This is a genomic window from Pseudoxanthomonas sp. LjRoot206 (assembly GCF_056175725.1).
This window is the reverse complement of sequence record NZ_JBGFFI010000001.1, coordinates 1-54841: the sequence shown is the minus strand read 5'-3', so window position 1 is coordinate 54841 and position 54841 is coordinate 1. Positions and strand designations below refer to the sequence as shown.

At 67.7% G+C, this 54841-nt stretch carries 59 protein-coding genes (1 of these 59 cut by a window edge); 16 read left to right on the top strand and 43 right to left on the bottom strand.

Going from position 1 to position 54841, the window contains the following annotated elements:
- From AC04MD_RS00295 to AC04MD_RS00285, 3 genes are all read right to left on the bottom strand, one after another.
- Window positions 1-143: the beginning of a pseudouridine synthase gene (locus AC04MD_RS00295; protein ID WP_475495349.1), read on the bottom strand. Its footprint begins 652 nt before the window's first position; only the first 143 of its 795 coding nucleotides appear in the window; the start codon lies at window positions 141-143; the stop codon falls past the left edge of the window.
- 44 nt (window positions 144-187) lie between these two features.
- Complete coding sequence (locus AC04MD_RS00290; protein ID WP_475495348.1) at window positions 188-691, bottom strand: hypothetical protein; 504 nt, start codon at window positions 689-691, stop codon at window positions 188-190.
- A 198-nt stretch (window positions 692-889) separates the two neighbouring features.
- Entirely contained in the window at window positions 890-1963 is a 1074-nt protein-coding gene (locus AC04MD_RS00285) for an OmpA family protein (RefSeq protein ID WP_475495347.1), read from the bottom strand.
- A 323-nt stretch (window positions 1964-2286) separates the two neighbouring features.
- Between AC04MD_RS00285 and AC04MD_RS00280 the strand changes: the two genes are divergently transcribed.
- Window positions 2287-3087: a dioxygenase family protein gene (locus AC04MD_RS00280; protein WP_475495346.1), complete on the top strand. Its 801-nt coding sequence runs from the start codon at window positions 2287-2289 to the stop codon at window positions 3085-3087.
- Here AC04MD_RS00280 and AC04MD_RS00275 read toward each other — a convergent pair whose 3' ends face one another.
- Entirely contained in the window at window positions 3088-4008 is a 921-nt protein-coding gene (locus AC04MD_RS00275) for a LysR family transcriptional regulator (RefSeq protein ID WP_475495345.1), read from the bottom strand.
- A gap of 97 nt (window positions 4009-4105) precedes the next feature.
- Between AC04MD_RS00275 and AC04MD_RS00270 the strand changes: the two genes are divergently transcribed.
- From AC04MD_RS00270 to AC04MD_RS00230, 9 genes are all read left to right on the top strand, one after another.
- On the top strand, window positions 4106-5314 hold the full coding sequence (locus AC04MD_RS00270; RefSeq protein ID WP_475495344.1) for an MFS transporter: 1209 nt from the start codon (window positions 4106-4108) through the stop codon (window positions 5312-5314).
- 80 nt (window positions 5315-5394) lie between these two features.
- Complete coding sequence (locus AC04MD_RS00265; RefSeq protein ID WP_475495343.1) at window positions 5395-6411, top strand: zinc-binding alcohol dehydrogenase family protein; 1017 nt, start codon at window positions 5395-5397, stop codon at window positions 6409-6411.
- Between the two features lie 206 nt (window positions 6412-6617).
- On the top strand, window positions 6618-8063 hold the full coding sequence (locus AC04MD_RS00260; protein WP_475495342.1) for a Wadjet anti-phage system protein JetA family protein: 1446 nt from the start codon (window positions 6618-6620) through the stop codon (window positions 8061-8063).
- A complete protein-coding gene (locus AC04MD_RS00255; protein ID WP_475495341.1) occupies window positions 8060-8701 on the top strand; it encodes a DUF4194 domain-containing protein in 642 nt (213 codons plus the stop codon). The genes AC04MD_RS00260 and AC04MD_RS00255 overlap by 4 nt, the downstream gene beginning before the upstream one ends.
- Complete coding sequence (locus AC04MD_RS00250) at window positions 8688-12116, top strand: SbcC/MukB-like Walker B domain-containing protein (RefSeq protein ID WP_475495340.1); 3429 nt, start codon at window positions 8688-8690, stop codon at window positions 12114-12116. Before AC04MD_RS00255 ends, AC04MD_RS00250 begins: the two co-directional genes overlap by 14 nt.
- The gene (locus AC04MD_RS00245; RefSeq protein ID WP_475495339.1) at window positions 12113-13336 is read left to right on the top strand and encodes a Wadjet anti-phage system protein JetD domain-containing protein; all 1224 of its coding nucleotides are present in this window, start codon (window positions 12113-12115) and stop codon (window positions 13334-13336) included. The genes AC04MD_RS00250 and AC04MD_RS00245 overlap by 4 nt, the downstream gene beginning before the upstream one ends.
- A gap of 88 nt (window positions 13337-13424) precedes the next feature.
- Window positions 13425-15467 (top strand): FAD-dependent oxidoreductase, encoded by a 2043-nt coding sequence (locus tag AC04MD_RS00240; RefSeq protein WP_475495338.1) that lies wholly within the window; start codon window positions 13425-13427, stop codon window positions 15465-15467.
- A 476-nt stretch (window positions 15468-15943) separates the two neighbouring features.
- Window positions 15944-16399, top strand: a complete 456-nt coding sequence (locus tag AC04MD_RS00235) for a cell wall hydrolase (RefSeq protein ID WP_475495337.1) — start codon at window positions 15944-15946, stop codon at window positions 16397-16399.
- A gap of 106 nt (window positions 16400-16505) precedes the next feature.
- Entirely contained in the window at window positions 16506-17117 is a 612-nt protein-coding gene (locus AC04MD_RS00230; RefSeq protein ID WP_475495336.1) for a glutathione S-transferase family protein, read from the top strand.
- A gap of 18 nt (window positions 17118-17135) precedes the next feature.
- Here AC04MD_RS00230 and AC04MD_RS00225 read toward each other — a convergent pair whose 3' ends face one another.
- The 3 genes from AC04MD_RS00225 to prpB all read right to left on the bottom strand — a co-directional run bounded on the left by AC04MD_RS00225 (window position 17136) and on the right by prpB (window position 19988).
- Window positions 17136-17633 carry a hypothetical protein gene (locus AC04MD_RS00225; RefSeq protein WP_475495335.1) on the bottom strand — a complete coding sequence of 166 codons (498 nt, stop codon included), beginning with the start codon at window positions 17631-17633 and terminating at the stop codon, window positions 17136-17138.
- Between the two features lie 171 nt (window positions 17634-17804).
- Entirely contained in the window at window positions 17805-18950 is a 1146-nt protein-coding gene (prpC, locus tag AC04MD_RS00220; RefSeq protein ID WP_475495334.1) for a bifunctional 2-methylcitrate synthase/citrate synthase, read from the bottom strand.
- Window positions 18951-19103: 153 nt separating this feature from the next.
- A complete protein-coding gene (gene prpB, locus AC04MD_RS00215; protein ID WP_475495333.1) occupies window positions 19104-19988 on the bottom strand; it encodes a methylisocitrate lyase in 885 nt (294 codons plus the stop codon).
- 135 nt (window positions 19989-20123) lie between these two features.
- Here prpB and AC04MD_RS00210 point away from each other — a divergent pair, with 135 nt between their 5' ends.
- A complete protein-coding gene (locus AC04MD_RS00210; RefSeq protein WP_475495332.1) occupies window positions 20124-21350 on the top strand; it encodes a citrate synthase family protein in 1227 nt (408 codons plus the stop codon).
- Between the two features lie 87 nt (window positions 21351-21437).
- The gene (locus AC04MD_RS00205) at window positions 21438-22844 is read left to right on the top strand and encodes a M14 family zinc carboxypeptidase (protein ID WP_475495331.1); all 1407 of its coding nucleotides are present in this window, start codon (window positions 21438-21440) and stop codon (window positions 22842-22844) included.
- A 1-nt stretch (window position 22845) separates the two neighbouring features.
- Here the strand turns inward: AC04MD_RS00205 and prpE are convergent, their stop codons facing one another.
- From prpE to AC04MD_RS00175, 6 genes are all read right to left on the bottom strand, one after another.
- The gene (gene prpE / locus AC04MD_RS00200) at window positions 22846-24747 is read right to left on the bottom strand and encodes a propionate--CoA ligase (protein WP_475495330.1); all 1902 of its coding nucleotides are present in this window, start codon (window positions 24745-24747) and stop codon (window positions 22846-22848) included.
- Window positions 24748-24864: 117 nt separating this feature from the next.
- Window positions 24865-25845 (bottom strand): hypothetical protein, encoded by a 981-nt coding sequence (locus AC04MD_RS00195; RefSeq protein ID WP_475495329.1) that lies wholly within the window; start codon window positions 25843-25845, stop codon window positions 24865-24867.
- A 90-nt stretch (window positions 25846-25935) separates the two neighbouring features.
- Window positions 25936-26922, bottom strand: a complete 987-nt coding sequence (locus AC04MD_RS00190; RefSeq protein ID WP_475495328.1) for a malate dehydrogenase — start codon at window positions 26920-26922, stop codon at window positions 25936-25938.
- 79 nt (window positions 26923-27001) lie between these two features.
- Window positions 27002-28204 (bottom strand): pyridoxal phosphate-dependent aminotransferase, encoded by a 1203-nt coding sequence (locus tag AC04MD_RS00185; RefSeq protein ID WP_475495327.1) that lies wholly within the window; start codon window positions 28202-28204, stop codon window positions 27002-27004.
- A 128-nt stretch (window positions 28205-28332) separates the two neighbouring features.
- The gene (locus AC04MD_RS00180; RefSeq protein WP_475495326.1) at window positions 28333-29112 is read right to left on the bottom strand and encodes a hypothetical protein; all 780 of its coding nucleotides are present in this window, start codon (window positions 29110-29112) and stop codon (window positions 28333-28335) included.
- Window positions 29113-29163: 51 nt separating this feature from the next.
- Window positions 29164-29661 carry a peptidylprolyl isomerase gene (locus AC04MD_RS00175; protein WP_475495325.1) on the bottom strand — a complete coding sequence of 166 codons (498 nt, stop codon included), beginning with the start codon at window positions 29659-29661 and terminating at the stop codon, window positions 29164-29166.
- A 359-nt stretch (window positions 29662-30020) separates the two neighbouring features.
- On the opposite strand from AC04MD_RS00175, the gene typA reads away from it, so the two are divergent.
- The 4 genes from typA (at window position 30021) to AC04MD_RS00155 (ending at window position 37604) form a co-directional block, all read left to right on the top strand.
- Window positions 30021-31850: a translational GTPase TypA gene (gene typA, locus AC04MD_RS00170; protein WP_475495324.1), complete on the top strand. Its 1830-nt coding sequence runs from the start codon at window positions 30021-30023 to the stop codon at window positions 31848-31850.
- A gap of 15 nt (window positions 31851-31865) precedes the next feature.
- The gene (locus AC04MD_RS00165) at window positions 31866-32336 is read left to right on the top strand and encodes a DUF2127 domain-containing protein (protein WP_475495323.1); all 471 of its coding nucleotides are present in this window, start codon (window positions 31866-31868) and stop codon (window positions 32334-32336) included.
- Window positions 32337-32387: 51 nt separating this feature from the next.
- Complete coding sequence (locus AC04MD_RS00160) at window positions 32388-33986, top strand: amidase (protein ID WP_475495322.1); 1599 nt, start codon at window positions 32388-32390, stop codon at window positions 33984-33986.
- A 102-nt stretch (window positions 33987-34088) separates the two neighbouring features.
- Complete coding sequence (locus AC04MD_RS00155) at window positions 34089-37604, top strand: bifunctional diguanylate cyclase/phosphodiesterase (protein ID WP_475495321.1); 3516 nt, start codon at window positions 34089-34091, stop codon at window positions 37602-37604.
- Between the two features lie 18 nt (window positions 37605-37622).
- Here AC04MD_RS00155 and AC04MD_RS00150 read toward each other — a convergent pair whose 3' ends face one another.
- The 30 genes from AC04MD_RS00150 to AC04MD_RS00005 form a co-directional block, all read right to left on the bottom strand.
- Window positions 37623-39017, bottom strand: a complete 1395-nt coding sequence (locus tag AC04MD_RS00150) for a class II 3-deoxy-7-phosphoheptulonate synthase (protein ID WP_475495320.1) — start codon at window positions 39015-39017, stop codon at window positions 37623-37625.
- A gap of 51 nt (window positions 39018-39068) precedes the next feature.
- Window positions 39069-39584 carry a disulfide bond formation protein B gene (locus tag AC04MD_RS00145; protein WP_475495319.1) on the bottom strand — a complete coding sequence of 172 codons (516 nt, stop codon included), beginning with the start codon at window positions 39582-39584 and terminating at the stop codon, window positions 39069-39071.
- A gap of 162 nt (window positions 39585-39746) precedes the next feature.
- The gene (gene rplQ, locus AC04MD_RS00140) at window positions 39747-40121 is read right to left on the bottom strand and encodes a 50S ribosomal protein L17 (protein WP_142124587.1); all 375 of its coding nucleotides are present in this window, start codon (window positions 40119-40121) and stop codon (window positions 39747-39749) included.
- Between the two features lie 193 nt (window positions 40122-40314).
- A complete protein-coding gene (locus AC04MD_RS00135; RefSeq protein ID WP_056878832.1) occupies window positions 40315-41313 on the bottom strand; it encodes a DNA-directed RNA polymerase subunit alpha in 999 nt (332 codons plus the stop codon).
- Between the two features lie 50 nt (window positions 41314-41363).
- A complete protein-coding gene (gene rpsD, locus AC04MD_RS00130; protein WP_055941309.1) occupies window positions 41364-41993 on the bottom strand; it encodes a 30S ribosomal protein S4 in 630 nt (209 codons plus the stop codon).
- A 14-nt stretch (window positions 41994-42007) separates the two neighbouring features.
- The gene (gene rpsK, locus AC04MD_RS00125; protein WP_055941307.1) at window positions 42008-42400 is read right to left on the bottom strand and encodes a 30S ribosomal protein S11; all 393 of its coding nucleotides are present in this window, start codon (window positions 42398-42400) and stop codon (window positions 42008-42010) included.
- Between the two features lie 12 nt (window positions 42401-42412).
- The gene (gene rpsM / locus AC04MD_RS00120) at window positions 42413-42769 is read right to left on the bottom strand and encodes a 30S ribosomal protein S13 (protein ID WP_055943298.1); all 357 of its coding nucleotides are present in this window, start codon (window positions 42767-42769) and stop codon (window positions 42413-42415) included.
- 342 nt (window positions 42770-43111) lie between these two features.
- Window positions 43112-44473, bottom strand: a complete 1362-nt coding sequence (gene secY, locus AC04MD_RS00115) for a preprotein translocase subunit SecY (RefSeq protein WP_464747867.1) — start codon at window positions 44471-44473, stop codon at window positions 43112-43114.
- Window positions 44474-44480: 7 nt separating this feature from the next.
- The gene (gene rplO, locus AC04MD_RS00110; protein WP_082563251.1) at window positions 44481-44924 is read right to left on the bottom strand and encodes a 50S ribosomal protein L15; all 444 of its coding nucleotides are present in this window, start codon (window positions 44922-44924) and stop codon (window positions 44481-44483) included.
- Window positions 44924-45115: a 50S ribosomal protein L30 gene (gene rpmD, locus AC04MD_RS00105; RefSeq protein ID WP_055941302.1), complete on the bottom strand. Its 192-nt coding sequence runs from the start codon at window positions 45113-45115 to the stop codon at window positions 44924-44926. The genes rplO and rpmD overlap by 1 nt, the downstream gene beginning before the upstream one ends.
- Window positions 45108-45650 carry a 30S ribosomal protein S5 gene (rpsE, locus tag AC04MD_RS00100; RefSeq protein ID WP_055941300.1) on the bottom strand — a complete coding sequence of 181 codons (543 nt, stop codon included), beginning with the start codon at window positions 45648-45650 and terminating at the stop codon, window positions 45108-45110. Before rpsE ends, rpmD begins: the two co-directional genes overlap by 8 nt.
- Window positions 45651-45806: 156 nt before the next feature.
- Window positions 45807-46163, bottom strand: coding sequence for a 50S ribosomal protein L18 (gene rplR, locus AC04MD_RS00095; RefSeq protein ID WP_055941298.1), 357 nt, complete (start codon window positions 46161-46163; stop codon window positions 45807-45809).
- A 29-nt stretch (window positions 46164-46192) separates the two neighbouring features.
- On the bottom strand, window positions 46193-46720 hold the full coding sequence (rplF, locus tag AC04MD_RS00090) for a 50S ribosomal protein L6 (RefSeq protein ID WP_192201780.1): 528 nt from the start codon (window positions 46718-46720) through the stop codon (window positions 46193-46195).
- Window positions 46721-46736: 16 nt separating this feature from the next.
- Window positions 46737-47135: a 30S ribosomal protein S8 gene (gene rpsH, locus AC04MD_RS00085; protein ID WP_310164347.1), complete on the bottom strand. Its 399-nt coding sequence runs from the start codon at window positions 47133-47135 to the stop codon at window positions 46737-46739.
- Between the two features lie 207 nt (window positions 47136-47342).
- Window positions 47343-47648 carry a 30S ribosomal protein S14 gene (rpsN, locus tag AC04MD_RS00080; RefSeq protein WP_062352415.1) on the bottom strand — a complete coding sequence of 102 codons (306 nt, stop codon included), beginning with the start codon at window positions 47646-47648 and terminating at the stop codon, window positions 47343-47345.
- 20 nt (window positions 47649-47668) lie between these two features.
- On the bottom strand, window positions 47669-48211 hold the full coding sequence (rplE, locus tag AC04MD_RS00075; protein ID WP_055941290.1) for a 50S ribosomal protein L5: 543 nt from the start codon (window positions 48209-48211) through the stop codon (window positions 47669-47671).
- 8 nt (window positions 48212-48219) lie between these two features.
- On the bottom strand, window positions 48220-48537 hold the full coding sequence (gene rplX, locus AC04MD_RS00070) for a 50S ribosomal protein L24 (protein ID WP_162338026.1): 318 nt from the start codon (window positions 48535-48537) through the stop codon (window positions 48220-48222).
- A gap of 15 nt (window positions 48538-48552) precedes the next feature.
- On the bottom strand, window positions 48553-48921 hold the full coding sequence (rplN, locus tag AC04MD_RS00065) for a 50S ribosomal protein L14 (protein WP_013535986.1): 369 nt from the start codon (window positions 48919-48921) through the stop codon (window positions 48553-48555).
- A 15-nt stretch (window positions 48922-48936) separates the two neighbouring features.
- Entirely contained in the window at window positions 48937-49203 is a 267-nt protein-coding gene (rpsQ, locus tag AC04MD_RS00060) for a 30S ribosomal protein S17 (protein ID WP_055941286.1), read from the bottom strand.
- A 12-nt stretch (window positions 49204-49215) separates the two neighbouring features.
- Window positions 49216-49401: a 50S ribosomal protein L29 gene (gene rpmC / locus AC04MD_RS00055; protein ID WP_055941284.1), complete on the bottom strand. Its 186-nt coding sequence runs from the start codon at window positions 49399-49401 to the stop codon at window positions 49216-49218.
- Entirely contained in the window at window positions 49401-49814 is a 414-nt protein-coding gene (gene rplP / locus AC04MD_RS00050) for a 50S ribosomal protein L16 (protein ID WP_055941282.1), read from the bottom strand. Before rplP ends, rpmC begins: the two co-directional genes overlap by 1 nt.
- A 6-nt stretch (window positions 49815-49820) precedes the next feature.
- Entirely contained in the window at window positions 49821-50540 is a 720-nt protein-coding gene (gene rpsC / locus AC04MD_RS00045) for a 30S ribosomal protein S3 (protein ID WP_475495318.1), read from the bottom strand.
- A gap of 2 nt (window positions 50541-50542) precedes the next feature.
- A complete protein-coding gene (gene rplV, locus AC04MD_RS00040; protein ID WP_055943295.1) occupies window positions 50543-50878 on the bottom strand; it encodes a 50S ribosomal protein L22 in 336 nt (111 codons plus the stop codon).
- Window positions 50879-50890: 12 nt separating this feature from the next.
- The gene (gene rpsS / locus AC04MD_RS00035) at window positions 50891-51166 is read right to left on the bottom strand and encodes a 30S ribosomal protein S19 (protein WP_055941277.1); all 276 of its coding nucleotides are present in this window, start codon (window positions 51164-51166) and stop codon (window positions 50891-50893) included.
- A gap of 6 nt (window positions 51167-51172) precedes the next feature.
- A complete protein-coding gene (gene rplB / locus AC04MD_RS00030; RefSeq protein ID WP_056878819.1) occupies window positions 51173-52000 on the bottom strand; it encodes a 50S ribosomal protein L2 in 828 nt (275 codons plus the stop codon).
- Window positions 52001-52011: 11 nt separating this feature from the next.
- Window positions 52012-52311, bottom strand: coding sequence for a 50S ribosomal protein L23 (rplW, locus tag AC04MD_RS00025; RefSeq protein ID WP_055941273.1), 300 nt, complete (start codon window positions 52309-52311; stop codon window positions 52012-52014).
- Complete coding sequence (rplD, locus tag AC04MD_RS00020) at window positions 52308-52913, bottom strand: 50S ribosomal protein L4 (RefSeq protein ID WP_192272441.1); 606 nt, start codon at window positions 52911-52913, stop codon at window positions 52308-52310. The genes rplW and rplD overlap by 4 nt, the downstream gene beginning before the upstream one ends.
- An 11-nt stretch (window positions 52914-52924) precedes the next feature.
- Window positions 52925-53578, bottom strand: a complete 654-nt coding sequence (gene rplC / locus AC04MD_RS00015) for a 50S ribosomal protein L3 (protein ID WP_093296342.1) — start codon at window positions 53576-53578, stop codon at window positions 52925-52927.
- Window positions 53579-53589: 11 nt separating this feature from the next.
- A complete protein-coding gene (rpsJ, locus tag AC04MD_RS00010) occupies window positions 53590-53901 on the bottom strand; it encodes a 30S ribosomal protein S10 (protein ID WP_027070119.1) in 312 nt (103 codons plus the stop codon).
- Window positions 53902-54469: 568 nt separating this feature from the next.
- Window positions 54470-54841 (bottom strand): EF-Tu C-terminal domain-related protein (locus AC04MD_RS00005; protein ID WP_475495317.1); only part of this gene is annotated, 372 nt, incomplete at its 5' end.

Sequence of the window (54841 nt, the reverse complement as noted above, 5' to 3'; positions counted from 1 at the left end):
ATCCAGCGCGCGGCCTCGTTGCGCGAGCAGACGCCCTGCTTGGACAGCACGCGGGCCAGCCCGTGGCGCGTGCCCTGGGGGGCTGCGGCACGCGCACGTCCGGTACGCGCGGCGTCGCGGGAAGGAGGCTTGCGCGTCGTCATGGAGAGCCGAAAGGAAAACGGCCGGGAAACCGGCCGTTCGTGGATCAGTTCTTCTTGGCGGGCTCGGCGGGTGCCGGTGCGGGCGCTGCCGCCGGTGCACCGGGCGCCTTCACGACCCGCACGCCGCGCGACTTCATCCACGCGTCGAACTCGTCGGCGGTCATGCGCTTGCCGTTCTGGCTCATGTCGAAGCGCCACGGCGTGTTGTCGTGCGCGGTCTTCGGCTGGTAAGCCGCCGGACTGGCGGAGGCCGTCGCAGCGGCCGGCGCGGCCGGCAACGCCTTGGCGACGTTGCGGCATCCCTCGATGCGCAGACGCATCAGCACACGGTCCACCGATTGCGACTCGTCGAAGGCATGCGATGCCAGCACGCCGGACGGTGCGCCCAGTTGCGTGGCGGCGGCGGTGAACTCCGGCGCGACCGGCGCGATGACCGTGGCGGGCGTCTTCAGCGGCGGCGGCACCAAGCTTCCGCTGCAGTCCGGTGCGGCATGGGCAGCAGGAATCGCGGCGATGCACAGCACACTGGCGAACACATGACGACGCATCGGCACAACTCCCGGGATTCACGACTGGACGTGCCCGGAGTGTAGGCAGCAGGCCATGGCATGGCAAGAAATTGCCCGCCTCGCGATGCGCCGATGCGGAAAGACGGAAGCGCGGTCACGCAAATGCCGCGCACCGCGGCGTAAAAAACGAAGCCCGGCGCGAGGCCGGGCTTCGGGTGTTGCGGGAAGCGCGTCCGATCAGTTCTGGACGTTCAGTTCCGTACGACGGTTGCGCTCGCTCTTGCAGCCCGGCAGGGTCTGCGCGGTCGGCTCCAGCGGACGGCTCTCGCCGTAACCGATCGGGCCCACCAGACGCGAGGCGCTGACGCCGTTGTTCGTCAGGTAGTCGTACACGGTCTGCGAACGACGCTGCGACAGCGACTGGTTGTAGGCGTCCGCACCGCACAGGTCGGTGTGGCCGGCCACTTCGACGCGCAGGTCGGGGTAGCGCTTCAGGATCTCGGCGGCTTCGCTCAGGATCGCGATCGCGTCCGGACGCAGGGTCGACTTGTCGAAGTCGAAGTTCACGCCCTTCAGGTCGATCGAGACCTGCACCGGGCAGCCGTCCGGACCGATGGTCTGGCCAGCCTGCGAACCCGGGCACTTGTCGTCGCAGTTGTTGACGCCGTCACCGTCGTCGTCCAGATCGGCGCAGCTCGGCGCAGCCGGCGGGGCCGGCGGAGCAGCGGCTTCAGCCTTCGGACCCAGCGGGATCACGACACCGACCGAGGCCAGCACGTCGCCGAACCAGTCTTCCTGCGGAGCGGCAGCGCTCTGGTCGTCGAAGTCGGCACGGTAGGCCAGTTCGGCGCGCACGCCGACGCGCTTGTCGAGCGTGGTCTGCAGGCCGACGCCCAGCTTGGCGGCGAGGTTGTTGTCACGACGCTGGTTGGAGGCGTTGATCAGCGACTCTTCTTCCGAACGCTGCATGCCCAGGCCGGCCACGATGTACGGGTTCCAGCCGCGGCCTTCCTGCACGAAGTGGCGACGCAGGTCCAGCGAGATGCCGTACTGGCTCCACAGGGCGTCACGGTTGTCTTCGAACTTCGGGTTCTGGTAGTTCAGCTCACCGTCCAGCGACCAGTTCGGGCTGATGAACTTGCCCAGGCCCAGGCCCAGGAAAGGGGCATTGCGGGTGGTGCGGTCATCGTCCTGCAGGTTGAAGCCAGCGGAACCGGTGAGGTACCAGCGGTCATCGAACTCCTGCGCCATCGCGTGGTTCGCGAGGCTCAGGCCGCCCAGCAGCGCGGCGCAGAGAATCTTCTTGTTCATTTGCAGCTCCTTTCCTTGTAAAAGTTCAGTAGTAGAGAAACCGAAGTGCTTTGCTTGCGGCATTTCTAGTTGTTATTCGAGGCGACAGGCTTCCGTCGCCTTGCTGAACAGATTATGCGGGGGTATGTGAAGACTGTGTTAACGGTACCATAACAAGTTTGGCAAGGTTAACACTCTTTAAGGGAACTCAAGCAGATCTTCACATGCGGCGTCCCCCATGCGCGACCGGTCGTCGGGCCGGATTGCTCGCCTCAACCGGCGTAAAACACACCGGTGCAGGCGCAGGTCTTGGTAAGGGCGTTCCGAGCGCCGATCCTCGCGCCATGACGACCTCCACTCCGCAGCCGCTTCCCAGCCTCTTCCTCTCCCATGGCTCGCCCATGCTGGCGGTCGAGGACTCCTCCACCGGGCGCTTCCTCGACCAGTTGGGCAGGTTGCTGCCGCGGCCACGCGCCATCGTCGTGGCGTCGGCGCACTTCGTCCACGCCCGCCCGACCCTGACCGCCACCCCGACGCCGGAGACGATCCACGACTTTGGCGGTTTTCCCGATGCGCTGTACCAGATCCGGTATCCGAGCGCGGGCGCACCCTCCCTGGCGCACGACATCGCCGGACGCCTGGTGGCCGCCGGCTTCGAGGCGCGCGAGGACGACCACCGCGGCCTGGACCACGGTGTCTGGGTACCGCTGCGACGCATGTATCCGGCATCGGACATCCCGGTGGTGGCGCTGTCGGTCAATCCTGGGCAGAGCGCCGCGTGGCACTATCGCCTGGGACGCGCGCTGGCGCCGCTGCGCGCAGACGGGGTGCTGGTCGTCGGTTCCGGCGGTTTCTCGCACAACCTGCGGGCGCTGGACTGGCAGCAGGCCAGCGGGCCGGCGTTCCCGTGGGTGTCGGCGTTCACCGATCCGCTGCGGGAGGCACTGGTGGCCGGCAATGTGGACCGTGCGCTCGACTGGACGGCGCTGCCCTATGCACAGCAGAACCATCCGACCACCGAACACCTGTATCCGCTCTATGTGGCGCTGGGTGCCGGTGGCGAAGGCGCGAAGGGGACGCTGCTCCATCGCGACGTGGAAATGGGCGGGCTGGCGCTGGACGCGTTCGCCTTCGACACCGCCTGACTAGGCCGCCAACCCGCGCTCCCACGGCGGGTGGTCGCCGAACTGGTCGGTCAGGAAATCCACGAACGCCCGCACCCGCGGCGGCACCAGCCGGCGCTGGGGCATGACCGCACTGATCGCGGTCGTCGCCAGCGGGAAGTCGGGCAGCACCACGACCAGTCGTCCCGCGCGCAGATCGTCTGCCACGTGCCACAGCGAATGCACGACGATGCCCTCGCCCGCCAGCGAGGCGTCGCGCAGCACTTCGCCGAAATTGCTCTCGAAGCGGCCGCGCACGCGTACCGCCACCTCGCCGCCGCCCGGTGTCTCCAGCCGCCAGACATCCTGGCGACCGCCGCTGCCGAACAGCAGCAGGCAGTCGTGGTCGGCGAGCTGCGCGGGCGTCTGCGGGACACCGCGCCGGCGCAGGTAGTCCGGCGACGCGCACAGGACGCGGCGATTGGGGGCGATGCGCCGGGCCACCATGCGCGAGTCGTCCAGTGCGCCGATGCGGATGGCGAGGTCGAAGCCCTCGCTGACCAGGTCGACCACGTTGTCGCTGAGGTGGACGCTCAGCCGCACCTTGGGATGACGGGCCAGGAAGGCCGGCAGCAGCGGCGACACGTACTGGCGCCCGAACGACGCCGACATCGTCACCCGCAGCGTGCCGGCGACCTCGTTGGCCGCCTCGCGCAGGCCACTGCCGAGCGATTCCAGTTCCTCGACCAGCACCCGCCCTTGCTGCGCCAGCGCCAGACCCTCCGGCGTCGGGTGCAGGCGGCGGGTGGTCCGGTGCAGCAGGCGCACGCCCAGCTCCTTTTCCAGCCTCTTCAAGCGCTGGCTGGCCACCGCGACCGACAGGTCCAGGCTATGGGCGGCCGCCGTGATCGAGCCCAGGTCGAGCACGCGCAGGAACAGGGTGAGGTCGCCGACGCGGTCCATTTTCAATATCCCATTGAAAGTGATTCGCCATCTTCTCGGTTTTTCATCTTCGAGGAAAGCCGCACGCTGCACGCCTTCCTTCTCCGTCCCTCCCACCATGTCGCCTGCCCCTGCTTCCTCCCGGATGCCCCTTGGCCTCTATGCTCTGACCGCCGGTGCCTTCGGCATCGGCACCACCGAGTTCGTCATCATGGGCCTGTTGATGCAGGTCGCCACCGACCTGCAGGTTTCCATCGCCGCCGCCGGCCTGCTGATCTCCGGCTACGCGCTCGGCGTGTTCGTCGGCGCACCGCTGCTGACCGCCGCCACCAGCCGTATGCCGCGCAAGGCGGTGCTGGTGGCGCTGATGATCGTGTTCACACTCGGCAACCTGGCCTGTGCGCTGGCGCCGAACTACGAACTGCTGATGGCCGCGCGCGTGATCACCTCGCTGGCGCACGGCACCTTCTTCGGCGTGGGCGCCGTGGTCGCCACCGGCATGGTCAGCGAAGACCGCAAGGCGTCCGCCATCTCCATCATGTTCACCGGCCTGACCGTGGCCACGCTGCTCGGCGTGCCGGCCGGCGCGTGGCTGGGCCTGCAGTTCGGCTGGCGCGCCACGTTCTGGGCCGTCACCGCGATCGGCGTGCTGGCGACGCTCATCATCGCGACGCTGGTGCCGGCCGACCGCAGCGCGCCGTCGCCGCTGCCGTTCCGCGACGAGCTGCGCGTGGTCGCACGCCCGCAGGTGTTGCTCGGCCTGCTGATGACGGTGCTGGGCTTCGGCGGGATGTTCACCGTCTACACCTATATCCAGCCGCTGCTGACGCAGGTCACCGGGTTCGCCGATGCGGCAGTGTCGCCGATCCTGCTGGTGTTCGGCGTCGGCATGATCGTCGGCAACCTGCTCGGCGGCCGCTTCGCCGACCGTCGCCTGGCGCCCGCACTGCTCGGCACGCTGGCCCTGCTGGCGCTGGTGATGGGCGCGATGACGTTCGTGCTGCACAGCCCGTGGGCGATGATCGCGTTTACCGGCCTGCTCGGCGCCGCCGCCTTCGCCACCGTGTCGCCGCTGCAGCTGTGGGTGCTGCAGAAGGCCAGCGGTGCGCAGAGCCTGGCCTCCAGCCTCAACATCGGCGCCTTCAACCTGGGCAACGCGCTGGGCGCATGGTTGGGTGGCGTGGTGATCTCGCAGGGACTGGGGCTGTCCGCCCTGCCCTGGGTCGCCGCACTGGTGCCTGCGTCCGCACTCGCCGTCGCGCTGTGGGCGCTGGCACTGGAACGCCGCCAGCGCTTCGCGCTCGCCGCCGACGCGAACTGCGCCTGATCCACCCTTCGTCGCATCGTCTCTTTACTTCGCTCGCCGCATCATCGCGGCATGCCTTCCGATCCCCACGAGGAACCACCATGAAAGCCGTTGGCCTGACCCGTTACCTGCCGATCGACGACCCGCAATCGCTCGTCGACCTCGAACTCGACACGCCCACCGCCACCGGCCACGACGTGCTGGTGCGCGTGGAAGCCGTGTCGGTAAACCCGGTCGACACCAAGGTGCGCTCGCCGAAGCCGCAGGTCGAAGCACAGCCGAAGGTGCTGGGCTACGACGCTACCGGCGTGGTCGAAGCCGTCGGCGAGGCGGTAACCCGCTTCAAGCCCGGCGATGCCGTCTACTACGCGGGCGACATCACCCGCCCCGGCAGCAATGCGCAGTTCCAGCTGGTCGACGAACGCATCGCCGGCCGCAAGCCGGCATCGCTCGACTTCGCCCAGGCGGCCGCGCTGCCGCTGACCACGATCACCGCATGGGAACTGCTGTTCCACCGCATGCCGTACGCGATCGACGGTGGCGGTAACGGCAAGTCGCTGCTGGTGATTGCCGGCGCCGGCGGCGTGGGTTCCATCGCGATCCAGCTGGCCAAGCGCGCCGGCTTCACCGTCATCGCCACCGCGTCGCGTCAAGACACCATCGATTGGTGCAAGGCGATGGGCGCTGATCATGTGGTCAACCATCGCGAGCCACTCGGTCCGCAGCTGAGGGCGCTGGGCTTCGACACCGTCGATGCCGCGCTGAACCTGGCGGATACCGACCACTACTGGACCGAACTGGGCGAACTGCTGGCGCCGCTCGGCCATGTCGGCCTGATCGTCGAACCCAAGGGCGAGCTGCGCATCGGCGACCCGTACAAGGCCAAGAGTATCGGCATCCACTGGGAAATGATGTTCGCCCGCCCGCGTTTCCGCACCGCCGACCTGGGCGAACAGGGCGCGCTGCTGGACCGCGTCGCCGACCTGATCGATGCCGGCCAGCTGCGGGGCACGCTCACCGATACGCTGTCGCCGATCAATGCAGCGAACCTGCGCGAAGCCCATCGCCGCCTGGAATCGGGCACGACCATCGGCAAGCTGGTGCTCGCCGGCTGGTAGTACCCGTCCGCGCTTGACGGATCAGGGGGCGCCGGCTGGCCTGCGGGGAACGGCTACCGGCGCCCGAGCGACTTGCGATATCGTGGCTGGCCGCAGCGCGCTCCGGCGCGATCCGCCCGTCCGTCCGATCACGCCATGCCCTTTTCCCCGGCGCCGCCGCGCCCGCCACATCGCAACGCCTGCCGATCCCAGCGGACCTCGCGGCCATGACGCAGGTCCCGGCCCTGTTCCCGCTGCTGCCCGGCGGCCTGTTCGGCCCGCTCGCCTCGCCCAACCGCGAGCACTACTGGCTGCTGCTGTGCCGGCTGTTCGACGAGTTCTTCGGTCCCGACGCACCGGTGCCACCGAGCATGGGCTTCCAGCGCCGCGAGATCACGGCGGCCCTGGAGCGCTACCTGCTGGCCGACGACCCGTGGGAGGACGAGGACGGCGAGACGCCCGACACACCGCTGTCCGTGCGCACCAATACCCTCTACGAGCGCTTCCGCAGCACGGGATGGCTGCGGCAGGAGCGCATCGGCGCGCGCGAGATGGTCACCATGCCGCCGGTCGTGCACCAGTTCCTTTCGCTGCTGGTGGAGTTCGCCGAACATGGCCCGACCTTCGTGTCGGCGAAGATGCGGTCGATCGAACACCAGTTGCAGCAGGTGGCCGACGGCAAGGCGGCCGGCGACGCCCTGGACGAAGCCGCCGACCAGGCGCGGCGGCTGCTGGTGTCGCTGTCGTCGATGAGCCTGCAGGTCCGCGACCTGATGCCGGAGCTGAGCAAGGCCGAGTCCACCGCGCAGTTCGCGCGGCAGTGGTTCGAACGCTATGTCAGCGAGTTCTTCATCGGCGACTACGCCGAGTTGCACACGGGCGACCATCCGCTGGCGCGGCGCAGCGCGATCCTGTCGGTGGCGCAGCAGCTCGAAAGCGGCGAGCGACGCAGCGCGCTGCGGGCGTGGTATCGCGAACATGTCGGCGGTGGCGATGAAACGCGCGGCGACCAGCGGTTCGCGCGCAGCCTGCGCCGGCTGCGCGAACTGGAGCGCATCGACGAGTACCTGGGTCGGCTGGACGACGACATCCGCCAGGCCAACCGGCGTGCGCTGGCATTCCTCGACTACCGCCTGCGCGCGCCGGACAAGCTGGACATCCTGTTGCGCCGCGCCTGCCGCGGCGTCCAGCACGCACCGGAAGACGCACTGCGACTGCCGGTGGCGCCGGGCACGCTGATGGAAGCGAGCCGCCTGCGTGCGCCGCGGCAGAAACCGCAACCGATCCCGCGCAGCGCCAACGCCACCCAGCCGCCGACGCCTGAACAACTGGCGCGGCTCAGCCTGCTGCGGCGGATGAAGCGCGCCCGGCTGGTCAACGCCGACGACATGGCGCGCTACGTCGGCACGCACCTGGATGCCCACGATCACGTCGCGTCCGAAGCCTTCTCCATCGCGAGCATCGAAGACCTGCGCGCCTACCAGACCCTGCTCACGCTCGCGCTGCGCAGCCATCGCATCGGGGGACTGCGGCGCGAAGACCCGCTGGGCCGCCTGCTGCGCGGCTACCGCGTCGAGCTGCTGGATGCGGGCGGGCGCGACGACAACGGCTACCTGCGCGCGCCCCGCTTCGTCGTGCGCCGCGTCGGCCAGCCCTCACGGAAAACCGCATGAAACGCAGCTGGACCACGCTCAGCCAACTCTCCAACGGCGTCTACGCCGTGCAGGATTTCGAACGCACCGCCTATCGCCTGGTGGTGGAACAGGTGCTGTACGCCAGCGACCGCAGCACGCGGCTGGCCTACCACCTGGTGGAGGACCACTACGACGACTTCGTCGCGGCACTGGCGCCGCTGGGCATCCGCCTGGAGCGCAATGCGCACTACCGCTACGTGGTGGCGCTGCCCGCGCATGCCGAGGGCGTGCCGGTGACGCTGGCCGAAACCCTGCTGCTGCTCGTGCTGCGGCAGCGCTACGACGAGGCGATGCGGCAGGGCCTGGTGGAAGACGAAGGCGTCGTCACCGTCGAGCTGCCCGACCTGCAGGAGGCCTACCAGGCGCTCGCCGGGCGGCCCATGCCCGACGTCGGCACGCTGCGCGACCTGGCCCGCACACTGAAGCGCTGGGGCACGTGCCGGCTGGTGGAGTCGGAGCCGGACGATGCGCAACCGTTCCACCTGCAGGTGCGGCCCGCCATCGTCGACATCGTCGGCGAGCAATGGCTGCAACGGCTGGACCAGCACAACCGCGACGACGATGCCGATGCCGCGGACGGCGACGACGTCATGGAGGACGGCGATGCAGCAGCTTGAGCGCGTACACCTGGTGCAGTTCTTCCTCTTCGAAGCGCAGACGCTGGAACTGGATGCCACCACCGCCATCATCGCGCCCAACGGCGCCGGCAAGAGCGCCTTGCTGGATGCGCTGCAGATCGTGCTGCTGGGCGGCGACCGCAGCCGCATCCGCTTCAACGCGCAGGCAGGCGGCAGCCATCGCGCGCGCACCATCCGCGACTATTGCCTGGGCGTGTTCCGCAGCGGCGACGACGGGCGCAAGCGGCGCACTGCGACCACGTACATTTCGTTGGTGTTCCGCGACACCGACACCGGCGAAGCGCTGACCGCCGGCATCGCGCTGGGCGCTTCGGTGGATGAGCCCGACCACCGCCTGCACGGGCTGTACCTGCTGCCGGGCGTGGCACTGGACCTGGCCGACCACGTGGAGCAGCTCAACGGCAAGGAGCTGCCGCTGGCCTGGCCGACGTTCCGCGAAATGGCCCTGCGCCGCTGCAAGGCGGCCGGTGGAGCGCCCGAGCTGCACACGGTGGCCGAGCGCTTCGTCAAGGACCTGCTGCTCCGGCTGCGCGCCTCGCCGACCGCCAGTCCCGACATCAACGCCTACCGCAAGGCCTTCCTCAACGCGCTCAACCTGCAGCGCGTGGAAGACGTGGACCTGTTCGTGCGCACGCTGGTGGCCGAAGACCGGCCCACCGACATCGCCCGCTTCCGTGCCCTGCTGGAAAGCTTCCGCCAGATCCGCGACCGCATCGAACAGGTGCGCCAGCGCATCGACGCCGCCGAAGGCGTCGAGCGCCAGTACGACCGCATCGCCGCGCAGGCGGTGCGTGCGGCGTCCTACCGCGCCCTGGCGGCGGAGTACGCGCGCGACCTGTACGGCGAGCAACTTGACCAGGCCGAAGGCGCGGTGACCAAGGCGGAGGACGCCCTGGCCGACACGCGCCGCCGTCTCGTCGATGCGCGCGCCGAGCGCGACACCCTGCGCGACGAGCAGACGCGCGCCCAGGCCCGCCTGCAGGGCAGCGCCGGCTACGGCGAGCAGGCGCAGCTGGACGAACTGGCCAGCCGCGACCGCGCGCGCCTGGGCCAGTTGAACAGGGAACTGCTGCGCGAGATCGGTTTCGTGCGCGACCAGTTCCACCAGCTCGATGCGCTGGCGCTGGCCGGCGTCGATACCGGCGCCGTGCAGTCCGCGCGCGCCGACTGGGACGAATGGCACGCGGCGTTGTCGGCGCTTGAGGACGGGGACGCCCTGCCGTGGACGCCGGAGGACCTCTTCGCGCGCGCCCGTCAGGCCCTTCGCGCGGCCGCGCCGTTGCGCGAGCAGGTCGACCAGCACGCACGGCAGGTGCACGCCGCCCACGACAAGGCCCGCGACGCGCTGGCCACCGCGCGCCAGAACCAGAAACGCCTGGCCGCCGGCCAGGCGGAGCTGCACGCCGATACCGTGCGGCTGATGAGCTACCTGCGCGAGGCCGGCATCGATGCGCGCCCGGTCTGCGACTTGGTGCGCGTGACCGACGTCGCGTGGCAGCCGGCCATCGAAGCCTACCTGCGCAGCAACGTCGAAGCCTTGCTGATCCCCGCCGAGGACGAGGAGCGCGCGGTCAAGCTGTATCGCAGCCTGTCGGGCGGGCGCTCGGTCTACGGCGTGAAACTGGCGCTGTCCAGCCAGGCGCGCGATGCGCGCGGCAGGGACGCGGCGGCCGGCAGCGTCGCCGCGCTGCTGGACGGCGTGAACGCCGACGCCCTGGCGTTCCTGCGCCGGCAACTCGGCGAATTGCGCTGCGTGGAGACCGAAGCCGACCTGGTGCGCAGCCGCCAGGGCCTGACCCGCGACGGCCTGCTCGCCCGCGGCGGCAGCATCGAGCGCCTTCGCCTGCCCGCGGCGAGCGATCTGCGCATCGGCGCGTCGGACAACCGCGCCCGCCTGCGCGTGCTGCACGAGGAGATCGAAAAGGCCGAGCGCGACGTACGCGAGATCGAGCCGCACCTGCGCCGCGCCGACGACAGCCAGCGCGGACTCGCGCGGCTGGCCGATGCCGATGCGGTGGCGCAGGCGCTGCACGAACGCGCACTCGAGCACCGCCAGCTGGCCGGACGCTACCGCACCGCGCAGGAAAACCGCCTCGCCGCGCTGGACCCGGACCTGCTCCGCCTGTCCGACGCCGTGCGCGAACTCACCGTACACCTCGGCGAGTGCGAGACGCGCACCGATGCGCTGGTCGGGCAGGAAGCCGTCGCGACTACCGACCTGGAGCGCAGCCGCCGCCTGCTCGACGGCCTGCGCCAGCAGGAGGAACTGGTCGCCCGCCGCGCGGTGGAAGCCTTCCAGGATCCCGACGTCGACCCCAACCTGATCGAGCGGCATCGCGACGAACTCGACGGCAAGGTCGACTCGCTGGAGGAACGCGGCAAGACCTGCGAGCGCCGCGCCGACGAGAGCGACCGCCAGCTCGCCAAGCTGCTGCCCGAAGCGTGGAGCGCACTTGCCCAATACGCGCGCGACCATGGCCTGGGCGTGGACTTCGATCCCAGCGCCTGGCGGCCGGCGCTGGCGCTGCTGCGCCGCGAACTGACCCAGCTGCGCGATACCGACCTGGTGCGTTACGAAGGCGAAGCGCGGCAGGCCTACGACACCGCGGTGGAAACCTTCCGCGCCAGTGTGGCCGCCGCGCTCAACGACAACTTCATCCGCCTGCGCCAGCAGATCGCCACGCTCAACCGTACCCTGCGCAGCAGCCCGCCGTTCTCCAACAACGAGCGCTACCAGTTCCATTACGACGTGGTGCCGGAGTTCCGCGACCTGGAGCGCTTCATCCGGCGCGCGGTGGATGTCGGCGGCGAGGACACGCTGTTCGGCAGTGCCGGTGAAGTCCCGGCGGCGTTCCGCGAACTGATCGAGGACGGTGCGGCCGCGCGCACCGCGACATCGCCGCTGGACGACTACCGGCGCTTCTTCCGCTTCGAGGTGCAGATCCGGCAGGACGACACCGTGATCGGCACGCTCAGCGAACGCATGCGCTCGGGTTCCGGTGGCGAGCATCGCGCTCCGCTGTACGTGATCGCCGGCGCGGCGCTGGCGGCGGCGTACGGCAAGAGCGAGGCGCATCCCGGCGGCATGGGGCTGATCCTGCTGGACGAATTCGGCGACAAGATCGACGCGCAGAACGCCCGCGCCACCACCAACTATCTGCGTTCACTCGGCCTGCAACTGGTGCTCGCTGCGCCCGACACCGCGCAGGGTACGCTCAGCGGCGTGCTCGACAGCTACATCGAGTTGTTCCGCGACGGCGATCTGCTGCAGGCCGAGCGGATCGAAGTGCAGGCGGCCGCGCGCGCGCTGCTGCTGTCGGACCAGTTCGATCTGCATCCCGAACTGCTGGCCGAGGAAACCGCACGCATCGAACGGCAACAGGCGCCGGGGTGAGCGATGCGCGGCGCGTGCTGGGGCGGTTGCTGCGCAAGGGCGAGCGCGCCCGGCTGCGCGGCGATGCCGCTCCCGTCTCGCTGCCGATGACCGAGGCCAGCGCGGGCGATTACCTGTCGCTGCGCACGCTGGCCGAACGCGACACCTTCCATGCGCAGGTGGCCCTGGCCGAACGCGCCGGCGCGATTGCCGTGCAGCGCGACCGGCATCGCGGCGACGGCGAACGACTGCTGCGCTTGACGGTGACAGACCTGGACGCCCTCGCGGACCACCTGGGCATCGCGCTGCTCGATGGCCGCGTCGGTGAAGCCGCTGACCTGCTGTCGCCGTGGCTGCCGCACTTCGCCGTGCTCGGCGAGGTGCTGGACGCCTGGCGGAACGACCGCAAGGTACGCGGCCACGGGCCGGAAGCGGCACCCGACCTGGCCGACGCCGCCCGCGCGGTGCAGGCCCGCCTGGCCGATGCGGCCCACGAGCGCATCCTGCGCCGCGAGAGCGCGCGCCTGTTCGCCGGTCGCGTGCAGGCCAGCAAACGGCTGGAGCAGCTCACGCCCTGGCTGGACCTGCTGACCCGTGGCGCGCTGGCGACAGACGGCGTGGTCGAAAAGGAACACATCTGGGCGGCGCTGGGCCTGCGCCGCGAACCGCAACCGCTGCTGATCGCCGGCAGCGGCACGCTGCTGCTGGATGAAGGAATCGAGCTGCCGCTTGCCACCGCCTTCCTCGGCGTGCCGCTCGATGCTGTGCGGGGCGTACGGACGCATGCGACCTGCCTGCTCACCGTCGAGAACCTCGCCAGCTTCCACGACGCGGCGCGCGCGCCGGGTGCCGCCGGCACGCTGCTGCTGTACACCGGCGGCATGCCGTCGCCGGCTTGGCGACGCGCCTACGCCCGCGTGCTGGACGCACTGCCCGCCGGGCTGCCCGTGTGGCATTGGGGCGATATCGACGATGGCGGTTTCCGCATCGCCGCGGTGCTCGCGGAAACCGCGTCGGCGCGCGGACGCCGGCTGCAGCCCTGGCGCATGTCGCCGGCCACCGTGCAGAGGGACGGTAGCGAGGAGCACGTACCGCCTGCCACCGTCCTAACGGCCATGTGCCGATGGGCCGAGCGCGCCGGCTGGCATGATGTTGCCGACGACCTCCGCGCCCGTCCGCTGTCGCTGGAACAGGAAGCCCTGCCCGCCGAACTGCCGCACGCCAACGAGGCCTCGCCATGACCTGCCGTGCGCGCATCCCAACGCTTGCGTGCCCCCGGGATTCGCGGCATCGTGCGCCCACCCATACGCACGCGTATCCACTGCCCGCATGACGTCGACCGCCGCTGCCACCGCCCCCTCGCCCTACCCGCACCTGTTCGCCCCGCTGGACCTGGGCTTCACCACGCTGCGCAACCGCGTGCTGATGGGTTCGATGCATACGGGTCTGGAAGACCGGGCCAGGGACTTCCCGCGGCTGGCGGCCTACTTCGCCGAGCGCGCGGCCGGCGGCGTCGGCCTGATCGTCACCGGCGGCTTCTCGCCGAACCTGGTGGGCTGGCTGAAGCCGTTCGGCGGCAAGCTGTCGTGGCCGTGGGAAGCGCGGCCGCACAAGTTCGTGACCCAAGCGGTACACGAGCACGGCGCGAAGATCTGCGCGCAGCTGCTGCACGCTGGCCGCTACGGCTACCACCCGCTGACGGTGGCGCCGTCGAAGCTGAAGGCGCCGATCAACCCCTTCACCCCGCGCGCGCTGTCGGCCCGCGGCATCGAGCGCCAGATCAGCGCCTACGCCAACGCGGCGAAGCTGGCGCGCGACGCCGGCTACGACGGCGTCGAGATCATGGGCTCGGAGGGGTACTTCATCAACGAATTCACCGCCCCGCGCACCAACCAGCGCAACGATGCCTGGGGCGGCACGCCGGAGAAGCGCATGCGCTTCGCGGTGGAGATCGTCCGCCGCGTGCGCGAGGCGGTCGGCCCCGACTTCATCCTCATCTACCGGCTGTCGCTGATCGACCTGGTCGACGACGGCAACCAGTGGGAGGAGATCGTCGCCCAGGCCAAGGCCGTCGAGGCGGCCGGCGCGACGATCATCAATTCCGGCATCGGCTGGCACGAAGCGCGCGTGCCGACCATCGTCACCTCGGTGCCGCGCGCGGCCTTCGTCGACGTCACCGCCAAGCTCAAGCCGCACGTGGGCGTGCCGCTGGTGGCGACCAACCGCATCAACATGCCGGAGGTGGCCGAAGGCATCCTCGCCGCCGGCAAGGCCGACATGGTGTCGCTGGCCCGCCCGCTGCTGGCCGACCCGCAATGGGCGGCCAAGGCACGTGCTGGCACGCCGCAGGCGATCAACACCTGCATCGCCTGCAACCAGGCCTGCCTGGACCACGTGTTCGAGAACAAGCTCGCGAGCTGCCTGGTCAATCCGCGCGCCTGCCGCGAGACCGACCTCCTCTATAAGAAGACATTCGCGCCTAAAACCATCGCCGTGGTCGGCGCCGGTCCGGCCGGCCTGGCCTGCGCGACGGTCGCCGCCGAGCGCGGCCACCGGGTGACGCTGTTCGACGCGGCCGACGAGATCGGCGGCCAGTTCAACTACGCCAAGCGGATCCCCGGCAAGGAAGAGTTCCACGAGACGCTGCGCTACTTCCGCCACCGGCTGGACGAGACGCGGGTCGACGTGAGGCTGTCCACGCCGGTGACCGCCGCCGACCTGGCCGGCTTCGACGAGGTGGTGCTCGCCACCGGCATCAGCCCGCGCAAGGTCGCCTTTCCCGGCGCCGATCACGCCAAGGTGGTCAGCTACGTGGACGTGCTGTCCGGCCGCGTCACCGTGGGCACGCGCGCGGCGCTGATCGGCGCCGGCGGCATCGGCTTCGACGTGGCCGAGTACCTGACCCACGAAGGCCATTCGCCCTCGCTGGACCCGGCCCGCTGGATGGCCGAATGGGGCGTGGACCCGACCTTCGAGGCCCGCGGCAGCCTGGTGAAGCCGCAGCCGGAACCGCCGGCGCGCGAGATCTGGCTGCTGCAGCGCAGTGCCGGCAAGCCCGGCGCCCGCCTGGGCAAGACCAGCGGCTGGGTGCACCGGGCCACGCTGAAGGCCAAGCAGGTGAAGATGCTCGGCGGCGTGGAGTACCTGGGCGTGGACGACGCCGGCCTGCGCATCAGGGTGGACGGCGCGGAACAGCTGCTGCCGGTCGATCACGTGGTGGTCTGCGCCGGCCAGGAACCGCGCCGCGACCTGCAGGCCGATCTGGTCGCCGCCGGCAGGACGCCGCACCTGATCGGCGGCGCCGACGTGGCCGCGGAGCTGGACGCCAAGCGCGCCATCGACCAGGGCAGCCGGCTGGCGGCGCGCCTGTAAGCCCTCGGCCTCCCGCGCAGCCCGTGCGCTCGCGCAACCCCGCTCTGTAGGAGCGCCCCATGGGCGCGATGCTTTTCACACGCATCCCGCGCAAGATCATCGCGCCCATGGGGCGCTCCTACAGGGGGTGACCATGATCGTCGGGCGACTTTTTTCGCCCTTGTCGAACCTCTTGCAGGCCTCGCCGGTGCGACATTGCTCACAGTTTCCAGCCAGAACCGGCACCCCGGCGTCAAGCCGGCCCGTTCAGGCCGAGTTGGGACTGCCCCCCCTACCTTGCGCCGACTTTCCGGCCCGCCGCCCAGTTCAGGCAGGCTGAGCCCGGTGCCCGGATCCCTCTGATCCGGCCTTGCCGGTCCCCGGGCAGCTCGTGTGAAGGCTGCCTCCCCATGACGCCCTGCCGCATGTCCCAGGTGTGCCGCTCCCATCGTGACGGGGGAGGCAGGGGTGCGGGAAAGACGGAGCAAGGAGTTCCCATGAAACTGGCCTGGATCCTATGGCTGTCGCAGATGTTGCCGCAGCCGGCCGCCGATTCGCTTTGCCTCAGCACCACCGTGTACCTGGAAGCCCGCGACCAGACCCTCCGCGGCCAGCAGGCCGTCGCCGAAGTCGCTCTGCGTCGTCGTGACAGCGGCCTGTGGGGCGACTCCGTCTGCTCCGTGGTCACCGCCCGCAAGCAGTTCGCACCGACCATCGTCGGTCCGAACACCCGCCTGAAGAACTCGGACGCCTGGGCCAAGTCGGTGACCGTCGCCCTGAACGCCGAACGCAACTGGGCCCTGCCGCCCGGCCAGCGCAAGGAGATCGTGCCGGGCGCCAGCCACTTCATGGCGCACCAGATCGCCAGCCCGAGCTGGCGCAATGCGTACCACGTGGCCACCATCGGCGACCACACGTTCCTGCGCGTGCAGAAACTCAAGCCGCGTTCCTGAGACGGCAAGTCGTGAGGGTGCGACGGTCCGTTGCACCGCGCATCACGCTGGAAACATTCGAGGCCCGCGATAATCGCGGGCCTTTCTTTTTCCATGGGGACCACGCATGAAGCTCTACACCAAGCCGGGCGCCTGCTCGACCGCCGACCACATCGCGCTGCAGTGGACCGGCCAACCCTTCGACGTGCAGGTGATGACGGCGGCGGAAATGAAGGAACCCGCTTACCTGGCGATCAACCCGACCGGCGCGGTGCCGGCGATCGTCGACGGCGATTTCGTGCTGACGCAGAACGCCGCGATCATGGGTTACATCGCCGATACGTATCCGCAGGCGCATCTCGCCGGCGACGGCTCGCCGCAGCAGCGCGCGCAGGCGGCGAAGTGGCTGTCGTTCGTCAATTCCGACGTGCACCCGGCCTTCCATCCGCTGTTCGGGCCGGCGCGCTTCGTCGGCGATGAAGCGCAGTTCGATGCGGTGAAGGACATCGCGCGCAAGCGCCTGCGCGGCCTGTATGAAAGCGCGGAGAAGCAGCTGCAGGGCCGCGACTGGCTGGCCGGTTTCCGCAGCTTCGCCGATCCCTACTTCTACATCACGCTGCGCTGGGCCGACCGCATGGGCGTCGACCTGTCGGGCCTGCCGAACATCGCCGCGTTCAAGCAGCGCATGGAGGCCGATGCCGGCGTGCAGGCCGTATTGAAGGCCGAAGGCCTGGCCTGACCGTCGCGACGGCACGCGTCAGACCACCGACGCGCGTACGTCTTCCAGCCAGCGCGTGGCGAAGGTGTGGTCGCGCGCCTTCGTCAACGCGGTGGCCACATCCGGCAGCAGCGCCACCAGTTCGTCCGCATCGGCGCAGCGCTCGACCTTGAGTTGCAGGAAGTAGCCCTTCAGCCCGATGTGCGAGCGGATGTCGTCGGTGATGCGGGCATACAGCAGGTTGTAGCGGTCGGCCGCGGTCTTGGTGGACGCCTGCAGCGCCTCGCCCGCTTTCGGTGCGGAGACCGCGGCCAGCATCCACGCCGCACCCGACCGCCGTTCGATCAGTCCGTCGGCCGCCAACTGCTGCAGGGCATCCTCGGGCGCGTGCAGCCCGCTCATCATCGCGCGCAGTTCGTCGTCGTTGCGCTGGCCATCCACCAGCAGCAGGATCGAACGCAGCACCGCCGGCAGCTTGCGCGTGCGCTGCTGGATCTCGTTGCGTCCCGCCTCGGTCTTGCACCACATCGTCTGCATGGCATTCCCCAGCACCGCGCGCCGGGCCCCTCCCGGCGGTCGCGACGCGCCCCTTCGCGACCGCCAGTAGTACCGCGCCGGAGCCGCTCGGGGCTGCCACGCGGGTCACACAAACGACACGGGGCCGTCCGACCTTGGTCGAAACGGCCCCGCGATACGCAGCCGGATGGCTCAGCGCTGGTCGATCGGCACGAAGGCCAGATCCTCAGGCCCCGTGTAATTGGCGCTGGGGCGGATGATCTTGCCGTCGATGCGCTGCTCGATGACGTGCGCGCTCCAGCCGCTGGTGCGGGCGATCACGAACAGCGGGGTGAACATCGCCGTCGGCACGCCCATCATGTGGTAGCTGACCGCGCTGAACCAGTCGAGGTTGGGAAACATCTTCTTGATGTCCCACATCACCGATTCCAGTCGCTCGGCGATGGCGTACATCTTCATGCTCGACTGCTCGGCGGAAAGCGCCTTCGCCACGTGCTTGATGACGTCGTTGCGCGGGTCGCCGGTGGTGTAGACCGGATGGCCGAAGCCGATCACCACTTCCTTGCGCTCGACGCGCGCCTTGATGTCGGCTTCCGCTTCGTCGGGCGTCTCGTAGCGCTTCTGCACTTCGAACGCGACCTCGTTGGCGCCGCCATGCTTCGGCCCGCGCAGCGCGCCGATGCCGCCGGCGATGGCCGAGTGCATGTCGCTGCCGGTGCCGGCGATCACGCGGCAGGTGAAGGTGGACGCGTTGAACTCGTGCTCGGCGTACAGGATCAGCGAGGTATGCATCGCGCGCACCCAGCTGTCCTTCGGCTTCTCGCCGTGCAGCAGGTGCAGGAAGTGCCCACCGATGGAGTCGTCGTCGGTCTCCACGTCGATGGCGCGACCGTTGTGGCTCCAGTGGTACCAGTACAGCAGCATCGAGCCGAGCGAGGCCATCAGCTTGTCGGCGATGTCGCGCGCGCCGGGATGGTTGTGGTCGTCCTTCTCGGGCGACACGCAGCCCAGGATCGACACCCCGGTGCGCATCACGTCCATCGGGTGCGCCGACGGCGGCAACTCTTCCAGCGCGGCCTTCACCGCGGCCGGGATGCCGCGCAGCGACTTCAGCTTGGCCTTGTAGCCGGCCAGCTCAGCGCGGTTGGGCAGCTTGCCGTGCACCAGCAGGTAGGCGACTTCCTCGAACTCGCTGGTGGTGGCCAGGTCGAGGATGTCGTAACCGCGGTAATGCAGGTCGTTGCCGCTGCGGCCGACCGTGCACAGCGCGGTGTTGCCGGCGGCGGTGCCCGACAGGGCGACGGATTTCTTCGGCTTGAAGGGGACGCTCTCTGACATGTTCAACTCCTCATCTTGATTGGGAGCCCCTCTCCCGATGGGAGAGGGGTTGGGGTGAGGGTGCGGCGAAGTCCGTGCAACTCGAACATCGCTGACTTCGCCGTACCCTCATCCGCCCTTCGGGCACCTTCTCCCGAAGGGAGAAGGAACGGGCTACTTCATTGCGGAAAACAGGGCATCGAGCTTCTGCTCGAAGGCGTGGTAACCGATGCGGTCGTACAACTCCTCGCGCGTCTGCATGGTGTCGACCACGTTCTGCTGGTGGCCGTCGCGGCGGATGGCCTCGTAGACGTTCTCCGCCGCCTTGTTCATCGCACGGAACGCCGACAGCGGATACAGCTGGATCGCCACGCCGACCGAGGCCAGTTCGTCGCGGGTGAACAGCGGCGTCTTGCCGAACTCGGTGATGTTGGCCAGTACCGGTACCTTCACCACATCGACGAAGCGCTGGTAAGTGGGCAGGTCGTAGGCGGCCTCGGCGAAGATGCCGTCGGCGCCGGCCTCGACGCAGGCGATGGCGCGCTCGATGGCGGCGTCCACGCCTTCCACCTGGATGGCGTCGGTGCGCGCGATCAGGAAGAAGTCCGGATCGGTCTTGGCGTCGGCGGCGGCCTTGACGCGGTCGACCATCTCGCCGGCCGAGACGATCTCCTTGCCGGGACGATGGCCGCAGCGCTTGGCGCCGACCTGGTCCTCGATGTGGCAGGCGGCGGCGCCGGCCTTGATCAGCGACTTCACCGTGCGCTCGATGTTGAACGCGCTGGGACCGAAGCCGGTGTCGATGTCGACCATCAGCGGCAGGTCGCAGACGTCGGTGATACGGCGGACGTCGATCAGCACATCTTCCAGCGTATTGATGCCCAGGTCCGGCAGGCCCAGCGAACCCGCGGCGACGCCGCCACCGGACAGGTAGATGGCCTTGTAGCCGGCGCGCTTGGCGAGCAGGGCGTGGTTGGCATTGATGGCACCGATCACCTGCAGCGGCGATTCGGCGGCGAGGGCGGCGCGGAACGTCGCGCCTGCGGAATGGGAAGCCATGGGAACTCCTGTCGATCTGGCGGCCGGACGTGCCGGTCGCCGGAGGTGCGTGAAGGGTACGCCCCTCTTCGGGCCGCAAATCTGTCACCATCCGCAGGGTTGATCAATCTTGATCGAATTAATCAATATTTTCGCATGGCCGCCTCCACCGATCTGCTGACCGCCCGCGAGACCTGCCGCCTGCTCGGCATCAGCCAGGCCACGCTGTACGCCTATGTCAGCCGCGGCCTGCTGGAGTCGCGCCCCGGCAAGGACCACCGCAGCCGCCTGTACCTGTTGCAGGACGTGGAGCGGCTGGCGCAGCGCAAGCAGGTCGGCCGTGGCGCGGCCCGCGGTGCGGCGCAGAGCCTGGACCGCGGCCTGCCGGTGCTGGAGACGCGGATTTCGCTGATCCGCCCCGATGGCCCCTACTACCGTGGCCGCTCCGCGATCGCGATGGTCCACGAAGGCGCCACGCTCGAAGACGTGGCCCGGCAGCTGTGGGACGGCGGCGAGGACGATCCGTTCGCCGGCGCTGCCCTGACGCAATGGCCAGCCGTGGTCGCGGCGCTGGCCTCCGATGCCTCGCTGCCGCCGCTGGAGCGGGCGATGGCCGCCATCCCCTTGCTCGCGCTGGACGTGCGCCATTCCTTCAGTTCCGCGCCACGCGTGCGCCACGAGATCGCCGCCGGGCTGCTGCGCCACAACGCGGCGCTGCTGGTGGCACGGCCGCCTTCCGACGCACCGGTGCACCGCGTGCTGGCGCAGGCGTGGCATCCCGGCGACGACGGCTTCGCCGAACTGGTCCGCGCCGCGCTGGTGGTGTGCGCGGACCACGAACTCAACGTCTCCGCCTTCGCCGCGCGCGTGGTGGCCTCGACCGGCGCACACCTGCATGCGACGGTGTGCAGCGGTCTGGCCGCGCTGTCGGGCCCGCGCCACGGCGGCGCGACCGCGCGTGCCTACGCGCTGATCGGCGATGCCCACGAAGCGCGGTCGCCACGCGCGTTCATCGCGCAGCGCTGGCAGCGCGGCGACGACCTGCCGGGCTTCGGCCACGCGCTGTATCCACAGGGCGATCCGCGCGGCGCCGAACTGCTGGCACGCACGCGCGAGCGCCACGCGGGCACGCGCGAGATGGCGGCGCTGGAAACCCTGATCCTCGCCACCGAGGAGATCAGCGGACTGCGCCCGAACATCGACTTCATGCTCGCCGCGATCTGCCACCTCAATCGCCTGCCGGCGACACCGGCGCTGGTGATGTTCGCCGCGGGCCGTCTTGCCGGCTGGCTGGCGCACGCACTGGAACAGCAGGCGCAGGGACGGCTGATCCGTCCGCGCGCGAGCTATACCGGCGTGACACCGCCTGCAACATCCACGTGATCCACTGGCGTCGATCCGGCTGGCGGGTTTGACATCACCGGCGCATGCGGGGACCCTGCCCGGGTCTGCATCCTTCCCGCTGCTGCAATGCGCCCTGCCCTCGCCCTGTGCCTGCTGCTGACGATGATGACCCCCACCACCATCGCCCAAAATACCCATGCGCCCGCCGCGACCGCGACGTCGCGCGCAACGACGCCCGTGCCACCACCGCCGGCCTGGCTGCGCGACCTGGATGCGCTGTACGACGCGAAGCTGCGCGTCGCCGGCCTGGAAGACCGCAGCTTCAATGCAGAGCAGTGGTGGTCGGTCGCCACGCCGCTGCTGGAGACGCACCACGGATTCCGCATCGAGGAGATCGGCCGCAGCGTGGAAGACCGTCCGCTGCGTCACGTGCGCTGGGGCGCGGGCAAGACACCCGTGCTGCTGTGGTCGCAGATGCACGGCGACGAGAGCACGGCGTCGATGGCGCTGGCCGACCTGTTCCGCTTCCTCGGCGAGCACCCGGACCATCCGTTGGTGAAGCGGCTGCAGGCGAACACCACGCTGCACGTCTTCCCCATCGTCAATCCCGACGGCGCCGCGCGCTTCCAGCGCCGCAACGCGCAGGGCATCGACCTCAACCGCGACGCACGCATGCTGGCGACGCCCGAGGCACGCACGCTGAAGGCGCTGTTCGACCAGGTCAAACCGACCTACGGCTTCAACCTGCACGACCAGCGCGTGGGCTACCGCGCCGGCGACTCCGCGCGCGGCACCGCCATCGCCCTGCTGTCGCCGCCGTACAACCACGCCGCCGACGTCAACGATGTGCGCACGCGCGCCATCGAAGTGGCGGGGGTGATCCGCACGGCGTTGGAACCCTACCTGGCCGGCCACATCGCACGCTGGGACGAAACCTTCGACCCACGCGCCTTCGGCGACCTCACCACGCAGTGGGGCGCCAGCACGGTGCTGATCGAAGCGGGCGGCATCGAGGGCGACGTGCAGAAGCAGCGCCTGCGCAAGCTGTACTTCCTCGGCCTGGTGGCGGCGCTCGACAGCATCGCCACCGGCAGCCATGCCGGCGTGTCGCCCGCGCTGTACCGCGACCTGCCCGAGAACGGCGACGTGTGGCCGGACCTGCTGGTCCGCGGCGGCACGTTGTCCGCACCGGGACGGCCACCCTTGCGCGCCGACCTGCTGGTCAACTTCCGCAATCCGCTTATGGAAACCGACGGCGCGATTACCGACGTCGGCGACCTCGGCACGAAGAAGGCGCGACGCAGCATCGATGCGCGCGGGCTGTTCATCGTGCCGATCGCCGGCCATGACGGCGAACGCACGGTCATCGAGGCGAACGACGACACCGACGACGAGGACGCACGCGCGCCGACGCCGCTCACGCCCGGCGCGAGCGCACGCTTCGTGCTGAGTCGCGACCCGCAGGGCCGCGACGTCGTGTGGACGCTGGACGGCAGCGTGGATCCCACGACGCCCTCGCCGCCGAAGCCCTGAGTCAGCTGCCGACGTCGGGGCCGCGCTGCAGCGCGCGCTTCACTTCCTCCAGCGCATTGGGATCGTCCAGCGTGGACAGGTCGCCGGGATCGGCGCCCTGCGCCAGCGCCTGCAGCGAGCGTCGCAGCAGTTTGCCGGAGCGCGTCTTCGGCAACGCATTGACGATATAGACACGCGCAGGGCGCGCGACGGCGCCCAGGCTCTGCTCCACCGTGCGGCGCATGCCATCCGCCGCCTGCACACGCTCATGCGGCTCATCGGTGGCTTGGCGAAGCGTCGCGAACACGACGGGCACCTGCCCCTTCAGTTCATCGGCCACGCCGATCACGGCCGCTTCCGCGACGGCGGCGAAACCCGACACCGACTCCTCGATCTCGCGCGTGCCCAGGCGATGGCCGGCGACGTTGATGACGTCGTCGGTGCGCCCGAGGATGAAGGTGTAGCCGTCCTCGTCGCGGATTGCCCAGTCCAGCGAGCTGTACAGCAGCTCCTTGAAGTGGCTGAAGTAGCTGGAGAGGAAACGCGCATCGTCGTTCCAGATGGTCGTCATGCAGCCCGGCGGCAGCGGCGGCTGCATCACCAGCACGCCCTTCTGCCCGGGCCCGACTTCGTCGCCGGTGCTCTCGTCGATCACCTTCATCCGGTAGCCGAGGTTCGGGAAGCCGGGCGAACCGAAGCGCACCGGCTTCATGTCCAGTCCGGGCAGCAGCGTCAGCGCCGGCCAGCCGGTTTCGGTCTGCCAGTAGTTGTCGATCACCGGCTTGCTGATCGCGTCGGTGATCCAGTGCGCGGTCGGTTCGTCCAGCGGTTCGCCGGCGAGGAACAGGTACTTCAACTCGGACAGGTCGTGGCGCTTGATGAAGTCGATGTCGTGCTTCTTCAGCACACGCACCGCGGTAGGCGAAGAGAACATCGTGCGCACGCCGTATTGCTCGCACAGCGCCCACCAGATGCCGGCATCCGGGGTGATCGGCAGGCCTTCGTACAGCACCGATGTCGCGCCGACGATCAACGGGCCGTAGACGTTGTACGAGTGGCCGACCGCCCAGCCCACGTCGGAGGTGGAGAACATCACCTGTCCAGGGCCCACGTCGAACACGGTGCGCATCGACAGCGCCATCGCCACCGCGTAGCCACCGACGTCGCGCTGCACGCCTTTCGGCTTGCCGGTGGTGCCGGAGGTGTAAAGCAGGTAGCTGGGCTCGTTCGATTCCAGCCATTCCACCGCCACGTCGGCATCGCCGACACCGGCGCGCAGCGTGGCGTAATCCTCGTCGCGGCCCGCCACCTTCGGCTCGGCCGGATCCAGGCCGCGCGACACGATCAGCACCTTCGGCGGCGGCGTGGCGGCTTTCGCGCAGGCATCGTCGACCAGCGCCTTGTACGGAATGACCTTGCCGCCGCGGCTGCCGGCATCGGCGGTGATCAGCAGCTTGGGTTGCGCGTCGTCGATGCGAAGCGCCAGGTTGTGCGCGGCGAAGCCGCCGAACACCACCGAGTGCACCGCGCCGATGCGCGCGCAGGCCAGCATGGCGAACACGGCTTCGGCCATGTTGGGCATGTAGATGACGACGCGGTCGCCGCGACCGACATCGAGCTGTTTCAGCACCGCCGCGAACGCATTCACTTCGCGATGCAGCTCGCGGTAGGTCAGCTCGCGGGTGATGTCGGTCTCGGTGGACACCGCCACCAGCGCCAGCTGGTCGCCGCGTTCGGCGAGATGGCGGTCCACCGCGTTGTAGCAGAGATTGGTCTGCCCGCCGACGAACCAGCGGCGGAACGGCGGCGTGGAATAGTCCAGCACCTGCTGCGGCGGCACGTGCCAGTGGATCGCCTGCGCCTCCTCGCCCCAGAAGGCCTCGGGCTGCTCGATCGAGCGCCGGTAGACGTCTTCGTATGCCATGCGATGCTCCCGGATGCGACGCGTGTCCGCAGCATAGTCCCGCGCAGTGCGGCCAACCTTCCTACCTTGGTCGCATGGGACATCCTGTCGCACCCGCGTGCAGGCGCGAGCACCGCATCACGCCAGCGGCAGCGCGCTGTCGGCATGGCACAGGCGGTCATGCAGCGCGCGTACGGCGTCGATGCGGGGATCGGTCTGGCCGTCGCCGAGCGTGCGCACGTAGCGGCAGGCCGCAAAGCCCTCGGACCGCCGCTCGTAGTCGGCCACCCAGTGCCTGCGACCGGCCATGCGCTCGGGCTTGATCGGCCAGGTGCCCGGTCGCGGACGCAGATGCTGGGCAATGCCGATGCGCCAAGGCTTCGGACTGACGCGCGCACGGAAGCAGTGCTGGCGCACGCACATCAGGGCGTACAGCGGATCGGTCTTCAGCGCATTGAAACAGGCTTCGACCGCCGGCTCGGACGGTTTGAAAGGGCGATGCATGGCCAGCAGGCGGAATCCCGCCGGCGTGCGGTACTGGCGCAGGCACCAGTCGGGATGGGCTGTCGCAAATGCCTCCACGCGTGCGTTCGCCCATGCCTCCGGACCACCGTCGCGGCGCATGCGGGCAGCATGGAGATGGCGGATCACCCGACCCGCCACCAGCCAGGCGACGACGGCCGCCAGCAGACCTGCCCACCAGGATCCGGCCCAGATGCCGGTGCCCGCCGCCAAGGCGAGCAAGGGCAGACGGACGTTGCGCTTCAGGGCGGCGGCGGGACCAGGCGCCTCGAAGTCGACGTCCACGAACAGCGCGTGCGGCGTGTTGAGGCAAAGCGCGCCATAGGAATTGCGGGTGATCACGCAATCGCCGTCGCGGGCGACGATCTCTTCGCGGATCGGGACGCCGACCGCACCGTTGTATGGGACCCTGTCTTCGCGACGCGCCAGCGGCTCACCCGCCAGCACGCGCTCGAATGCCTCGCGCGTGCGTGCGTCCGCGACCGCCTGCGCATCTTCCGCACTCAGGTCCGACCAGCCGAAGCGGCGCACAGTGACCTGCCGGCCCTTCGAGCGATGCTGCAGCCGACCTTCGGCCCAGTACTGCGGAACGATCATGCGCTTCCCCTGCCCCGGACACCGCCCCACGCGGGGCAAAAAAAAAGCGCCGGGAATCCCCGGCGCTTCTTGTACACCATGCGGGCGCGATCAGCCCAGCAGGTGCGCCACGCCGCTGCGCTCTTCTTCCAGCTCGCCCAGCGTCTTGTCGATCGCGGCCTGGCTGAAGGCGTCGACCGGCAGGTCCTTCACCATCGTGTACTCGCCGTTCTCGGTGGTGACGGCGAAGCCGAACATCACGCCCTCCGGAATGCCGTAGCTGCCGTCGGACGGAATGCCCATCGTCACCCACTTGCCGTTGCTGCCCAGCACCCAGTCGCGGACGTGGTCGATGGCGGCGTTGGCGGCCGAGGCGGCCGACGACAGGCCGCGCGCTTCGATGATCGCGGCGCCGCGCTTGCCGACCTTCGGGATGAACTCGTTCGCGTTCCAGTCGGCGTCGTTGATCTTGTCCTTCAGCAACTGGCCGTTGACGGTGGCGAAGCGGTAGTCCGGGTACATGGTCGGGCTGTGGTTGCCCCACACGACCAGCTTCTCGATGTCGCCCACGGCCACGCCGGCCTTGTTGGCCAGCTGCGACAGCGCGCGGTTGTGGTCCAGGCGCAGCATGGCGGTGAAGTTCTTGGCCGGCAGGTCCGGCGCGGACTTCATCGCGATGTAGGCGTTGGTGTTGGCCGGGTTGCCGACCACCAGCACCTTCACGTTGCGGCTGGCGACCTTGTTCAGCGCCGCGCCCTGGGCGGTGAAGATCTTGGCGTTCTCCAGCAGCAGGTCCTTGCGCTCCATGCCCGGGCCGCGCGGACGCGCGCCGACCAGCAGGGCCACGTCGGCGTCCTTGAACGCGACTTCCGGATCGTCGGTGCCGACGATGCCGGCCAGCAGCGGGAACGCGCAGTCTTCCAGCTCCATGATCACGCCCTGCAGCGCGGCCTGGGCCTTCTCCAGCGGCAGCTCGAGCAGCTGCAGGATGACCGGCTGGTCCTTGCCCAGCATTTCGCCGGAGGCGATGCGGAACAGCAGCGCGTAGCCGATCTGGCCAGCAGCGCCGGTAACGGCAACACGGACGGGGGTTTTCATGGTGCGGATCCTCGGGTTTTCGTAGGACGGGCCCAGGCCCGCCGCGTGGGGAGTGCGTGGGCCGTGGCCCACAGTACGGTTACGTCAGTTCGGCAAAGAATTCCTGGAAGCGTTGCAGCCCCGGCGCCAGCTGCGGCGTCGGGCAGGTGTAGCTGATGCGCAGCGCGCGCGGCTCGCCGAACGCCGAACCGGGCACGCAGGCCACGCCCTTGGCGTCGAGCAGCGCGTTGCAGACGTCGACGTCGTTCTCGATCTTCACGCCGTTGTGCGACTTGCCGAACGCGCAGCTGATGTCGGGGAACACGTAGAACGCGCCCTGCGGACGCGGGCAGACCACGCCGGGGATCGCCTCCATCGCCGCCAGCACCTGGTCGCGCTTGGCCTGGAATTCGGCGTTCTTCGCCAGCGGCACGTCCTGCGGGCCGGTCAGCGCGGCGATCGCCGCGGCAGTGACGACTTCCGGCACGTTGGTGATGTGGTTGGAGTTCATCGTGGTCAGCGCTTTCGCGACCGCCTCGGGACCGGCCATGAAGCCCACGCGCCAGCCCGGCATGCCGTAGGTCTTCGACAGCGAGTCGACGAACACCGTGCGCTCGCGCAGTTCCGGCCGCGCCTGCACGAAGTTGGTGTACGCCAGCCCGTCGAACAGCATGCGGTTGTAGATGTCGTCGGTGATGATCCAGGTGTCCGGATACTTCACCAGCACGTCGGCCAGCGCGGCGATTTCATCGCGCGCATAGACCATGCCCGTCGGGTTGGACGGGTTGTTGAACAGGAACACCTTCGGCGTGTGTGTCGCCAGCGCGTCGTCGAGCTGCGCCGGCGTCAGCTTGTAGTCCTGGCTGGCCGGGCACGGCAGCGGCACCGCTTTCGCGTTGACGATGTCGGCGATGTCGGCGTACGTGGTCCAGTACGGCGACGGATAGGCGATGGTGTCGCCCTCGTCCAGCAGCGACTCGGCCAGGTTGTAGAGGATGTGCTTGGCGCCGATGCCGGTGGACAGGTTGGCGCGCGTGTAGCCGGTCAGGCCCAGTGCTTCGATGTGCTGCAGGAAGGCGTCCAGCAACGCGTCGGTGCCGCGGTTGCTGCCGTACTGGCCGGAGTCCTTCGCCAGCGCGTCGCGCGCGGCCTGGTAGACGTGGTCGCCGGGCAGGAAATTCGGAACGCCGATCGAGAAGCTGATGATGTCGCGGCCGGCGGCCTTCAGCGTCTTGGCTTTTTCGGCCACCGCCATGATCGCACTTGGCTTGGCGCGACCGATGCGCCGGGCAAGCAGGGGCATTGCACAACCTCGCGTGGAAAGGTCAGGGAGCGTCGCCGCCGTCTTTTTTGCGGCGCAAAATGGTATCACGCCACCCAGCCGTGACCGACTAGCCCATGGTCTAGCCCAGCGGCATTACGCCCGCGCGATCACTGGTAATCGAGCACGTCGCCGAGGTCGTAGTTCTCGTCGAAATAGGCCTGCCACTGCGCATAGGCCGCGCGCAGGCAGGCGGGGGTGTCGCAGGCATCCAGTTGCCGGGTCGCCGCGGCAACGGTGCGGTCGCCGTCGGGATAGCGATCGGCCAACTCCTTGAACTGCTTGCGCATGCCGGCGTCCAAAACGCCGAACTCCTCATGTCCGCAGACCAGCGCCGCGCGCACGCTGCCGGCAGGCGCGTCGGTGTCGCAGGTGCCCGGATCATTCCGTTGGCCCGCGGTACGGACCGCCTTCGCGACGCCTTCGCGGTCGCGGGCGGTCAGGCGGCGCACGAAACCCAGGTCTTCGGTCTGTCCGCCGCCCCAGGTGATGCGCAGGGTGAAGGCGCCTTCGGTGGCGGCGTCCGCCACCTTGCGCACCGTGACGGTCTCGCTGGGCCCGCTGTCGGAGGTCACGTGCAGGGCCAGCGTGCCGTTGTCCAGGTCGACGTCCTCGACCTTGCCATCCAGCCAGGCGCCATCGCGCACCACGTGCAGGCCGCCACCCGCCTGCCATTCGAAGACATAAAGCGTTTCGGCGTCGTCGCCCTCGCTGTCCTCGGTGCTCCACAGGCCTTCCAGGCTGCGCTGGAAGCTTTCCGTCGTGGGCTGCTCGAACTCCGGTGCGGCCGCGATGGGTTCGGTGCCGTCGTCCTGGCGGCAGGCCGCCGCCATCAGAACGGTCGCGAGCAGCAGGGCCATGCGCGTCGCGCGCCGGCAACGGTCCTTCATGGTGGTGCTCCCAAAGAAAAGGGCCGGTCAGCGACCGGCCCTTTCATTGCATCACGCGGACAGCGTGCGGTTCCACTCCGCCACGCGCTCGGCCTTGGCGGCCAGCACGGCATCGGCGTCGCCCGTGATGGTGACCTTGGTGATCAGGTCGCCCTGCTTGACCGCATCGACCACGTCCTGGCCTTCCAGGACCTTGCCGAACACGGTGTGGCGACCATCGAGGTGCGGGGTGGGCACGTGGGTGATGAAGAACTGGCTGCCGTTGGTGTTCGGGCCGGCATTGGCCATCGACAGCACGCCGCGCTCATGGCGCACGCCGTTGTTGGTCTCGTCCTCGAAGCGGTAGCCCGGGCCGCCGCGACCGGAACCCTCGGGGCAACCGCCCTGGATCATGAAGTCGGCGATCACGCGGTGGAAGTTCAGGCCGTCGTAGAAGCCGCGCTTGGCCAGATTGACGAAATTGGCCACCGTCAGCGGGGCCTTGTCGGGGTACAGCTCGATCGTGATCGGGCCGCGCGAGGTGTCGAAGGTGGCGGTCAGCTGACTCATGGAACGGTTCTCCAGGGGTGATTGAAGGGACTGCGGGGCCCTGCCGGCAGTGTCCCGCGTGCCGATGGCGGTCGCGGAGCGGAGGCGACGGAGCCGCTGCCCCGGTCGGCGGCGACCGGGACGGTGAAAGGGAAGCGCCGGGCCTGCCAGGCAGGTCCGGCCCTGCTGCGAGATCACGGCGCCGGCCGGGGATTTCAAGGGCACGCCCCCGCGGCGGCGTTCATTCAGGCGTTTTTCGATAAATCAGGTGCTTAGCGCAGCGTAGCCCGCTATAATACGCCGCTTCTTTCCGCCCACGTCCTCGCGCCCTGCCCCTTAGCAAGGGGGTATCCGGGTGCGCTTTTCCGATCCCAGAATCCATGTCCATCGAAAACCTCCGCAATATCGCGATCGTCGCGCACGTCGACCATGGCAAGACCACCCTCGTCGACCAGCTGCTGAAGCAGTCCGGCACCCTCTCCGAGCGCACCGTGCTGGCAGAGCGCGTGATGGACAGCAACGACCAGGAAAAGGAACGTGGCATCACGATCTTGGCCAAGAACACCGCCATCACCTGGCAGGGCAACCGCATCAACATCGTCGACACCCCGGGCCACGCCGACTTCGGCGGCGAGGTCGAGCGCGTGCTGTCGATGGTCGACACCGTGCTGATCCTGGTCGACGCGATGGACGGCCCGATGCCGCAGACGCGCTTCGTCACCCAGAAGGCGTTCGCGATGGGCTTCAAGCCGATCGTGGTGATCAACAAGGTCGACCGCCCCGGCTCGCGTCCGGAGTGGGTCGTGGAGCAGGTGTGGGACCTGTTCGACCGCCTGGGCGCCACGCCCGAGCAGATGGATTTCCCGATCGTCTACGCATCGGCCCTGAACGGCTATGCCGGCCTGGAAGACAGCGTGCGCGGCGGCGACATGACCCCGCTGTACGAAGCGATCATGAAGCATGCGCCGAAGCCGGAAGTCGACCCGGATGGCGCCTTCCAGATGCGCATCAGCCAGCTGGACTACAACAACTTCGTCGGCGTCATCGGCATCGGCCGCATCCAGCGCGGTACGCTGAAGAAGAACATGCCGGTCGCCGTCATCGACCGCGAAGGCAAGAAGCGCCAGGGCAAGGTGCTGCAGGTGCTGGGCTTCCTGGGCCTGGAGCGCATCGAGCAGGACAGCGCCGAGGCCGGCGACATCGTCGCCATCTCCGGCATCCAGGACCTGACCATCTCCGACACCGTCTGCGCGCTGGACACGCCGGAAGCGCTGCCCGCGCTGACCGTCGATGAGCCGACGATCTCGATGACCTTCCAGGTGAACAACTCGCCGTTCGCCGGCCACAAGGATCTGTCGGGCGGCAAGTTCCTGACCAGCCGCCAGCTGAAGGAGCGCCTGGAGCGCGAGACCGTGCACAACGTCGCGCTGAAGGTCGAACAGCTGGAAGACGCCGACAAGTTCCTGGTTTCCGGCCGTGGCGAATTGCACCTGTCGGTGCTGATCGAGAACATGCGCCGCGAAGGCTACGAGCTGGCCGTGTCGCGTCCGGAAGTGATCATCAAGGAAATCGACGGCCAGCAGATGGAGCCGATCGAGCAGCTCGTCGTCGACGTGGAAGAGAACCACCAGGGCGGCGTGATGGAGAAGCTGGGCGTCCGCAAGGGCCAGCTGAAGAACATGGAGCCGGACGGCAAGGGCCGCGTGCGCCTGGACTACCAGATCCCGGCGCGTGGCCTGATCGGTTTCCAGAACGAGTTCAAGACGCTGACCCAGGGCTCGGGCCTGCTGTTCCACGTGTTCGACCACTACGGTCCGAAGGAACAGGGCGCCATCGCCAAGCGCCTCAACGGCGTGATGATCGCGAACGCACCGGGCGCCACGCCGGCCTACTCGCTGGGCCCGCTGCAGGAGCGCGGCAAGCTGTTCGCCGCCGAAGGCGACAACGTGTACGAAGGCCAGCTGATCGGTATCCACTCCAAGGACAACGACCTGACCGTCAACGCGATCAAGACCAAGCCGCTGACCAACATGCGCGCCTCGGGCAAGGACGATGCCATCCAGCTGACCCCGGCGATCAAGTTCTCGCTGGAACAGGCGCTGGACTTCATCGACGACGACGAGCTGGTCGAGATCACGCCGAAGGAAATCCGCCTGCGCAAGAAGTTCCTGACCGAAAGCGATCGCAAGCGCGCCTCGCGCGCCGCCTGATCGCCGCACCGCGCCTTGGAGACCTCCGCGTACAACCCGGATCCCAGGGCGCACCCCGGCCTGCACGCCATCGCCCTGTTCGAGGGCGCCAAGGGTGTGCTGGCCCTGGCCTTCGCCGGCGGATTGCTGGCGCTCGGCCCGGATCGCCTGCGCGAAAGCGTGCAGGCGATCGTCAGCCGCTTCGTTCCCAGCGCCGGTCCCGGCGTGATGGGCCAGTGGCTGGACAAGATCAATCCCGAGTCCGTCCACATCGCGGTGCTGATCATCGCGGTCTACGCCGCCATGCGCCTGCTGGAAGCTTGGGGCCTGTGGCGCGCGCGCGCCTGGGCGTCGTGGCTGGGCTGCATCGGCTCGGCGGCCTACCTGCCGCTGGAGATCCATGCGCTGTATCGCCACCCCGGCTGGCCCACCGCCGCGCTGCTGATCGTCAATCTGGTGATCGTCTGGGTCCTGTGGCGCGACATCCGTCGCCGCAAGACCATTTGACGCACGGCCCGGCCGCTGCGTAGCCTGCGGCAACCCCGCAAAGGTGACTGCATGCGTCGACTCCTGCCGCCGTTCTGCCTGACGCTCGCCCTGGCCGCCTGCCAGCCGGCGACGCCACCGGCCGCAACGGCGCCCGCGCCGACCGATTTCATCTATGCCGAGCTCGACATCGCCGACCTGCAGTCGCGCATGCAATCGGGCGAACTGGACAGTCGTAAGCTCACGCAGGCCTACCTGGACCGCATCGCCGCCGTCGACAAGGCGGGTCCGCAGCTCAACGCCGTCATCGAACTGAATCCCGACGCCCTCAAGGAAGCCGCGCTGCGCGACGTCGAGCGGCGCGCGAACGCCGTGCGCGGGCCATTGCACGGCATCCCGGTGCTGCTGAAGGACAACATCGACGCGGTGCCGATGGCCACCTCCGCCGGCTCGCTGGCGCTGAAGGATTTCCGCCCCGGCCAGGACGCGTTCCTGGTGCGGCGCCTGCGCGAGGCCGGCGCGGTCATCCTGGGCAAGACCAACCTGAGCGAGTGGGCCAATTTCCGTTCCACGCATTCCACCTCGGGCTGGAGCGGACGCGGCGGGCAGACCCGCAACCCCTACGCGCTGGACCGCAATCCCTGTGGATCGAGCTCCGGCAGTGCGGTGGCGGTGTCGGCCAACCTCGCCACCGTCAGTGTCGGCACCGAGACCGACGGCAGCATCCTCTGCCCCGCCGCGATCAACGGCGTCGTCGGCCTCAAGCCGACCGTCGGTCTGGTCAGCCGGCAGGGCATCCTGCCGATCTCGCACAGCCAGGACACCGCCGGCCCCATGGCGCGCAGCGTGTCGGATGCCGCCCTGCTGCTGGCCGCGCTGGCCGGACGGGACGCGGCGGATGCCGCCACCACCCAGGCGACCTGGAACACCACGCTCGACTACAGCGCGCGCCTGCAACCGGGGGGCCTGAAGGGTGCGCGCATCGGCGTCCTGCGCAGCAAGGCCGCGATCCATCCTGACGCTGCCGCTGCGCTCGAGGGCGCGATCCAGGTGATGCGGGAGGCGGGCGCGATCGTCGTCGACGCCGAGATCCCCACCGACGGGCAATGGAATGACGATGAGCTCCAGCTGATGCTGTACGAGTTCAAGCACGGCGTGGAGCGCTACCTGACCGAGCGCAAGGCGCCGCTGACGACGCTGACGCAACTGATTGGCTACAACGAGCAGTACCGGGTGTCCGAAATGCCCTTCTTCGGCCAGGAGCTGTTCGAACAGGCCAATGCCAAGGGCGGCCTGGGCGAAGCGGAGTACATCACCGCACGCAGCCGGGCGCGCCGACTGGCCGGCCCGGAAGGCATCGATGCCGCGCTCAAGGCCCAGCAGCTGGTCGCGCTGATCGCGCCGACCACCGGACCGGCCTGGCTGACCGACCACAAGGCCGGCGACCACTTCCCGGGCGCCGGCTACGGCGCCGCAGCCGTCGCAGGCTACCCCAGCCTGACCGTACCGATGGGCCACAGCGACGGTCTGCCGCTGGGCCTGGTGTTCATCGGGCCGGCATGGAGCGAAGCGCAGCTGATCGCGCTGGGCTACGACTACGAACAACGGACGCGGGCACGCAAGCCGCCCGAGTATTGGCCCACGCTGCCGGCCCGCGCGGCGCGGCGCTGAGGCGATCCCCGCCAATGTGAGCCGTTTTGTGCACCGGAGTGCTTGCAGCGGTAGCGGGTTCATGGCGTCATAACCCCCAACCAGCAGGCGGGGATCACACGCGTGGAGTCAGGCGCGGACCGGGCATCGGAACTGCGGGCGCTCAGTGGATCCGGATCCACCGCCCGAAGGCGGCAGCGCAACCTGAATTCGCTGGCGTGGGGCGTGCTGGTCATTGCCTGCCTGCTGTCCCTATGGACCGGCGTGACCGCCTGGCAACAGGCACGCGAACATGCCCGCGCCCAGTTCGAGGCCCGTGCCGACGTGGTGGCCACGGCCTTGGCCACCCACATGAACGTCTACGAGGACACGGTGCGCGCTGCGGCGGCCGTGCTGGAGAGCCGCCAGGACATCGAACAGGACGGCTTCCTGGCCTTCGTGGAGAAGCTGCAGGTGCCTACCCGCCAATCGGGCGTACATGGGCTGGGTTTCGCCCGGCGCGTGCTGCTGGCGGACCGCGACGCCTACGTCGCCGCGCAGCGCGTGCGGTACGGCGATGCCTTCGCCATCCATCCCGCCGGCGATCGCAGCGAATACGTGGTGATCGACCTGCTGTATCCGGCAGCGCCGGGGATGCGGCCGCTGCTCGGCAAGGACGTGATGACGGAAACCGTGCGCCGCGGCGCCATCGAATCGGCCCGCGACAGCGGCGAACTGGCCGCCGCGCCCCTGGTCGCGCTCGGCGATGCATCAAAGGGCAGCACGGGGCTGGCGGGCTTCCTGCTGTACGCGCCGGTCTACGCCGACCCGGTCGCCGCGCGCGAAAGCGCCGATGCCCGTCGCCGGTTGCTGCGGGGTTTCGCCACCGCCGGGTTCGGCTGGCAGCGCGTGATGGAGGATGCGATCGGCCATGGCGGCGACGGTGAATTCGATCTCCAGTTGCTTGCGCACGACCACGGCAACGAGCCGATCTTCCAGACCCGGGCACTGAAGACCCGCTACGGCGACGAGTGGCAGCCGGCATTCATCGCGCAACGCGAGCTGCACCTGCTGGGCAGCGAATGGCGCCTCGTCCTGAGATCGCCGCCCCTGCGCGAAGCCCTGCCCGGCCTGGCGCCGATCGCGCTGCTGATGCTGTGCGGCATCGGCCTTGGCCTGCTGCTGTTCCTGCTGCTGCACAACCTCGCGCGCACGGAACGTCGCAGCCGCGCTCTGCTGGACGCCGTCGCCGACCACCTGCCTGCCCTGATCGCCTACATCGACGCCAGTGGCCGCTACGGCTACACCAACCGCGCCTGTCGCGCCTGGTCGGGCACGCAGGCCGAATGGAACGAGCGCGACGTCGACGACGTGCATGCGCAGGCGCCGGAGTTCCTGGCCGGGCTCAAGCGCGCCATGGCGGACTGCACGCCGGACCACTGGATCGCCTGGGAGGCCGAACTGGGGAACCCAGCGCGCGCGGTCCATCTGTACCTGGTGCCCGACGTCGAGTCCGGTCGCAAGATCGCTGGCTGGTACCTGATGGGCAACGACATCAGCGAGCAGCGCCAGGCGCACCGCGAACTGGCGATGGCGCGCGACCACCTGAAGCGCGTCACCGACCGCCTGCCCGCGCTGATCGCGCAATTCGACGCGCAGCACCGCCTCGTCTTCCACAACCGCGCCTTCGCCGAGCAGGTCCGCTGGCGCATGCCGCCGCAGCCCGGCCTGCACATGCGCGACCTGTCAGGCGAAGCGGCCTACCTGCGGCGCGCGCCGCACCTCGAGAAGGCACTGTCCGGACGCGATGGCGAGTTCGAGAGCACCATCGTTACGGAAGACGGCACGCGGAGGCTGCACAACTTCTATACGCCCGACATCGACGACACCGGGGCGGTGGGCGGCTTCTTCGTGATGTCCGTCGACATCACCGAGAAGGCGCGGCTGGAAAACGCGCTGCACAACGCCAACGAGCTCGCCGAGGTCACCCTCACGTCGATCAGCGAGGCGGTGATCACGGTAGATGTCGAGAGTCGGGTGACCTACATGAACCCGGCCGCGGAAGGGCTCTGCGGCTGGGGGCTGGAGCAGGCGCTCGATCGCCCGCTCGATCAGGTCGCGCCGCTGTTGCGCATCGAAGCGGGCATGGAGGACGAATTGCATCCGATGGGACAGCCGGGCGACCTGCAGCTGGTGCGCCGGGACGGCAGCCGCATGCTGGTCGAGCGCTCGCTGTCGCCGATCCACGACCGCGACGAGCGCATGGTCGGCACCGTCATGGTGTTGCGCGACATCACCGAGTCCCGCGCGCTCAGCTCGCGCATGACCTATCTCGCGCACCACGACGCGCTGACCGGCCTGCCGAACCGGCTGCAGCTCAACGAACGCCTCGGCGAGGCGATCACCCATGCGACCAACCACGGCAACGGCATCGCCGTGCTGTTCCTGGACCTGGACCTGTTCAAGCACGTCAACGACGCGCTCGGCCATCACACCGGCGACGAGCTGCTGCAGCAGGTGGCGCGGCGCATCCAGCGCAACATCGGCAACCTCGGCACGGTGTACCGTACCGGCGGCGACGAATTCGTGGTGCTGCTGCCCAATATCCTGGCGCGCGATGGGGTGCTGCAGATCGCCGACCGCCTGCTCGCGCTGGGTGGCACCCCGTATACGGTGGCCTCGCACGAACTGCACCAGGCCTTCAGCATCGGCATCAGCCTGTTCCCGGAAGACGGCTACGACGCCGCCACCCTGATGATGCGCGCCGACGCCGCCATGTACCTGGCCAAGCGCAACGGCCGCAACGCCACGCGCTTCTACACGCGCGAGCTGGCCTCCAGCGTGGACGCGCGCATCGAACTGGAGAACAGCCTGCGCCGCAGCCTGCGCAACGGCGACCTCTCGCTGCACTACCAGCCGCAGGTCGACTGCGTCAGCGGGCGTATCGTCGGCGTCGAGGGGCTGGCCCGCTGGCAGCGGGGCGACCGCCTGATGCTGCCGGGCGAGTTCCTGCCCATCGCCGAGGAGACCAATCTCATCGTCGACATCGACCAGTGGGCGATCCGCGCCGCCTGCCGGCAGAACCGGATCTGGCAACAGGCCGGACTTCCGCCGATCCGCGTCTCCGTCAATATCGCCGCGGCCAACTTCGATACCGACGACCTCGTCGATACCGTGGTGGAGGCGCTGCAGGACAGCGGGCTGCCGGCCGAGTTCCTCGAGCTGGAGGTCACCGAGACCACGCTGATGCGCGACGTGCAGCGTACCGACCGCACGCTGCGAGCGTTGAAGGCGCTGGGCGTGCGCATCGCCATCGACGACTTCGGCACCGGCTTCTCCAGCCTCAGCTACTTGGGCAACTACGGGTTCAACGTACTGAAGATCGACCAGTCGTTCGTGCGCGACGTATCCGAATCGAACCAGGCTGCGATCACGCGCGCGATCATCAGCCTCGCCACGCAGCTGCAATGCCGCACGATCGCCGAAGGCGTGGAAACCCCTGAGCAGGCGGCCTGGCTCGCCACCAACGGCTGCGACGAACTGCAGGGCAACTACTTCAGCAAGCCGCTGCCGGCGGCGGACTTCGCGAAACTCTATGCCCGCGGCACGACCTGGGACATTCCGCAGGCGGCGAACGGTGCCGATACGCCGGCACCATAGAGGATCGCCGAGGCCGCGTCAGCGCGCCGCGGGCGCGGCCAGCTGGTTCTGCTTGCGCACGATGCTCATCGCGATCTCCAGCGACTGCTCGTAGTTCAGGCGCGGATCCACGGTGGAGCGGTAGGCCCGCTCGAGGTCCGCATCGGTCAGTTCGCGTGCGCCGCCGGTGCATTCGGTGACGTCCTCGCCGGTCAGCTCCAGGTGCACGCCCCCCAGGCGGGTGCCGGCGGCCGCATGCAGGTCGAACGACTGCTCGACTTCGCTGCGCACGTTGTCGAAGCGGCGCGTCTTGAACCCGTTGCTCGTGCTCTCGGTGTTGCCGTGCATGGGGTCGCAGACCCATAGCACGCGCCGCCCGTCGCGACGCACCGCGTCCAGCAGCGGCGGCAGCTTGTCGGCGATCTGCGAGGCACCCATGCGGTGGATGAAGGTCAGGCGACCGCCCTCGTCTTCCGGATTCAGGACGTCGATCAGCCGCAGCAGCTGGTCCGGCGTGACCGACGGGCCGACCTTGATCGCGATCGGGTTGCGCACGCCACGCAGGTACTCCACGTGCGCACCGTCGACGGCGGCGGTGCGCATGCCGATCCACGGATAGTGCGTGCTGAGGTTGAACCAGCCCCACTGGCGCGGCACCTCGCGGGTCAGCGCTTCCTCGTAGGGCAGCAGCAACGCCTCGTGCGACGTGTAGAAGTCGATGCGGTTGAGGTTGTGCACCTCGGAACCCGACAACGTCTCCATGAACCGCACCGCATCGCCGATCGAGGCGACCATCTGCTGGTACTCGTTCGCCAGCGGCGAATAGCCGACCCAGTTGAGGTTCCAGTACTCGGGGTGGTGCAGGTCGGCGAAGCCGCCATCGATCAGCGCACGCACGAAGTTCATCGTCATGGCCGAGCGCGCATGCGCCTTGATCATGCGCCGCGGATCGGGCACGCGCGCCTCGGCGGTGAACTCCGGCGCATTGACCACGTCGCCTCGGTAGCTCGGCAGCGACACGCCGTCGCGCGTCTCGGTATCCGCCGAACGCGGCTTGGCGTACTGCCCGGCGAAGCGACCGACGCGCACGACCGGCAGGCGCAGCCCGTGCACGAGCACCAGGCTCATCTGCAGCAGCACCTTCAAGCGGTTAGAGATCAGCCCGGACTCGCAGTCGCTGAAGTTCTCGGCGCAGTCGCCGCCCTGCAGCAGGAAGCGCTTGCCTTCCTGCGCTTCGGCCAACTGCTTCTTCAGCGAGAAGATCTCCCACGACGTCACCAGCGGGGGCAGCTGGCGCAGCTCGTCCAGCGCGGATGCCAGCGCGACCGGATCCGGATAGGTCGGCATCTGCATCGCCGGCCGCGCGCGCCAGCTGTCCGGCGCCCACTGGGACGGCAGGGTGACGGCGCGCAGGTTGCGGTCGGACGGATTCATGGTGGACTCCTGGGGGCCCACCATCGTGCCAGATTGGTGCGCCGCGTCAAATCAGCGGAAGGTCGAGGTCCTGCGCGCGCGGAAGCCGATCCAGAGCGCCCAGACCGCCAGCAGCACGAACCAGACCAGGCTCCACATCGGCATGGTCAGGCCGAGGAAGCTCCAGTCGATCGTGCTGCAGTCGCCCTTGGCCGCGAGCACTTTCTGCACGACGCCGAGCCAGGTGTTGTTCTCGATCATGTAGTCCCAGCCGGGACCGCAGCTCGGCATCAGCGGCGGATACAACTGGACCCACACGTGCTTGCCGGCGATGCCGATACCGGTCGCCGCACCGAGGAACGCCAGCACGCCGTACACCTTGCGACCGCCCGGACGGCGGGGCCCATGCAGGGCGCCGAGCAGGAACAGCACGCCCGTCGCGGCGAACGCGAGGCGCTGGAAGATGCAGAACGGACACGGCTCCAGCTGGTGCACGAACTGCACGTAAAGCGCGTACCCGAGCAGGCCCGCGCAGATCGCGAAACCCAGGAAACACTGCGCGCGGAAACTCCAGCGGAGAGAATTCATCGGCACCGGTGGCATGAGGTCTTGCCCGCATTATCCATGCGTCGCGGCCCGCGCGTCACCCTGCGCGACTTTGCCGCACCTGTCGCGACATGCCCGGGTCGCCCGAAAAAACAAAAACCCCGGCATCGGCCGGGGTTTCTGGTGTCCCGCGGGACGCGGGGCTTATTCGGCCGCCGCTTCCGGACGATCGACCAGTTCGACGTACGCCATCGGGGCGTTGTCGCCGGCACGGAAGCCGCACTTCAGGATGCGCAGGTAGCCACCCGGACGCGATTGGTAGCGCGGGCCCAGGGTGGTGAACAGCGTGCCGACGGCTTCCTTATCGCGCAGGCGCGAGAACGCCAGGCGGCGGTTGGCGACGCCATCGATCTTGCCGAGGGTGATGAGCGGCTCGGCGACGCGGCGCAGCTCCTTGGCCTTCGGCAGGGTGGTCTTGATCAGGCCGTGCTTGATCAGCGAGGCGGCCATGTTGCGGAACATCGCTTCGCGATGGGCGCTGGTGCGGTTGAACTTGCGACCGGCTTTCTGGTGGCGCATGGGTTGGATTCCTAAAGAATGGTGGGTCGTTGGATTTCGCTGTCGCCATCCTGGCGTTCGAGCAGTGGACTGCGGGTGGTCCGGACCGGCCATCCTTGACCGGAACGTCGCGGGCCTTCAGGTCCGTCGACGGAGGTGGTGCGGGTAAAGCAAAGAAACTCCCGCGCGAACGCGGGAGTTCCGTGTCACATCATCAGCCGAGCATGCCGTGCTGGGCGACACCGGCCGGCGGCCAGTTCTCCAGCTTCATGCCCAGGGACAGGCCGCGCTGCGCCAGGACTTCCTTGATCTCAGTCAGCGACTTCTTGCCGAGGTTCGGGGTCTTGAGCAGTTCGACTTCCGTCTTCTGGATCAGGTCGCCGATGTAGTAGATGCTCTCGGCCTTCAGGCAGTTGGCCGAACGCACGGTCAGCTCCAGGTCGTCGATCGGGCGCAGCAGCACCGGATCCACGCCGCTGGCAGCCTGCTTCGGCGCGCCGCGGTCGCGGTGCGTGAAGTCACCGAACACCGACAGCTGGTCGCTGAGGATGTCGGCGGCGGTGCGCACGGCTTCCTCGGCGTCGATCGTGCCGTTGGTCTCGATGTCCAGGACCAGCTTGTCCAGGTCGGTGCGCTGCTCGACGCGCGCGGCTTCCACCGCGTACGCGACGCGACGGACCGGCGAGAACGAGGCGTCCAGCACCAGGCGGCCGATCGCACGGGTCTCTTCGTCCGGACGGCGACGGGCGGCGGCCGGCTGGTAGCCGAAACCGCGCTCGATCTTCAGGCGCATGTTCAACGCCGTGTCCTTGGTCAGGTTGCAGATGACCAGTTCCGGATTCAGGATTTCGACGTTGTGGTCGGTCTTGATGTCGCCGGCGGTGACCACGCCCGGGCCCTGCTTGGCCAGGCTCAGCGTGGAGGAGTCGCCGCTGTGGATGCGGATGGCCACATCCTTCAGGTTCAACAGCACTTCCAGCACGTCTTCCTGCATGCCTTCGATGGTGCTGTATTCGTGCAGCACGCCGTCGATCTCGACTTCGGTGATCGCGAAGCCGGGGATCGACGACAGCAGCACGCGGCGCAACGCATTGCCGAGCGTATGGCCGTAACCACGCTCCAGCGGTTCGATGACCACCTTCGCGCGATTGCCGGTCAGGCGCTCGATCTGCGGGCCGCGGGGGCGCAGCACTTGCTGAGTAATACCCGTCATGTTGCTTTGTCTCCTGCGGTCCCCCGGTCGCCCGGGGGTGCGTGAATGAATTACTTCGAGTACAACTCGACGATCAGCGCTTCGTTGATGTCGGCGGGCAGGTCCGAACGCGCCGGAACCGCCTTGAACACGCCGCTGAACTTCTTCGCATCGACTTCGACCCACGACGGGTTCAGGTCGAGCTGTTCGGCAACCGTCAGCGACTCCTGAACGCGGAGCTGCTTCTGGGCCTTCTCGGACAGCGCGATCGCGTCACCGGCCTTGACCTGGTAGGACGGCAGGTTGACCGGCTTGCCATTGACCAGCACGCCACGGTGCGAGACCAACTGGCGGGCGGCCGGACGGGTCACGGCGAAGCCCATGCGGTAGATGACGTTGTCGAGACGGGTTTCCAGCAGCTGCAGCAGGTTCTCGCCGGTGTTGCCCTTCTTGGTCGAGGCCTTCTTGTAGTAGTTGCGGAACTGGCGCTCCAGCAGGCCGTAGATGCGTTTGACCTTCTGCTTCTCGCGCAGCTGGGTGGCGTAGTCGGACAGCTTGCCCTTGCGGGCGGTGGCGCCGTGCTGGCCGGGCTTCTGCTCCAGCTTGCACTTCGAGTCCAGCGCACGGGCCGGGCTCTTGAGCGACAGGTCGGCGCCTTCACGGCGCGCGAGCTTACAGGTAGGACCGATATAACGAGCCATTTCTTATCGCCCCCTTAGACGCGACGCTTTTTCGGCGGACGGCACCCGTTGTGCGGGATCGGCGTCACGTCGATGATGTTGGTGATCTTGTAGCCCACGTTGTTCAACGAACGCACGGCCGACTCACGACCCGGACCCGGGCCCTTGATGCGGACTTCCAGCGACTTCACGCCGTAGTCCAGGGCTGCACGGCCGGCCTTTTCGGCAGCGACCTGCGCCGCGAACGGCGTGGACTTGCGGGAACCGCGGAAACCGGCACCACCCGAGGTCGCCCACGAGAGCGCATTGCCCTGGCGGTCGGTGATGGTGACGATGGTGTTGTTGAAAGAAGCGTGGACGTGGGCGACGCCGTCGGTGATGACGCGCTTGATCTTCTTCTTGACTTTGGCAGCAGCTGGCTTGGCCATGATGGTCGCCCCTTACTTCTTGATGGCTTTGCGCGGACCCTTGCGGGTGCGGGCATTGGTGCGGGTGCGCTGGCCACGCAGCGGCAGGCCGCGACGGTGGCGCAGGCCGCGATAGCAACCCAGGTCCATCAGGCGCTTGATCGCGATGCCGACTTCACGGCGCAGGTCGCCCTCGACCACGTACTTGCCGACTTCGGCGCGCAGGCGCTCGACTTCGGGCTCCGACAGGTCGCGGATCTTGGTGGTCGACGCGACGCCGGCGGCTTCGCAGACCTTCTTCGAACGGGTACGGCCAATGCCGTAGATGCTTTGCAAACCGACCCAGACATGCTTCTGGGCAGGCAGGTTGACACCTGCAATACGCGCCATGACGCGGCTCTCCAACTGTGAGTATTGGCCCGTGTACGGTCATCCCGGGCGGGATTCGCGCAGACAGGCGGAGTGAACTGGAAATTCTAACAAGATCCGGTGTTTACGGGAAGCCCATGCCGGCAGTGCCGACTTCGGACCGGCATGGGGAGTGTGCCCATGCTCCGGCGCCGGAACCCGCCTGGTGCGGGACCGGGGTTTCCCCCTGTCTCGCCCCGCCCGCGCTACTCTGGCGCAGGGACTGGCTGGTTCTCACCCCCGCACCGGATCGCTGCGAGGGCCGCCCATCTAAGTCAGCCGGCCATGACGGCCGGACTGGTGCGGGAAGCCCGCGATTATACCTCAGCCGCGGGGGGCAAGACCGCCCCGCGAGCCACCCTTCAGATTGGCCTTCTTCAACAGGCTCTCGTACTGGTGGGACATCAGGTGCGCCTGGATCTGCGCGATGAAGTCCATCACCACCACCACCACGATCAGCAGCGAGGTGCCGCCGAAGTAGAACGAGGTGCCCAGCTGCGTGCGCATCACTTCCGGCAACAGGCAGACGGCCACCAGGTACATCGAACCGATCGCGGTCAGGCGCGTCAGCACGCCGTCCACGTAGTCAGCCGTCGCCTTGCCCGGACGGATGCCCGGAATCAGCGCGCCCGACTTCTTGAGGTTCTCCGCCGTTTCCTGCGAGTTGAACACCAGCGCCGTATAGAAGAACGCGAAGCCGATGATCATCGCCGCGAACACGATCATGTGCAGCGGCTCGCCCGGTGCCAGCGCATTGGAAATGCGCTGCAGCCACGTGGTCGCGCCACTGTTCTGACCGGACCACATCGCCAGCGTGGCCGGGAAGGCCAGGATGCTGGAGGCGAAGATCGGCGGGATCACGCCGGCCATGTTGAGCTTCAGCGGCAGGAACGAGGTCTGGTTCATGTACGCGTTGCGACCGCCCTGACGGCGCGCGTAGTTCACCGTGATCCGCCGCTGCCCACGTTCCACGAACACCACCAGGAACGTGAAGCCCAACACCACCACCGCAATGATCAGCAGCGAGATGAAGCTCAGCGTGCCGTCGCGGAAAGCACCGACGGTCTGGATGACCGCGCCCGGCAGTCCCGCGACGATGCCCGCGAAAATGATCAGCGAGACGCCGTTGCCGATGCCGCGCTCCGTCACCTGCTCGCCGATCCACATCAGGAAGATGGTGCCTGCGGTCAACGCGACGACAGCGGTCAGCACGAAACCCATGCCTGGCGCGTACACCACCGGCATGCCGCCCGGTGCGACCTGGTTCTGCAGCGCCGTGGCGATGCTGCCGCCCTGCACGATCGCCAGCAGCACGGCGCCGATGCGCGAGTACTGGGTGATCTTGCGGCGACCGGATTCGCCTTCCTTCTGCAGCGCCTTCAGGCTGGGGAAGATGTGCACGCCCAGCTGCATCACGATCGATGCCGAGATGTAGGGCATGACGTTCAGCGCGAAGATGCTGAAACGGTGCAGGGCGCCGCCCGAGAACATGTTGAACATGTCCACGATGCCGCCGCCCTGCGCCTGCATCATCGCAAGCATGGCATCGGGATTGACGCCCGGGACCGGGATGAAACAGCCGATCCGGTAGACGATCAGCGCACCCAGCACGAACAGCAGGCGCTGGCGGAGTTCGGTGAACTTGCCTGCGCCTGCCAGCGCACCGGCGGCATTACCCTGCGCCATGCGTCCGTTACTCCTGCACGCTGCCGCCGGCAGCCTCGATGGCGGCCTTGGCACCGGCCGTGGCGGCCACGCCCTTCAGCACGAACTTCTTGGTCAGTTCGCCCTTCTTGACGATCTTGGCGCGCTTGGCGGTGCTGGGCACCAGCTTGGCGGCACGCAGCGCGGCGAAGTCGATCTCGCCGGCTTCCAGCTTTTCCAGCTGGTACGACAGCACTTCGGCGCAATCCAGCTTCAGCTTGGAGCGGAAGCCGACCTTCGGCAAACGCTTGATCAGCGGCATCTGGCCGCCTTCGAACTTCGCCTTGATCTTGCCCTTGCCGGCGCGCGCGAACGAACCCTTGTGACCGCGACCGGCGGTCTTGCCCAGGCCGGAACCGATACCGCGACCGACGCGGGTGCGTTCGGTGCGGGCGCCGTCGGCGGGCTTCAGTGTGTTGAGACGCATGTTGATTACTCCTCGACCTTGACGAGGTAGTGGACCTTGGCGATCAGGCCGCGCACCTGCGGGCTGTCCTTCAGTTCACGCACATCGTTGAGCTTGTTCAGGCCCAGCGCCTTCACCGACAGGCGGTGACGCGACTGGGAACCACGCAGGCCGCGCACCAGGCGCACCTTGACGGTCTTGTTGGACTCGTTAGCCATTGAGGAGTTCCTCCACCTTCTTGCCGCGCTTGGCCGCAATGCGGGTCGGCGACTGCATGTCGCTCAGGCCCTTCAGCGTGGCGCGGACCAGGTTGATCGGGTTACGCGAACCGACGGCCTTGGCCAGCACGTTCTTCACGCCAACCGCTTCCAGCACCGCACGCATGGCGCCGCCGGCGATCACGCCCGTACCTTCCGAGGCCGGCTGCATGAACACGCGCGCCGCACCGTGGCCGGCCTTCACCGGGTGCCACAACGTACCGTTGTTCAGGTCGACGTTGAGCATGCCCTTGCGGGCGTATTCCATCGACTTCTGGATGGCGACCGGCACTTCGCGCGCCTTGCCGTAGCCGAAACCGATCTTGCCGTTGCCGTCGCCCACCACCGTCAGTGCGGTGAAGGTGAACTGGCGACCGCCCTTGACGGTCTTGCTGACGCGGTTGACCGCGACCAGCTTCTCGATCATGCCGTCGTCGACTTTCTCTTCGCGGTTGCGGTCGCGATCGCGGCCCCGCGGCTGACGTTCTTCTGCCATTGCGTGAATTCCTTGGTTGATGAGGTATGTACGGCTTGGCCGCTTATGGTTGTGGTGTGGAGCGGTGATGCTGCGATCGCTGCAGAAGAGCGGTCGTGCCCGGCGCAGCCCGCGCCGGCAGGACAAGGCATGGGGTCGCCCCCATGCCTTTCGGGATTAGAACTGCAGGCCGCCTTCGCGGGCCGCATCGGCCAGGGCCTTGATGCGGCCGTGGTAGCGGTAGCCCGAACGGTCGAACGCGATCTTCTCGATGCCTTCGGCCTTGGCGCGCTCGGCGATGACCTTGCCCACGCGGGCGGCGGCATCGCTGTTCTTGCCGTTCTTCAGGCCATCCTTCACATCGGCCTGCAGCGTGTTGGCCGACGCGATGACCTTGGAGCCATCGGCGGTGAACAGCTGGGCGTAGATGTGCTGACCGGTACGCAGCACCGACAGGCGCGGCACGCCGAGCTCGCGGATGTGCGCGCGGGTCGACTTGGCGCGACGCAGGCGGGCGGTGTTCTTGATGCTCATGATCTGGTTCCTCGAAGCCGAAAGCCCGGTTAGGCCTTCTTCGCTTCCTTGCGGATGATGGTTTCGTCGGAGTACTTCACGCCCTTGCCCTTGTAGGGTTCCGGCGGACGGAAACCGCGGATCTTGGCGGCGACTTCACCAACGCGCTGCTTGTCGGCGCCCTGCACCAGGATTTCGGTCTGGGTCGGGGTGGCGATGGTGATGCCTTCCGGCGTCTTGAACAGGATCGGGTGGGAGAAACCCAGCGACAGGTTCAGGTCCTTGCCCTGCATCGCGGCGCGGTAACCCACGCCCACCAGCTCGAGCTTGCGCTCGAAACCGTCCGACACGCCCTTGACCATGTTGGCCAGGATCGCGCGGATGGTGCCGGTGATGGCGTCGTCGGCCGGGGTGACCGGCGACAGGTTCACCGTGCCGTTGTCGACATTCAGTTCGACGCCGGCCGGCTTGGCGATGGACAGGGTGCCCTTCGGGCCCTTGACGTTGAGGGTCTCGCCCTGGGCATTCAGTTCGACGCCCTTCGGGAGATTGATCGGCTTCTTGGCTACGCGGGACATGTCTGGGCTCCTTCGCTTAGGCCACGAAGCACAGGACTTCACCACCCACGCCGGCCGCACGGGCCTGCGCATCGGTCATGATGCCCTTCGAGGTGGAGATGATGGCGACGCCGAGGCCACCGAGGACCTTGGGCAGTTCAGCCTTGCCACGGTACTGGCGCAGGCCCGAACGGGACACGCGGCTCAGCTTCTCGATGACGGGCTTGCCTTCGAAGTACTTCAGGACGATTTCGAGCTCGGCCTTGTTGTTCTCGGTCGGCGTCACGCGGACGTCGCCGACATAGCCTTCGGCCTTCAGAACGTTGGCGATCGAGGTCTTGATCTTGGAGGACGGCATCTTCACCGTCGGCTTGCCAACAGCGGCGGCATTGCGAATGCGCACCAGCATGTCGGCGATGGGATCAGTCATGCTCATGAGAGTCTGCCTTATGAGTAGCACCGATATCCGCTTTCGCGAAAATCTTGCGTTGTCCCTGGAAACCCCCAGGCGGGCGGCTGGTTCACCAGCCCTCCCCCGGCCGAGCCGCGGGAGCCGAACATTGTACAACAACAAGTCCGGCATGTGCCGGACTCGTCTTGCCATCCAGGGGGACGCCTGCTTCCGCAGGACCTCCCGGCGTTGTTACCAGCTGGCCTTGCGCAGGCCGGGCACGTCGCCGTTCATGGTGGCCTTGCGCAGCATGTTGCGGCCGAGGCCGAACTTGCGGTACACGCCACGCGAGCGACCGGACAGCTCGCAGCGGTTGCGCTGGCGGCTCGGCGAGGAGTCGCGCGGCAGCTTCTGCAGCTTGACGACCGCGTCGGCCTTCTCTTCGTACGACGCGTTCTGGCTGGAGATGATCTTCTTCAGCGCGTCGCGCTTGGCGGCGTACTGCTTGGCCAGCTTTTCCCGCTTGATGTCGCGGTTGACCATCGAGGTCTTTGCCATGATGTCGTTTTCCTAGCGAATCAGTTGCGGAACGGGAACTTGAACGCTTCGAGCAGCGCCTTGGCTTCGGCGTCGTTCTTGGCGGTCGTCGTGATGGCGATATCCATGCCGCGGATCGCGTCGACGGCGTCGAAGTCGATTTCCGGGAAGATGATCTGTTCCTTCACGCCCATGTTGTAGTTGCCACGGCCGTCGAACGAACGGCCGGACACGCCACGGAAGTCGCGGACGCGCGGCAGCGAGATGCTGATCAGGCGGTCCAGGAATTCGTACATCTTGGCGCGACGCAGGGTGACCTTGCAGCCGATCGGCCAGCCGTCGCGGATCTTGAACGAAGCCACCGACACGCGGGACTTGGTCGTGATCGGCTTCTGGCCGGTGATCTTGGCCAGGTCGGCCACGGCGTTTTCCAGGATCTTCTTGTTGGTCGCCGCTTCACCCACACCCATGTTGATGGTGATCTTGGTGATCTTCGGCACTTCCATCGGATTGGTGTAGCCGAACTTCTTCATCAGAGCCGGCGCCACTTCTTCCTTGTAGATTTTTTCGAGACGAGTGGTCATGTCATTCCTCAGGCGTCGAGCGCCTCACCGCTGGAGCGGAACACACGCAGTTTGCGTCCATCCTCCAGCACCTTGAAACCGATACGCTCGCCCTTGCCCGTTGCCGGGTTGAACAGCGCGACATTGGAGATGTGGATCGAGCGCTCGCTCTCCACCACGCCACCCGCGATACCGGCCTGCGGGTTCGGCTTGGTGTGGCGCTTGACGACATTGACGTTGGAGACGACCACGCGGTCGCCATCCACGCGCACTACGTCGCCCTTCTTGCCCTTGTCCTTGCCGGCGGTGACGACGACCTGGTCGCCCTTCTTGATACGGTTAGCCATTTCTATGTCCTCCGCTCAGAGCACTTCAGGCGCGAGCGAAACGATCTTCATGAACTTCTCGGAACGCAGCTCGCGGGTCACGGGCCCGAAGATACGGGTGCCGATCGGCTCCTGCTTGTTGTTCAGCAGGACGGCGGCGTTGCCATCGAAGCGGATCAGCGAACCGTCGGGACGACGGACGCCCTTGCGAGTACGCACGACCACGGCGTCGTAGACCTCGCCCTTCTTGACCTTGCCGCGCGGGATGGCGTCCTTGACGGTCACCTTGATGATGTCGCCGATGCCGGCATAACGGCGCTTCGAGCCGCCCAGCACCTTGATGCACATCAGTTCTTTGGCGCCGGAGTTGTCGGCTGCGTCAAGGTAGCTCTGCATCTGGATCATGAGTCAGATCTCCTCTTATTCAGCCGCGCGGGTGATGATTTCCACCACGCGCCAGTTCTTGGTCTTGGACATCGGGGCGATCTCGGTCACGCGCACCACGTCGCCTTCCTTGCAGCTGTTGTCCGCGTCGTGCGCGTGCAGCTTGGTGGAACGCTTGATGTACTTGCCGTACAGGGCGTGCTTGACCTGACGCTCCACCAGGATGGTGACCGTCTTGTCCATCTTGTTGCTGACGACGCGGCCTTCGATGGTGCGTTGCGCTTTGTCTTTGTTATCGCTCATCTTGGTCGCTCCTTACTTCTGGCTGCCCAGCAGGGTCTTGACGCGAGCGATCTCGCGGCGGACCCGGCGGGTTTCATGCGTCTTCGGCAGCTGGCCGGTCACCTTCTGCATGCGCAGGGAGAATTGCTCCTTGCGCAGCTCGGTCAGGTGGGCCTTCAGCTCGTCAGCCGATTTCTCGCGGAGTTGCTTGAGTTCCATTAGCGCACCGTCCGGGTCACGAAAGTGGTGGTGACCGACAGCTTGGCCGCGGCCAGGCGGAACGCCTCGCGTGCGATGTCCTCGCTGACGCCTTCGATTTCATAGATCATGCGGCCCGGCTGGATCTGGGCGACCCAGTATTCGACGTTGCCCTTACCGGAACCCATTCGGACTTCGATAGGCTTCTTGGTGATCGGCTTGTCGGGGAACACACGGATCCACATCTTGCCGCCGCGCTTGACGTAGCGGCTGATCGAGCGGCGGGCCGCTTCGATCTGGCGCGCGGTCAGCTGACCGTGCGCCGTGGCCTTCAGGCCGTACTCGCCGAAACTGACGAGGTTGCCGCTCCAGCTCAGGCCTTCGTTACGGCCCTTGTGCATCTTGCGGTACTTGGTTCGCTTGGGTTGCAACATGACTGATTACCTCGCGTCGCGGTCACGAGCCGGGCGCGACGAACGTTCGCTGCGCTCGGGGCGCGCGTCGTCCTGCTTCTCCTGACCCACCTGGCTGAAATCGAAGATTTCGCCCTTGTAGACCCACACCTTGATGCCGATGATGCCGTAGGTGGTCTTCGCCTCGGCAAAACCGTAATCGATGTCGGCACGCAGCGTGTGCAGCGGCACGCGGCCTTCGCGGTACCACTCCGAACGGGCGATTTCCGCACCGTTCAAGCGGCCAGCCACGTTGACCTTGATGCCCAGGGCACCCAGGCGCATCGCATTGCCCACGGCGCGCTTCATGGCGCGGCGGAACATGATGCGACGCTCCAGCTGCTGCGCGATCGATTCGGCCACCAGCTGTGCGTCCAGCTCGGGCTTGCGCACTTCGGTGACGTTGATGTGCGCCGGGACGCCCATCAGGTCGCTCACTTCCTTGCGCAGCTTCTCGATGTCCTCACCGCGCTTGCCGATCACCACGCCCGGACGGGCGGTGTGGATGGTCACGCGGGCGGTCTTGGCCGGACGCTCGATCAGGATCTTGGAAATGCCCGCCTGCGCCAGCTTCTTGCGAAGCATCTCGCGCACCTTGAGGTCCGCGGCGAGGTAGTCGGCGTAGTCGCGCTTGTTGGCGAACCACTTGGAATTCCAGTCCTTGGCGATGCCCAGGCGGATACCGGTCGGATGAACTTTGTGACCCATATTTATTTGCCCTCGCCCACGACCACGGTGATGTGGCTCGTACGCTTCAGAATGCGGGTGCCACGGCCCTTGGCGCGGGCCATGAAACGCTTCAGCATCGGACCTTCGTCGACCATGATGGTCTTGACCTTCAGCTCGTCGACGTCGGCGCCCTGGTTGTTCTCGGCGTTGGCGATGGCGGACTCCACGACCTTCTTGATCAGGTGGGCAGCCTTCTTGTCCGAGAACTTCAGCAGGTTGACGGCGCGTTCGGCGGGCAGGCCGCGCACCTGGTCAGCGACCAGGCGGGCCTTCTGAGGGGAGATGCGCGCGGTGCGCAGGATGGCTTTCGCTTCCATGGTCATCTCTCCTTACTTCTTGCCGCCGGCTTTCTTGTCGCCACCGTGACCCTTGAAGGTACGGGTGACGGCAAATTCGCCGAGCTTGTGGCCGACCATGTTCTCGTTGACCAGCACCGGAACGTGGTTCTTGCCGTTGTGGATGGCGATCGTGAAGCCCACCATTTCCGGCAGGATCATCGAACGGCGCGACCAGGTCTTGATCGGCTTCTTGCTGCCGCCCGCGGCCTCCACCTTCTTGACGAGGTGGTGATCGACGAACGGGCCCTTCTTGAGTGAACGTGCCATGGTCGATTAGCCCCTACGATCGCGGACGATGAATTGCTGCGTGCGCTTGTTCTTGCGCGTCTTGTAACCCTTGGTCGGCACACCCCACGGGGTGACCGGATGCGGGTTGCCCTGGCCGGCCTTCGCCTCACCACCACCGTGCGGGTGGTCGACGGGGTTCATCGCGGCACCGCGGACGGTCGGCTTGACACCGCGCCAGCGCTTCGCACCGGCCTTGCCGAGCTTCTCCAGGCTGTGCTCGTCGTTGCCGACTTCGCCCACCGTGGCGCGGCACTCGACCTGCACCTTGCGCATCTCGCCGGAGCGGAGGCGCAGCGTGGCGAAGCCCTGCTCGCGAGCGACCAGCTGCACGGCGGCGCCGGCGGCGCGGGCGATCTGCGCGCCCTTGCCCGGCTTCAGCTCGATGCCGTGGATCGTCGTACCGACCGGGATGTTGCGCAGCGGCAGCGTGTTGCCGGCCTTGATCGGCGCATCGCTACCGGCGATGACCTGGTCACCGGCCTTCAGGCCCTTGGGGGCGATGATGTAGCGACGCTCGCCATCGACGTAGCACAGCAGCGCGATGTGCGCGGTGCGGTTGGGATCGTATTCGATCCGCTCCACGCGCGCCGGGATGCCTTCCTTGTCGCGCTTGAAGTCGATGAGACGGTAATGCTGCTTGTGGCCACCGCCGATATGGCGGGTGGTGATGCGACCGTGGTGGTTGCGACCGCCGGACTTGCTCTGCTTCTCGAGCAGCGCAGCATGCGGAGCACCCTTGTGCAGGTCGGGCGTCACCACGCGGACCGCCGAACGGCGACCGGGGGAGGTGGGCTTGAATTTCATCAATGGCATGTGGGTCTACCTCAGGCCTTGGCCGACACGTCGATGGCCTGACCATCGGCCAGACGCACGTACGCCTTGCGCCAGTCGCCGCGGCGGCCGGCGCGGTTACGGAAGGACTTGTTCTTGCCCTTGACGTTGACCACGTTGACCGTCTCGACCTTGACGTCGAACAGCTGCTCGACCGCGGCCTTCACATCGGCCTTAGTGGCATCGTTCGAGACTTCGAAGACGTATTGGTTGGAGAGTTCCTGCAGGCGCACGGTCTTTTCGGAGACGCGCGGAGCACGCAGCACGGCAAAAATCTTTTCGTTGCTGATCATGCCAGCCACTCCTCGATCTTCTTGACGGCGTCGGCCGTGATCAGCACGGAGTCGGCACCGACCAGCGCCGCCGGGTCCAGGCCCTGCACGTCGCGCACTTCCACGTAGGGAAGGTTGCGGGCGGACAGGTACAGGTGCTCGGAAGCATCCTCGGTGACGATCAGCGGGCGACGACCCAGGTCCAGGCCCTTCAGCTTCTCGACCAGTGCGCTGGTCTTGGTGGCGTCCACGTCGAACGCTTCCACGACCTTCAGGCGGTTCTGGCGGTTGAGCTCGGACAGGATCGAGCTGATGGCCGCGCGGTACATCTTGCGATTGACCTTCTGCGCGAAGCTGCGCGGCTTGGCCGCGAAGGTCACGCCGCCGCCGACGAAGATCGGCGCGGTCAGGGCGCCGTGGCGAGCACCGCCACCCTTCTGCTTCTTGGACTTCTTGGTGGTGCCGTTCACTTCGGCGCGGGTCTTCTGCGCCTTGGTGCCGGCACGACCGGCGTTGCGGTAGGCAACGACGACCTGGTGAACCAGATCTTCGCTGAATTCGCGGCCGAACACGTCGTCGGAGACCGACAGCTTGTTGGCGCTACCTGTAATGGCTAGTTCCATGGTCGTTCTCCTCAACCCTTGCTCGCCGGACGCACGATCACGTCGCCACCCGGCGCACCCGGCACGGCGCCGCGAACGGCGATCAGGCCGCGCTCGGCGTCCACGCGGACGACTTCCAGGTTCTGCGTGCTCTGCTGCACGGCACCCATGTGGCCCGACATCTTCTTGCCCGGGAACACGCGACCCGGCGTCTGACGCTGACCCAGCGAACCCGGCGCGCGGTGCGACAGCGAGTTACCGTGGGTGGCGTCGCCCATGCGGAAGTTCCAGCGCTTGATGGTGCCCTGGAAGCCCTTGCCCTTGGTGACGCCCTGGACGTCGACGATCTGGCCGACTTCGAAGATGTCGGCCTTGATCTCGCCGCCGACGGTGAAGTCGCCCAGCTTGTCGGCTTCCACGCGCAGCTCCCACAGGCCACGACCGGCTTCGACCTTGGCCTTGGCCAGATGACCGGCGACCGGCTTGGTGACGAGCGAGGCGCGACGCGTTCCCACGGCGACCTGCACGGCGCTGTAGCCGTCGGCTTCCGGGGTCTTGATCTGGGTGATGCGGTTCGGGGTTGCTTCGATCAGCGTTACCGGGATGGACTTGCCATCTTCGGTGAACACGCGGGTCATGCCAGCCTTGCGGCCGACGAGACCCAACGAATATTTCTTCGCGGTCATGGTCGTGGGCCTCAGGTCAGCTTGATCTGCACATCGACGCCAGCCGCGAGCTCGAGCTTCATCAGCGCGTCCACGGTCTTGTCGTTGGGGTCGACGATATCGAGCACGCGCTTGTGCGTGCGGGTTTCGTACTGGTCACGCGCGTCCTTGTCGACGTGCGGGGAAACCAGGATGGTGTAGCGCTCGATCTTGGTCGGCAGCGGGATCGGGCCGCGCACTTGCGCGCCGGTCCGCTTGGCCGTTTCGACGATCTCGCTGGCCGAGCGGTCGATCAGACGATGATCGTACGCCTTGAGCCGGATTCGGATCTTTTGGTCCGCCATGACGGTGTTCCTTCGTTAAAGAGCGACGGGCGCGGCCTCTGGGATGCCTTGCCCCGGTTAGTCCAAGCTGTTCCAGCTCCCCACCGGCCGCGTTAACTCCACGGACGGAAAGCGCCGGATCGGCTGGGGAATCTTCCTGAAAAACTAGGCGAGCCGGTAAACCGGCCCGCCCAGACATGAAAGTATAGGACGCGTGACATGTCCCGTCAACCACCGGGATGCCCTGCCCCGCCCGAAGGCCTGCAGGAAGGCACGCGACACTCCGTGTCTGGCGAACACGAGGCGCTTCCTGCACCTCTTTTCGCGGTAAGAACCAGCGGCCTCCCAGGGGGCGCTGGCGGATCATGCGATTCCTCTCGGGCCAAGCGACCGTCAAGGGGCGCGCATGATAACGCAGGTTCTGCTGTTTTGCAGCATTCTTCGGCGTCGAACGCGAGGATTTCTGCAAAAAAGAGGCGGACCGGAGTTTCCGGTCCGCCCTTGTCGCTTCGTCAGGCACTGGATCCCCGCATTCGCGGGGATGACGGCCTGACGAAGCCGGACGGGCTGGCCCGTCCGGGTCAGGACGTCACTTGATGATCTTGGCCACCACGCCGGCGCCGACGGTACGGCCGCCTTCGCGGATCGCGAAACGCAGGCCTTCGTCCATCGCCACCGGGTTGATCAGGGTGACCACCATCTTCACGTTGTCGCCCGGCATCACCATCTCCACGCCTTCCGGCAGGGTCACGGCGCCCGTGATGTCGGTGGTGCGGAAGTAGAACTGCGGACGGTAACCCTTGAAGAACGGGGTGTGGCGGCCGCCTTCGTCCTTGCTCAGCACGTAGACTTCGGCTTCGAACTCGGTGTGCGGGGTGATCGAACCCGGCTTGGCCAGCACCTGGCCACGCTCCACGTCGTCACGCTTGGTGCCGCGCAGCAGCAGACCGGCGTCGGCGTT

Excerpts from the sequence above, each read along its gene's own strand:
- rplW (WP_055941273.1), bottom strand. The coding sequence starts at position 52,311 with ATGATCAGCAACGAAAAGATTTTTGCCGTGCTGCGTGCTCCGCGCGTC.
- rpsD (WP_055941309.1), bottom strand. The coding sequence starts at position 41,993 with ATGGCTCGTTATATCGGTCCTACCTGTAAGCTCGCGCGCCGTGAAGGC.
- AC04MD_RS00210 (WP_475495332.1), top strand. The coding sequence starts at position 20,124 with ATGGCCGCCTCCACCGATCTGCTGACCGCCCGCGAGACCTGCCGCCTG.
- prpE (WP_475495330.1), bottom strand. The coding sequence starts at position 24,747 with ATGGCATACGAAGACGTCTACCGGCGCTCGATCGAGCAGCCCGAGGCC.
- AC04MD_RS00270 (WP_475495344.1), top strand. The coding sequence starts at position 4,106 with ATGTCGCCTGCCCCTGCTTCCTCCCGGATGCCCCTTGGCCTCTATGCT.
- secY (WP_464747867.1), bottom strand. The coding sequence starts at position 44,473 with ATGGCGCAGGGTAATGCCGCCGGTGCGCTGGCAGGCGCAGGCAAGTTC.
- AC04MD_RS00185 (WP_475495327.1), bottom strand. The coding sequence starts at position 28,204 with ATGCCCCTGCTTGCCCGGCGCATCGGTCGCGCCAAGCCAAGTGCGATC.
- rplX (WP_162338026.1), bottom strand. The coding sequence starts at position 48,537 with ATGGCTAACCGTATCAAGAAGGGCGACCAGGTCGTCGTCACCGCCGGC.
- AC04MD_RS00190 (WP_475495328.1), bottom strand. The coding sequence starts at position 26,922 with ATGAAAACCCCCGTCCGTGTTGCCGTTACCGGCGCTGCTGGCCAGATC.
- AC04MD_RS00230 (WP_475495336.1), top strand. The coding sequence starts at position 16,506 with ATGAAGCTCTACACCAAGCCGGGCGCCTGCTCGACCGCCGACCACATC.
- rplE (WP_055941290.1), bottom strand. The coding sequence starts at position 48,211 with ATGACCACTCGTCTCGAAAAAATCTACAAGGAAGAAGTGGCGCCGGCT.
- prpC (WP_475495334.1), bottom strand. The coding sequence starts at position 18,950 with ATGTCAGAGAGCGTCCCCTTCAAGCCGAAGAAATCCGTCGCCCTGTCG.
- prpB (WP_475495333.1), bottom strand. The coding sequence starts at position 19,988 with ATGGCTTCCCATTCCGCAGGCGCGACGTTCCGCGCCGCCCTCGCCGCC.
- rpsH (WP_310164347.1), bottom strand. The coding sequence starts at position 47,135 with ATGAGCATGACTGATCCCATCGCCGACATGCTGGTGCGCATTCGCAAT.
- rpsC (WP_475495318.1), bottom strand. The coding sequence starts at position 50,540 with ATGGGTCACAAAGTTCATCCGACCGGTATCCGCCTGGGCATCGCCAAG.
- AC04MD_RS00255 (WP_475495341.1), top strand. The coding sequence starts at position 8,060 with ATGAAACGCAGCTGGACCACGCTCAGCCAACTCTCCAACGGCGTCTAC.
- rpsK (WP_055941307.1), bottom strand. The coding sequence starts at position 42,400 with ATGGCCAAGCCAGCTGCTGCCAAAGTCAAGAAGAAGATCAAGCGCGTC.
- typA (WP_475495324.1), top strand. The coding sequence starts at position 30,021 with ATGTCCATCGAAAACCTCCGCAATATCGCGATCGTCGCGCACGTCGAC.
- rpsE (WP_055941300.1), bottom strand. The coding sequence starts at position 45,650 with ATGGCAGAAGAACGTCAGCCGCGGGGCCGCGATCGCGACCGCAACCGC.
- rplC (WP_093296342.1), bottom strand. The coding sequence starts at position 53,578 with ATGACCGCGAAGAAATATTCGTTGGGTCTCGTCGGCCGCAAGGCTGGC.
- AC04MD_RS00275 (WP_475495345.1), bottom strand. The coding sequence starts at position 4,008 with ATGGACCGCGTCGGCGACCTCACCCTGTTCCTGCGCGTGCTCGACCTG.
- AC04MD_RS00250 (WP_475495340.1), top strand. The coding sequence starts at position 8,688 with ATGCAGCAGCTTGAGCGCGTACACCTGGTGCAGTTCTTCCTCTTCGAA.
- AC04MD_RS00235 (WP_475495337.1), top strand. The coding sequence starts at position 15,944 with ATGAAACTGGCCTGGATCCTATGGCTGTCGCAGATGTTGCCGCAGCCG.
- rpsS (WP_055941277.1), bottom strand. The coding sequence starts at position 51,166 with ATGGCACGTTCACTCAAGAAGGGCCCGTTCGTCGATCACCACCTCGTC.
- AC04MD_RS00280 (WP_475495346.1), top strand. The coding sequence starts at position 2,287 with ATGACGACCTCCACTCCGCAGCCGCTTCCCAGCCTCTTCCTCTCCCAT.
- AC04MD_RS00240 (WP_475495338.1), top strand. The coding sequence starts at position 13,425 with ATGACGTCGACCGCCGCTGCCACCGCCCCCTCGCCCTACCCGCACCTG.
- AC04MD_RS00265 (WP_475495343.1), top strand. The coding sequence starts at position 5,395 with ATGAAAGCCGTTGGCCTGACCCGTTACCTGCCGATCGACGACCCGCAA.
- rplN (WP_013535986.1), bottom strand. The coding sequence starts at position 48,921 with ATGATCCAGATGCAGAGCTACCTTGACGCAGCCGACAACTCCGGCGCC.
- AC04MD_RS00160 (WP_475495322.1), top strand. The coding sequence starts at position 32,388 with ATGCGTCGACTCCTGCCGCCGTTCTGCCTGACGCTCGCCCTGGCCGCC.
- AC04MD_RS00135 (WP_056878832.1), bottom strand. The coding sequence starts at position 41,313 with ATGACGGGTATTACTCAGCAAGTGCTGCGCCCCCGCGGCCCGCAGATC.
- rplQ (WP_142124587.1), bottom strand. The coding sequence starts at position 40,121 with ATGCGCCACCAGAAAGCCGGTCGCAAGTTCAACCGCACCAGCGCCCAT.
- AC04MD_RS00195 (WP_475495329.1), bottom strand. The coding sequence starts at position 25,845 with ATGATCGTTCCGCAGTACTGGGCCGAAGGTCGGCTGCAGCATCGCTCG.
- AC04MD_RS00145 (WP_475495319.1), bottom strand. The coding sequence starts at position 39,584 with ATGAATTCTCTCCGCTGGAGTTTCCGCGCGCAGTGTTTCCTGGGTTTC.
- rpsQ (WP_055941286.1), bottom strand. The coding sequence starts at position 49,203 with ATGAGCGATAACAAAGACAAAGCGCAACGCACCATCGAAGGCCGCGTC.
- AC04MD_RS00180 (WP_475495326.1), bottom strand. The coding sequence starts at position 29,112 with ATGAAGGACCGTTGCCGGCGCGCGACGCGCATGGCCCTGCTGCTCGCG.
- AC04MD_RS00285 (WP_475495347.1), bottom strand. The coding sequence starts at position 1,963 with ATGAACAAGAAGATTCTCTGCGCCGCGCTGCTGGGCGGCCTGAGCCTC.
- rplP (WP_055941282.1), bottom strand. The coding sequence starts at position 49,814 with ATGTTGCAACCCAAGCGAACCAAGTACCGCAAGATGCACAAGGGCCGT.
- AC04MD_RS00205 (WP_475495331.1), top strand. The coding sequence starts at position 21,438 with ATGCGCCCTGCCCTCGCCCTGTGCCTGCTGCTGACGATGATGACCCCC.
- rplD (WP_192272441.1), bottom strand. The coding sequence starts at position 52,913 with ATGGAACTAGCCATTACAGGTAGCGCCAACAAGCTGTCGGTCTCCGAC.
- rplR (WP_055941298.1), bottom strand. The coding sequence starts at position 46,163 with ATGAGCATCAAGAACACCGCCCGCCTGCGTCGCGCCAAGTCGACCCGC.
- AC04MD_RS00290 (WP_475495348.1), bottom strand. The coding sequence starts at position 691 with ATGCGTCGTCATGTGTTCGCCAGTGTGCTGTGCATCGCCGCGATTCCT.
- rpmC (WP_055941284.1), bottom strand. The coding sequence starts at position 49,401 with ATGGAACTCAAGCAACTCCGCGAGAAATCGGCTGACGAGCTGAAGGCC.
- AC04MD_RS00260 (WP_475495342.1), top strand. The coding sequence starts at position 6,618 with ATGACGCAGGTCCCGGCCCTGTTCCCGCTGCTGCCCGGCGGCCTGTTC.
- rplB (WP_056878819.1), bottom strand. The coding sequence starts at position 52,000 with ATGCCATTGATGAAATTCAAGCCCACCTCCCCCGGTCGCCGTTCGGCG.
- AC04MD_RS00225 (WP_475495335.1), bottom strand. The coding sequence starts at position 17,633 with ATGCAGACGATGTGGTGCAAGACCGAGGCGGGACGCAACGAGATCCAG.
- AC04MD_RS00175 (WP_475495325.1), bottom strand. The coding sequence starts at position 29,661 with ATGAGTCAGCTGACCGCCACCTTCGACACCTCGCGCGGCCCGATCACG.
- rplF (WP_192201780.1), bottom strand. The coding sequence starts at position 46,720 with ATGTCCCGCGTAGCCAAGAAGCCGATCAATCTCCCGAAGGGCGTCGAA.
- rplV (WP_055943295.1), bottom strand. The coding sequence starts at position 50,878 with ATGGAAGCGAAAGCCATCCTGCGCACCGCGCGCATCTCCCCTCAGAAG.
- rpsN (WP_062352415.1), bottom strand. The coding sequence starts at position 47,648 with ATGGCAAAGACCTCGATGGTCAACCGCGACATCAAGCGGGAAAAGCTG.
- rpmD (WP_055941302.1), bottom strand. The coding sequence starts at position 45,115 with ATGGCTAACGAGTCCAACAAGACCGTCAAGGTGCGCCTGGTGCGCGGC.
- rpsJ (WP_027070119.1), bottom strand. The coding sequence starts at position 53,901 with ATGGCGGACCAAAAGATCCGAATCCGGCTCAAGGCGTACGATCATCGT.
- AC04MD_RS00150 (WP_475495320.1), bottom strand. The coding sequence starts at position 39,017 with ATGAATCCGTCCGACCGCAACCTGCGCGCCGTCACCCTGCCGTCCCAG.
- rpsM (WP_055943298.1), bottom strand. The coding sequence starts at position 42,769 with ATGGCGCGTATTGCAGGTGTCAACCTGCCTGCCCAGAAGCATGTCTGG.